This is a genomic window from Bacillus australimaris (genome assembly GCF_001307105.1).
Lineage (GTDB): Bacteria > Bacillota > Bacilli > Bacillales > Bacillaceae > Bacillus > Bacillus australimaris.
The window spans coordinates 115,343-163,877 of the sequence record NZ_LGYN01000028.1; the positions used below are offsets into that span (position 1 = coordinate 115,343).

At 42.6% G+C, this 48,535-nt stretch carries 25 protein-coding genes (1 of these 25 only partly in view); 11 read left to right on the forward strand and 14 right to left on the reverse strand.

The genetic code is table 11. From position 1 onward, the window contains the following. From uxaC to AKG37_RS16335, 3 genes are all read right to left on the reverse strand, one after another. Positions 1-1,427, reverse strand: partial view of a glucuronate isomerase gene (uxaC, locus tag AKG37_RS16325; RefSeq protein ID WP_060699772.1) — the 5' portion only. The gene continues 7 nt to the left of window position 1, outside the view; only the first 1,427 of its 1,434 coding nucleotides appear in the window; the start codon lies at positions 1,425-1,427; the stop codon falls past the left edge of the window. 109 nt (positions 1,428-1,536) lie between these two features. After that, a complete protein-coding gene (locus tag AKG37_RS16330; protein ID WP_060699773.1) occupies positions 1,537-2,634 on the reverse strand; it encodes a Gfo/Idh/MocA family protein in 1,098 nt (365 codons plus the stop codon). Positions 2,635-2,695: 61 nt separating this feature from the next. Further along, positions 2,696-3,862, reverse strand: a complete 1,167-nt coding sequence (locus AKG37_RS16335; protein ID WP_060699774.1) for a Gfo/Idh/MocA family protein — start codon at positions 3,860-3,862, stop codon at positions 2,696-2,698. Between the two features lie 356 nt (positions 3,863-4,218). Here AKG37_RS16335 and AKG37_RS16340 point away from each other — a divergent pair, with 356 nt between their 5' ends. From AKG37_RS16340 to AKG37_RS16355, 4 genes are all read left to right on the forward strand, one after another. Beyond that, the gene (locus AKG37_RS16340) at positions 4,219-4,896 is read left to right on the forward strand and encodes a GntR family transcriptional regulator (RefSeq protein WP_060699775.1); all 678 of its coding nucleotides are present in this window, start codon (positions 4,219-4,221) and stop codon (positions 4,894-4,896) included. A 36-nt stretch (positions 4,897-4,932) separates the two neighbouring features. Then, the gene (gene uxuA, locus AKG37_RS16345) at positions 4,933-6,030 is read left to right on the forward strand and encodes a mannonate dehydratase (RefSeq protein WP_060699776.1); all 1,098 of its coding nucleotides are present in this window, start codon (positions 4,933-4,935) and stop codon (positions 6,028-6,030) included. Beyond that, on the forward strand, positions 6,024-6,866 hold the full coding sequence (locus AKG37_RS16350; RefSeq protein WP_060699777.1) for an SDR family oxidoreductase: 843 nt from the start codon (positions 6,024-6,026) through the stop codon (positions 6,864-6,866). The genes uxuA and AKG37_RS16350 overlap by 7 nt, the downstream gene beginning before the upstream one ends. Before the next feature lie 84 nt (positions 6,867-6,950). Beyond that, on the forward strand, positions 6,951-8,504 hold the full coding sequence (locus tag AKG37_RS16355) for an MFS transporter (protein ID WP_060699778.1): 1,554 nt from the start codon (positions 6,951-6,953) through the stop codon (positions 8,502-8,504). A 152-nt stretch (positions 8,505-8,656) separates the two neighbouring features. Here AKG37_RS16355 and AKG37_RS16360 read toward each other — a convergent pair whose 3' ends face one another. Next, entirely contained in the window at positions 8,657-10,090 is a 1,434-nt protein-coding gene (locus AKG37_RS16360; RefSeq protein WP_060699779.1) for an amino acid permease, read from the reverse strand. Positions 10,091-10,342: 252 nt separating this feature from the next. Next, positions 10,343-10,954 (reverse strand): dienelactone hydrolase family protein, encoded by a 612-nt coding sequence (locus tag AKG37_RS16365; protein ID WP_060699780.1) that lies wholly within the window; start codon positions 10,952-10,954, stop codon positions 10,343-10,345. A 280-nt stretch (positions 10,955-11,234) separates the two neighbouring features. Between AKG37_RS16365 and tcyA the strand changes: the two genes are divergently transcribed. The 3 genes from tcyA to AKG37_RS16380 are packed head-to-tail and all read left to right on the forward strand — an operon-like array spanning position 11,235 to position 13,485. Further along, a complete protein-coding gene (gene tcyA, locus AKG37_RS16370) occupies positions 11,235-12,050 on the forward strand; it encodes a cystine ABC transporter substrate-binding lipoprotein TcyA (RefSeq protein WP_060699781.1) in 816 nt (271 codons plus the stop codon). Then, positions 12,037-12,729, forward strand: a complete 693-nt coding sequence (locus AKG37_RS16375) for an amino acid ABC transporter permease (RefSeq protein WP_060699782.1) — start codon at positions 12,037-12,039, stop codon at positions 12,727-12,729. Before tcyA ends, AKG37_RS16375 begins: the two co-directional genes overlap by 14 nt. 12 nt (positions 12,730-12,741) lie before the next feature. Further along, positions 12,742-13,485: an amino acid ABC transporter ATP-binding protein gene (locus AKG37_RS16380; RefSeq protein ID WP_060699783.1), complete on the forward strand. Its 744-nt coding sequence runs from the start codon at positions 12,742-12,744 to the stop codon at positions 13,483-13,485. Between the two features lie 40 nt (positions 13,486-13,525). On the opposite strand, the gene AKG37_RS16385 is transcribed toward AKG37_RS16380, so the two are convergent. The 3 genes from AKG37_RS16385 to AKG37_RS16395 all read right to left on the reverse strand — a co-directional run bounded on the left by AKG37_RS16385 (position 13,526) and on the right by AKG37_RS16395 (position 18,524). After that, positions 13,526-13,810, reverse strand: a complete 285-nt coding sequence (locus AKG37_RS16385) for an AbrB/MazE/SpoVT family DNA-binding domain-containing protein (RefSeq protein ID WP_060699784.1) — start codon at positions 13,808-13,810, stop codon at positions 13,526-13,528. Between the two features lie 109 nt (positions 13,811-13,919). Further along, positions 13,920-14,480, reverse strand: a complete 561-nt coding sequence (locus AKG37_RS16390; RefSeq protein WP_060699785.1) for a class D sortase — start codon at positions 14,478-14,480, stop codon at positions 13,920-13,922. Between the two features lie 6 nt (positions 14,481-14,486). Beyond that, positions 14,487-18,524 carry an isopeptide-forming domain-containing fimbrial protein gene (locus tag AKG37_RS16395; RefSeq protein ID WP_060699786.1) on the reverse strand — a complete coding sequence of 1,346 codons (4,038 nt, stop codon included), beginning with the start codon at positions 18,522-18,524 and terminating at the stop codon, positions 14,487-14,489. A 544-nt stretch (positions 18,525-19,068) separates the two neighbouring features. On the opposite strand from AKG37_RS16395, the gene AKG37_RS16400 reads away from it, so the two are divergent. The 3 genes from AKG37_RS16400 (at position 19,069) to AKG37_RS16410 (ending at position 21,172) form a co-directional block, all read left to right on the forward strand. Continuing rightward, the gene (locus AKG37_RS16400) at positions 19,069-19,713 is read left to right on the forward strand and encodes a YczE/YyaS/YitT family protein (RefSeq protein ID WP_039182975.1); all 645 of its coding nucleotides are present in this window, start codon (positions 19,069-19,071) and stop codon (positions 19,711-19,713) included. 82 nt (positions 19,714-19,795) lie between these two features. Beyond that, the gene (locus tag AKG37_RS16405; protein WP_060699787.1) at positions 19,796-20,386 is read left to right on the forward strand and encodes a hypothetical protein; all 591 of its coding nucleotides are present in this window, start codon (positions 19,796-19,798) and stop codon (positions 20,384-20,386) included. A gap of 93 nt (positions 20,387-20,479) precedes the next feature. Next, entirely contained in the window at positions 20,480-21,172 is a 693-nt protein-coding gene (locus AKG37_RS16410) for a 4'-phosphopantetheinyl transferase family protein (RefSeq protein WP_060699788.1), read from the forward strand. Here the strand turns inward: AKG37_RS16410 and AKG37_RS16415 are convergent. Beyond that, the gene (locus AKG37_RS16415) at positions 21,169-22,506 is read right to left on the reverse strand and encodes an aminotransferase-like domain-containing protein (RefSeq protein WP_060699789.1); all 1,338 of its coding nucleotides are present in this window, start codon (positions 22,504-22,506) and stop codon (positions 21,169-21,171) included. The genes AKG37_RS16410 and AKG37_RS16415 overlap by 4 nt on opposite strands. A 126-nt stretch (positions 22,507-22,632) precedes the next feature. Between AKG37_RS16415 and AKG37_RS16420 the strand changes: the two genes are divergently transcribed. After that, a complete protein-coding gene (locus tag AKG37_RS16420; RefSeq protein WP_420805467.1) occupies positions 22,633-23,550 on the forward strand; it encodes a DMT family transporter in 918 nt (305 codons plus the stop codon). Between the two features lie 35 nt (positions 23,551-23,585). Here AKG37_RS16420 and AKG37_RS16425 read toward each other — a convergent pair whose 3' ends face one another. From AKG37_RS16425 to AKG37_RS16445, 5 genes are all read right to left on the reverse strand, one after another. Then, positions 23,586-24,326: a thioesterase II family protein gene (locus AKG37_RS16425; RefSeq protein ID WP_060699791.1), complete on the reverse strand. Its 741-nt coding sequence runs from the start codon at positions 24,324-24,326 to the stop codon at positions 23,586-23,588. A 6-nt stretch (positions 24,327-24,332) separates the two neighbouring features. Beyond that, positions 24,333-32,528, reverse strand: coding sequence for a non-ribosomal peptide synthetase (locus AKG37_RS16430; RefSeq protein ID WP_060699792.1), 8,196 nt, complete (start codon positions 32,526-32,528; stop codon positions 24,333-24,335). Positions 32,529-32,541: 13 nt separating this feature from the next. Beyond that, positions 32,542-42,675 (reverse strand): non-ribosomal peptide synthetase, encoded by a 10,134-nt coding sequence (locus tag AKG37_RS16435; RefSeq protein WP_060699793.1) that lies wholly within the window; start codon positions 42,673-42,675, stop codon positions 32,542-32,544. A 62-nt stretch (positions 42,676-42,737) separates the two neighbouring features. After that, positions 42,738-46,574: a non-ribosomal peptide synthetase gene (locus AKG37_RS16440; protein ID WP_060699794.1), complete on the reverse strand. Its 3,837-nt coding sequence runs from the start codon at positions 46,572-46,574 to the stop codon at positions 42,738-42,740. A gap of 44 nt (positions 46,575-46,618) precedes the next feature. After that, a partial coding sequence (locus AKG37_RS16445) for a condensation domain-containing protein (RefSeq protein WP_237697820.1) occupies positions 46,619-48,535 on the reverse strand: 1,917 nt, incomplete at its 5' end.

Here is a 48,535-nt window from a genome sequence, read left to right on the forward strand (position 1 = left end):
GTTTTTATTGGTACTGTCTCATTTATTTCAATGTTAAAATAATTCACGGCATTGTGATAACAAATATCTTTGACCATTTTTCCTATAAATTCGTAATCCCTTGGAAGCTCACCATTTTCTATCCAAGTCCCAAATAAATTACATAAAATTCTTCTGAAATATTCATGGCGAGGGAACGATAAAAAGCTTCTTGAGTCTGTAAGCATACCTACGAAAGTACTAAGCAAACCTATATTAGATAATGTTTTCATTTGATCTAGCATGCCGTCTTTTTGATCATTAAACCACCACCCGGATCCAAATTGAATTTTTGCTTTGGCATCAGAAGACTGAAAATTCCCTATAGTAGAGGCTACAATCGCATTATGAACGGGATTTAAATTATAGATAATGGTTTTAGGTAAAAGGTTATCTTTGTCTAATTCATTTAAAAAACCATTTAAATGTCTTGCTAGGTGGAAGTCAGACATAGAGTCGTACCCACTATCTTTTCCCGTTAACTTGAACATTCGTGTGTTATTATTCCTTAAAGCACCTATGTGTAATTGCATGGTCCAATGAAGAGAATGATATTTCTTACTCAAGTGAATAAGAGTGTTTGTTTTAAATTTATTTATATCCTCTAAGGATAGTGTTTTTCCTTGCAGCGCACGTACAAATATAGAAGACACTTCTTGATCAGTAGCTGGTGAAAATGGAAATATTTCAAAACCATGATCAGAAATTCTGCATCCATTCGCATGAAAATAATCAATTCGTGAATGTAATGAAGCGATAAAGTTTTCATATGTTAAAACAACGCCGTTGATTGAATCACCTAATTTTTCTATATAATTTACAAAATTTGATTGTTCAATATTTAAAGCTTGATCCGGTCTAAATGTAGGTAGGACCTTAGTTGTAATTCCTACATCCTTACGTATGATTTGATGAATTTCTAAAGGATCGATTGGATCATCAGTCGTACATACAACTTTTACATTAAATTTTTCTAAAATGCCATTTGTGGACATGTTACTTTCATTTAATCTCTCATTACAGATATCCCAAACTTTATGTGCATTTTTTTCTGAGAACAACTCATTTATATTGAAATAACGACTTAATTCTAAATGTGACCAATGATAGAGAGGGTTTCCTATTGTATATGGAACCGTTCGGGCCCAAGCTAAGAATTTTTCCTTGTCACTTGCATTCCCCGTGATCAATCTTTCTTCTACGCCTAACCATCGCATAGCCCTCCATTTATAGTGATCTCCATTCAGCCAAATATCAGTCATATTTTCATATTTTTTGTTAGTAGCAATTTCATCAGCTATTAAATGCGTATGAAAATCATAGATTGGCATATTTTTCGCGTAATCATGATAAAGAACTTTTGAACTTTCGTGATTAAGCATCATATCTTCGCTTAGGAATGCAGACAATATCGTCACCTCTATGCATTTTATAGTTTCTTTATCCTTCAAACTTATGTTTAGAAAATCTCAATTAAATGAAATAAGGTGTTATTAACAAAAATAACACCTCACTTTTTTAGATCTTACTTAATTCAAACTCCGTATTTACGTAGATTGCGTCTCGTTGTGCAATTAAGCATAGTTCTGCGGCTTTAAAAGTATGTTCTTGAGTCATAGCATTTTCAGTATCGTTTAAACAATCTAAAATAAGTTCACCAAAGTAAGGGAATCCTACTTCTCCATTTAGAGAAAAATGTTGCTCTGTCTGTTGATTTACTAAGTATAGATGGTCTCCTGTTTTATCCCTTGCTATGTCTACGTATTTGCGAATTTCAATATACCCATCTGTTCCAAGAATGAATGTGCGCCCATCCCCCCAAGTACTAAGGCCATCAGGAGTCAGCCAGTCTACTCTAAAGTAGTTTGTAGCCCCATTATCAGCAATCAAAGTAGCATCACCAAAGTCTTCTAATTCTGGATATTGATGATGTTTATAATTGCCCACTTTACTATGTACAACTTTTGCATCTTTTGCGCCAGAATAGAAAAGGAATTGTTCAATTTGGTGACTACCAATATCACATAGAATACCTCCATAATACTCCTTTTCAAAAAACCAGCTTGGTCTGCTTTTTACATTACTACGATGCGGGCCAGTTCCAAGAACTTGTACCACTTTTCCAATTGCTCCTTGTTCAATCAATTGACCAGCAAATACGGCACTCTCTACGTGCAAACGTTCACTATAATAAACAGCCCATTTAAGCCCCGTTTCAGCTGTTTTTTTACGAGCAAGCTCCAATTGTTCTAACGTTGTAAAAGGGGATTTATCCGTAAAGTAATGCTTACCATGATCTAAAACACGCAGCCCTAAATCACAGCGTTTAGATGTAATGGCTGCGCCTGCCACGAGCCTTACATCTGGATCTTCAAGAATTTCTTTCTCACTTTTGGCTACCTGTACCTCCGGATATGCTTTACAAAATGCTTGTACTTTTTTCTGATCATGATCATAAACCCATTTTAATGTAGCCCCAGCCTCAGTTAATCCATTGCACATTGCATAGATGTGTCCATGATCAAGACCTATAGCTGCCATTACGAATTGTCCTTCTGTAACAACAGGGGCACTTTTTCCCTTAGGAGCATAATTCATTCCATCACTTTTCTGCATGATTGTTCCTCCTCAAGCTAGCTAGTTTATTTTTAATACTGATAACTTAAAAGCGTTAGACTCATTTTTTCTCGTAATTTCCTCCAACGGTTATCGTATCGTCTGAAAAATTTTCTACACTGCTTTGTTTTTCATAAAAATGCTTAACGTTCGCGAGCATTCCTTCACGTGTATAAAAAGGATCGTCTGCTAAAAGAGGAAGCTTCACATGAACACCTAGGTTTGCAGATTTATAGATGGCTGTAATAAGTTCTAGTGTTTTTCTTCCTTCTGTTCCATCAATTAGAAGCTTCTGGTTACCCTTGATAGCCATTAAAAAATTATTTATTTGTCCTTTATGCCCTTCAAATAGTAATTCCGGATATTGATTAAAAGCTTCCTGAATACGATTTTCTAAATCCTCATCATTTTTCTCTTGAGGAAACCCATTTTCTTTAGCCATTTGAGCATTTACTTTCCATGGGACAGATACTCTAGCTTTTTCACCTTGAAAAATCAGTTGTTGTTCTTCTCCATGATGAACAACAGAACTGGTTACTTGTGCTAAGCTACCATTTCCATAGCGAAGTACAGCAATAGAAAGGTCTTCAACCTCTGCATTATCATGCAAGGTATTACTAGTTGCTGCAAAAATGTCAGTCGGCAATCCTAACATCCATTGCAACATATCAATATGATGGACAGCATGATTAAGTGTACAACCTCCACCTTCTTTTTCCCATGTACCGCGCCACCATAAATCATAATAACTATGACCACGCCACCAAAAAGAATCCACTTGAGTATGAGCGATTTTTCCAATTAGGTTTTGATCAAGTACATGTTTTAATCTCATAATGGGCGTCATAAACCTGTTTTGAGCAACAACGGATAAAAGCTTCTCGCTTTCAATAGATGCTTTTATCATTTCGTCACATTCTTTTAGAGAAGAAGCCATTGGTTTTTCTACTAAGACATGTTTGCCTGCTTTAAGAAAATCGATGGCAATGGTTGCGTGCATATAAGGAGGTGTACAAATAGAAACGGCATCAATAGTAGGATCATTCAATAACTCTTGGTAGTTAGCGACAACTCGTGCTTCTAGGTTATATTTTGTTGCTGCAGACATTGCTTTTTCAGGATAAATATCAGCTAAAGCTACAATTTTACTCATTTCAGGCATTGCAAGATAAGCCTCGATATGGGCAGTTGCAATAGATCCAGTTCCTATAATTGCGATGTTGGACATATCAATCTTTCCCTTCTGCAAGAAGATAAATTTTCACTTCTAATAACGAGATAGCGCTTTCAAAAAACTTAATGATTCACCTAACTTATAGATCAGAGCACCGTTTGTTTTAATAATATTCTAGTTATACTAGTATGGTAGCTCAAAAACATTATAACTCAACCTTTTTTAATTTTGTATAGTTTTTTGAATTTTCTTTTTAATATCCCACACTTTTATGATTGATAATGACTTACATGGTTGGAATCATCAAGAGTTATAAATGCTCGCAGTACAAATATTCAGAAAAATGAAATTAGCATCTACCATTCTAATGCACTTGTATGGTAGTATGTTAGAGAAAGGAGATTAGAATAATGAATATTGATTTTAAAAACCAAAACCTCTCTACGAGAGAACAAGTTTACAATATGCTAAAAGATCAAATATTAAGCCTGAAGCTTCCACCTGGGACAAATATTTCTGAAAAAGAAATATCAGTTCTATTTAATGTGAGTCGAACTCCTGTAAGAGAAAGCTTTTTAAAATTATCTCAAGAAGGATTGTTAAGTATCTATCCTCAACGAGGTACATTTGTTTCTTTAATTGATTTGAACCTTGTGGAGGAAGCACGGTTTATGCGAGAACATCTCGAGAAGGCAGTGATTAGACTAGCCTGTCAGGAACTTTCTGAAGAGTTGATTAATGATTTAGATATGAATTTAAGTATGCAAAAAATTTGCGTTAAGAAAAAAGACTATAAAAAAATGTTTGAATTAGATGAGGAGTTTCATAGAACTATTTTCAAACGGTGTAAAAAAGAAAAAACATGGTTAGTTATTCAACAGATGAATGTACACTTTAATAGGAGTCGCATGTTAAGGCTAGTAACAGATTATAATTGGGATGATATTTTTTCTCAACATGTAAATATCTTCAAAGCTATACAAGATCAAGATGCTAATAAAGCTGAAAAAATCATGGAAGAGCATTTGAAAATTGCACTTGTTGATAAAGAACTATTGAAGAAAGAATATCCAAATTATTTTAAATAAAAATAGGTTGTTACTTATATTTAGGGGTGATGGTTGATGAGGATGACATTTAGATGGTTTGGAGAAGGAAACGACACGATAACACTGGAACAAATAAAGCAGATTCCAGGAGTGGAAGGAATTGTTTGGGCACTGCATGATGTGCCCGCAGGAGAAGAGTGGCCAATAGAAAGAATATTAGAAATGAAAAAATTAGCTGATAAACATAACCTTCATATTGAAGTGGTTGAAAGCGTGAATGTTCATGAAGACATTAAGCTCGGACTTCCAACTAGAGATCGATACATAGAAAATTATAAGAAAACAATTCAGAAGCTAGCAAAGGTGGGTGTTAAAGTCATATGTTATAACTTTATGCCTGTATTTGATTGGATCCGTACAGACTTAAATAAAACACTTTCAGATGGCTCTACAGCTCTATTTTATGAACATAGTCGAATTAAAGATATTGATCCGAAAGATTTAGTAAATAAAATTAGTGAGAACTCCAGTTTAACCATGCCAGGTTGGGAACCAGAGAGGTTAAACCACCTTCAACAACTTTTTGAAGCCTACAGAAATATAACAGAAGATGATTTATGGGCCAACTTAAAATATTTTTTAGATCAGATTATTCCAATTGCAGAACTTCATGATATTAAGATGGCTATTCATCCTGACGATCCACCTTGGCCTGTCTTTGGTCTACCGCGAATAGTAACTAACCAAAAAAACATCAGAAAAGTTTTACAACTAAATAGCAGCCCATATCATTGTTTAACGCTCTGTACAGGATCTTTAGGAGCAAACTTAGAAAATGATTTAGTTTCTATGATTCACGAATTTATTGATAGAATACCATTTACTCATATAAGAAATGTACGTGTATATGATAATGGGGACTTTGTTGAAACATCGCATCGATCAAAAGATGGTTCGGTAGACGTTTCAGCCATTATACACACTTATTATGAAAGCGGATTCAAAGATTATTGTAGGCCCGATCATGGAAGACACATTTGGGATGAGCAATGTAGGCCTGGATATGGTCTTTATGATAGAGCACTTGGAATTATGTATTTGTGGGGAGCTTGGGATGCTTTAAAAAATAAACATTCTGTACGAAAAGAAGCAAAGGAGGAAGCTGCATGGTAAATAAAAATTTAGATGGTAAAGTAGCTGTCATAACAGGAGGAAGTGGAGTACTTTGCAGCGCCATGGCAAAGGAACTTGCTAGACATGGCGTGTCTGTGGCTATTTTAAATAGAACAGTCGAAAAGGGTGAAAAGGTAGCCGAAGAAATTAACCTTATGGGCGGGAAAGCGATTGCTATTAAATGTGATGTTATGAATAAAGAGAGTGTTGAACAAGCCGAGAAGATTGTAACAGAGGAATTAGGCATGTGTACAATATTGATAAATGGAGCTGGTGGTAATCACTCAAGTGCAAATACAACCAACGAAATATTTCAAACAGAAGACCTTACTAATCCTAAGGTAAGTACTTTTTTTCATTTAAGTACAGATAGTGTGCAAAATGTATTTGATTTAAATTTTATGGGGACTTTCATTCCTACACAAATTTTCACTAAAAATATGGTTCATCAAAAGGGAGCAGTTGTCATCAACATGTCATCTATGAGTGCCCCTTCTCCTATGACCAAAGTCCCTGCTTATAGCGCGGCAAAAGCAGCAATTGAAAATTTCACCAAATGGTTAGCTGTTCATATGGCTGAGGCAGGAATTAGAGTAAATGCTATTGCACCGGGCTTCTTTTTAACCTCACAAAATAAAAACCTTCTCCTAACTGAAGAAGGAGATTATACAGAGAGGTCTCATAAGATTATTTCAAACACACCAATGAGAAGATTTGGTACGCCAGAAGATCTTCTTGGTACCCTATTATGGCTTGTTGATGATCATATGTCAGCATTTGTTACCGGCGTGACAATTCCTGTTGATGGAGGTTTTATGGCGTATTCAGGTGTTTAATATTTTTATTTTTTTCCTTGTCATACATCTTTATTTTATATGTTTTTTTAAATTTATAAGTAGGCTTGGAAAGGAGAAATAAGAATGCAGACTGAGAACAGGAAACTAACACTCAAAAATTATATTGGTTATGGAACAATGGATTTATTTGGAGGGGGAGCATTCGCTATAATAGGCGCATGGATGTTATATTTTTTCATTACATACTGTGGTCTTACCCCTGTTGAAGCAGGATCTATTATTGCAATTGCTCGTATTATTGATGCTATAGCAAGCCCAATTATGGGCCATATCACTGACAATTTTGGTCGTACAAAACTTGGGAAAAAATTTGGAAGACGCAGATTCTTTTTACTAGTTGGAAGCCCTTTGATGGTTATTTATTCTCTTCTTTGGATTTCTGATATGAATTACTGGTACTATTTAACGGTTTATATTTTGTTAGAATTCCTTGCAGCAATGGTATTAATTCCATTTGAAACACTTGGAGCTGAAATGACTAATGATTTTAATGCACGGACCAAGCTCTCAACAATAAGATTAATCTATTCAGGACTAGGAACATTTTTAGCTACCTTTATTCCAGGCAGATTATTCGAAATATTCGGAAAAGATTCACCTCAAGTTTTTCTTTACAATGGGATTATCTTCACCTTTATTTTTATGGCTGCATTATTAATTACACATAGAACAACATGGGAACGTAAAATAGAAGAAGACATGATAGAACCTGATGGTGTAGAAAAAGTACCTGCTATAGAATCCATAAAAAAAGTCATCATTGACTTAACATCTACTTTTAGAATTAGAAGTTTCCGTCAGCACCTCACGATGTATATTTGTTCGTTTACTGCCATGGATATTTTAAACGCTGTCTTTGTCTACTTTGTTGTGTTTTCTTTAAATAAAGATGCAGTGCTCGCAGCCGATTTATTATCTATTGGTTCATTACTTCAAATGGTATGTACAATATTGTTTGGTTGGCTCGTAATTAAAATAGGTCCTGCGCCATCTTTGAAAATATCTTATATTGCTATTATTACATGTATAAGCGGTTATATATTTTTATACTTCACACAACCAACTTATATGATTATAGCGCTGTATGCTTTCTCTGTGATCTTAGGCATCGGAAAGAGTGGATTATATTATATACCATGGAATATTTACACTTTCATTCCTGATGTAGATGAAATGGTCACTCGTAAAAGAAGAGAAGGAATATTTGCAGGTATTATGACTTTTACACGCAAGAGTACTACAGCTTTAGCCACATTCTTGGTAGGAGTTATTTTACAGGAAAGTGGATTCGTTGCAAATGCGACGACACAGTCTACTACAGCAATTAATGGGATTGTAGGTATCCTGTTTTTCGGAACTGTAGGGCTAGTCGGTATTAGTTTAATTATTTCATTTAGATTTAAATTATCTAAGAAAACTCATTCCATTATGATTAATGAAATTAATAGGTTAAAGAATAATGGTTCAATGGAACAGGCTGATGATGAAACAAGACATGTTTTGAAAGCGCTAACAGGATGGAATTACGAGAACCTTTGGGGTAATAATAACGTAGGATATCAGAATAAGCTCCAAAATTTAGAACAACAAGATTTTAAACAGCAGGATATGAACTAACTTTGGTTGTTAGTTGAGAACTACAGCTCAGTTAAATAGTACTTCTATTGATATGAGCAGTTCCAGAATCACTTCAAGAAAAAAACACCTTCAGATTGATATCAGAGGTGTTTTAAAATATCTTATATTCTTACATTTCGTGTTTTTTGATTTTAAAACCGGATCTCGTCATCTCCATGGATTTGCAGATTCAGCGGCTCACTTTGTGCCTGATGCTTTTTCACATAGCGATGGTAGACAACATATCCAATGATCATGAGCGGTACGCCGACATATAACCCGATGCGCTGCTCTTGATCAAAGGCAAGGCTGACCAACACGATGGTATTCAGTGTGATCGCAATGATTGGCAGCACCGGATAAAGAGGGGTTTTAAATTTTAAGTTTTCCAACTTTCCGCCTGCTTTCAAGTATTTTCTACGGAAAAGAAGCTGTGATAATGTAATCGTGATCCAGCCTGTCTGAGCGCTCATTCCGGCAATGGACACGATCCATGCAAATACCGTTTTCTCTGCAAAAAACCCGGATAACAGCGAAATCCCTGTAAACAGGAACGTGAGCAGTAAGGCATTCATCGGAATACCGCGCTGATTGACGCGTCTAAATGCTTTTCCTGCCATTCCTTCCTTCGATAAGGAATACAGCATTCTCGTTGATGCATACAAGCCAGAGTTGGCAACAGATAATAAAGCAATGATAATAACAAAGTTCATAATGTCTGCTGCAAAAGGAATGCCCGTTCTCTCAAACACAGTAACAAATGGACTTTCTAGCACACTCGCTTCCTTCCAAGGCACCATACCCGCTAAGACGAAAATCGATAAGACGAAAAAGACGAGTGTACGCCATACGGTCTGATGAATCGAGCGGGGAACGGTTTTCTCAGGGTTTTCACTTTCTCCTGCCGCAATCCCGATCAGCTCTGTCCCTTGAAACGAAAAGTTCACCGTAATCATTGTGACCACAACAGCGAGCAATCCATTGGGAAACAGCCCATCACTCACAAAATGACTGAAGTACGGTGCGGGCTCACCGCTCGTTGTTTGAATAAAACCAAACATCGCTGCTCCGCCTACGCCAATAAAGAGTAAGATCGCAATTATTTTAATAGTTGAAAAGAAAAACTCCGACTCCCCGAACGCTTTCGCCGAGCGGGCATTTAATAGGAAAAGACAGATTCCGAATATGAGACACCAAATCCACACATCCACTTGCGGAAGCCAGCGTCTCATCAGCTGCCCTGCTGATAAGAATTCTAGGGCGACCGTTGCCGCCCAGCCGAGCCAGTATATCCAGCCAACTGCAAAACCAGCTGCCGGGCTGACAAATTTGGTCGCATACGTATGAAACGACCCCGACACAGGAAGTGCAACAGACAGCTCCCCAAGACACAGCATGGTTAAATACATAATCAATCCGCCCACAATATATGAAAGAACGGCTCCGACTGGTCCTGCTTGTCCAATCGTATAGCCCGTCCCTAAGAAAAAGCCCGTTCCAATGACACCGCCAAGTGAAATCATAAATAAATGACGGGAGGTCATCGCCCTTTTTAATTGTTCAGGCTGATTTTGTCCAACATCCACAATGATGCCCTCCTTCTTCTAAGATGCTCAGTTATCAAAACATGTCTCCATGTGATTCATTCCATTTTCAAAATAACCTACTAATTATACATCTTTTATAATAAATATGCTTCCTTCTATGGTCACTGTCTCAAAGTCTTTATTTTAGTAATGTTCGCACAACTATGCAGTAGATTTCACCATATAATCGGACCCAAAATATTTGCACTAAAAAACCAGCATGGCACATCATCTTCACACACTGGTTTCACCTCATTCTTTTAACAAACACCCTTTGATAAAATCATCTATTTCCTGAAAACAGCGATTTTTCGATTCAGCGTGAAAAGCCGTGGAATATGGATTGGCGAATCCATGCTCTCCCTCTACTATTGTTACGCGAAGTTTTTCCTTTTTCTCCAAAACACTCGCAAGCTCCTGGGGGTTAAAGGATGCTTCGACTTCCGGGAAAAATAACAGCGTTTTGCAGGCAGGCACAAGATCAATGTCATCTCTGATCCTTGAACCATAAAATCCAATGACTCCAGTAAACAACTGCTCATATTGACTGCATCGCCAAGCAATGGTTGCCCCCACACTAAAACCTATCAGAAAGATGTTTATCTCAGCATTTTTCGATTTTAACTCTTTTGCCACATTCAGTACGTTCATTATCGGCACATCAAAACCAACTTTATTCATAAAATAGCCGTATGCCTCTTTCTCTTCGACATAAGAGAATTGTTTCGCCTGTCCTAATAAATGAGGACAATAAACCTCAAAACCCGCTTTGTCGAAATGATGGATCATACTCTTCATATGATCATTTATTCCGTATATTTCGTGTATTAAGATCAAGACAGGTTTTTGTTTAGATGTATGCAAATGATCACACTTCCCTTTTGTTCACTGTAGGACCACTTCATTTTCTTAGAGAGCTCATCACAGCATATTTTACCATTAAATAGGTTATCTAACATTCTTGATCATGCGTTTGGTTTTATTCATTTTTTGATTTGGGTATAGTTCTACGTTTGTCCGTTCGACCATTTGAGGGCATAAAGTTGGTGAGATTCGCTCAAGCTAGTTTCAAATGCTTTACTTTTAGGTTGCTTCTCTGTAAGATCATATGTTGTAAATACCAACAAGAAAAGTGGGGAATAAAATGAAAAAAATGTTCTTTGCCATTATTTTAGGCGCTTGTGTTGCATTGATCACTGCATGTGGATCTGCTGCAAACGACAACGCTAATAAACAATCTGGGTCTAAGGAATCGGGTGACCTTTGGAAATCCATTCAGGACAAAGGTGTATTAACGATCGGAACAGAGGGTACTTATGCTCCTTTCACCTTCCATGACAAAAAGACAGATAAATTAACTGGCTACGATGTAGAAGTCATCACAGAAGTAGCCAAACGTCTTGACTTAAAACCTGAGTTCAAAGAAACACAATGGGACAGCATGTTTGCTGGACTGAATTCAAAACGTTTTGATGTGGTAGCGAACCAAGTTGGTAAAACTGGACGTGAAAAGCAATACGATTTCTCTGATAAATACACAACGTCTCAAGCGGTTGTTGTGACAAAATCAGATAACAACGACATCAAGAAGCTATCCGATGTCAAAGGAAAAAAAGCAGCACAGTCCTTAACAAGTAACTACAATAAACTAGCAACAGATGCTGGTGCTAAGATTGAAGGCGTTGAAGGTCTTGCACAATCGATTCAATTGATTCAGCAAGGACGTGCTGATCTAACGTTCAATGACAAGTTGGCCGTATTGAATTACTTGAAAACAAGCGGGAACAAAAACCTAAAAGTTGCATTTGAAACAGGAGATCCTCAAGAAACATATTTTGCATTCAGAAAAGGCAGCGGCGAAGTCGTTGACAAAGTGAATGGCGCATTAAAAGAAATGAAGAAAGACGGTACACTCGCAAAGATTTCTAAGAAATGGTTTGGTGAAGATGTTACAAAATAATATCCTAGGAGTCGTCATTCCTTGGGATCTTCTTCAACAATCTTTTTGGCCAATGGTGATGCAGGGGATTTATTATACAATTCCCCTCGCCATCATTGCCTTTATCATAGGTATATTTATTGCGCTTGTGACAGCTCTTGCTAGAATGTCTAAAATCAAAGCTCTCAGATGGATTTTTTCCATCTATGTGTCGGCCGTTCGTGGAACGCCGCTTTTTGTGCAATTGTTTATTATTTTCTATTTCTTTCCGACATTTAATATCACACTGGATCCATATCCAAGTGCCATTATTGCTTTTTCATTAAACGTAGGTGCGTATGCATCAGAAATTATCCGCGCATCCGTCCTTTCTGTTCCAAAAGGACAATGGGAGGCTGGCTATTCAATTGGGATGACGCACCGCAAAACACTCGTCCGCGTGATTTTACCGCAGGCTGTGCGTGTATCGATTCCGCCGTTATCAAATTCATTCATTAGCTTGGTGAAAGATACATCTCTTGCCTCTCAAATTCTCGTAGCAGAGATGTTCCGTAAGTCTCAGGAAATTGCTGCGGCGAACTTGGATCAAGTATTGTTCATTTATATGGAAGCAGCCCTGATTTATTGGGTATTCTGCTTCATCCTATCACTCGTTCAGCATCAAATTGAAAAACGACTTGATCGATATGTCGCAAGGTAAGGAGGGAACGACATGCTAACAGTCAAAGGCTTAAAGAAATCCTTTGGTGAAAATGAGATTTTAAAGTCGATTGATTTTACGATCAACAAAGGGCAGGTTGTGGCCATTCTTGGTCCATCGGGTTCAGGAAAAACAACGATGCTTCGCTGTTTAAATGCACTTGAAATACCAAATGGCGGCTCCTTTACCTTCGATGATTTCTCGATTGATTTTTCGAAAAAGAATAAATCAGCTGATCTGCTGAAGCTACGCCGGAAATCCGGAATGGTGTTTCAGGATTATCACCTGTTTCCTCACCGTACAGTGCTTGAGAATGTGATGGAAGGTCCTATCCAGGTGCAGCGACGTCCAAAGGAAACCGTTCGAAAAGAAGCCATCCAGCTCTTGCAAAAGGTGGGCCTTGAGGACAAAAAAGATCTGTATCCATTCCAGCTGTCAGGCGGTCAAAAGCAGCGTGTCGGGATTGCCCGCGCACTTGCCATTCAGCCAGAGCTTATGCTTTTTGATGAACCGACCTCTGCGCTTGACCCTGAGCTTGTCGGAGAAGTATTAAAGGTCATGAAGGATCTCGCGAAGGAAGGCTGGACCATGGCGGTTGTGACACATGAAATCAAGTTTGCTCAGGAAGTAGCAGACGAAGTAATTTTCATTGATGGCGGCGTCATCGTCGAACAAGGTCCTCCGGAGGAAATCTTCAAACGACCAAAGGAAGAACGAACGAAGCAATTCTTAAACCGGATTTTAAATCCAGTATGATGAAAAAAGGCTGTTCTCACGTGATGAGAACAGCCTTTTTTTATATCTCTTTTTGCAAACGAAGCGCCAGTAAATCTTGCAGGAGCAGCCTCGCTCCTTCTGGACTGATGACCACTCCACCTGATAGCACCTTGTTAGCGCATGTCACTTGACCAGTTACGATACAGGGTTTGTCCTGCCAATACGGCTGCATGACAATTTGGTCTTCTTCTTGATAGATTTCTATATAATCTTGCGGGCGGATCTTTAGCCTTTTTCTCATATTTGTCGGAAGGACAACTCTTCCGAATTTATCTATATGTCTTACATAGTCTTCATTTAACAAATTGACCCCCTCCTGCATCTCTAGATATGAATAGATGATTCCCTCTTTATCAAGGGATTAAGCGATCAAATCGGTTAATGGAAGGATGAGCTGCAGGCTGTTCCAGTGACTAAATTCTCTTCCCATATATGATATATCTGTTTGGTGCAGGACCAATGAAAGAAAAAGGATAACATGTGGTGAGGACCAGTTCTTCCTTTTCCTGTTGTAGTGTAATAATTTTTTTATCATCTTTCTTCACAATCTTTGTTTTCTCGATTTCATAGACAAAACGTCCATATGAAAGCTCAATAATCAGTTGATCTCCCTCAACAAGTTCTCCTGTTCGTCTGAACACCGTGTCGCGATGCCCTGATAAAACGATTTGCCCGTGCTCGTTTGGAAAATAACTCTCACGAAAGTGACCAACGCCTTTTGCTAAATCATCTGCTTCTGTTCCCTCTACAATCGGCAACTCAGCTTCTAGTTTTGGGATATGCAAGAGCCCAATCGTTTCACCAGCCTGCGGTGCAAAAGGGGAATCCTTTTGCACCTTTTGCTGAATGGCTGCTTTTGCAGACTGAAATGACTGATCTACTTCTTTTTTTCCATCAACGATATTCAAATACCCTACAATCACTAGACAAAGACCTGCTGTAATCAATAGCGCTGAGATGAATTTTTGACACATCGACGTTTATCCGTTTCTTTTTCTTCTCTTCCATACTATAAGGGATGCACCGATCAACACAAGTGTAAATCCTGCCAATAAAAGGTTGTACATCGCAGTTGCAGTATTCGGGAGGTGATGTCCAGGCGTATCCTGTTGTGGCTCAGAAGGCTGCTCTGGATTTGCCGGCACCTCTGGCACATGCGGTGGTTCTACAGTTGTTGAGTTTTCAGGGTTGTCTGGATCATCTACATTCTCACCACTAACGACTGCGATGTTTTGAATGGTTTTCCCTTCCGATCCTTTCGCAACCTTTGCCTCAAATGTGACTGTATGCCATTTGGTATCTTTGATGTCGCCAAATTGACCATTCACCGTACCTTTTGTGAATTCCCCGTTGTCTTCATCTTTTGCATCTGTGACCGCTTGTCCATCTACTTTTAGTGAACCTGCAACATACTCAAGTTCTTCTGGAAGTTTATCAGAGATCACTAGATCTTTAATGACACTATCTTCTACAAGATTCTTTGTTTTGATTGTGTAAAGCAAGGTGTCGCCTGCTTCTACTTGTTTTTCATCTGTATTACCTTTTGCTTTTTGATGAATCTGTGATGTCTTTTCTGATTCAAGTTTTGGATCTCTTGGATCAATTTTTGTTTCGGTCGTCGGTTCGTCTGGTGGCGTATTGCCGCCTGTGACGCTTGCTGTATTTTGAATGGTTTTACCCGCTTGGTCTTTCGTAATCTTCGCCTCAAACGTTACGGTATGCCAGTCCGTATCTTTGATATCACCAAATTGACCGGTCACTGTACCTTTTGTGTAATCTCCATTGTCTTCATCTTTTGCATCTGTCGCGGCTTGTCCATCTACTTTTAATGACCCTTCGACATATGCAAGGCCTTCTGGCAGTTCATCGGAAATCACTAAATCTTTGATCACACTGTCTTCTACACTATTTTTTGTTTTAATCGTATAAAGAAGGGTGTCGCCGACCTGTACTTGTTTCTCATCTGTATTGCCTTCTGCTTTTTGATGATTCTCGGATGTTTTTTCCGATGTAAGCTTAGGATCTCTTGGGTCAATTTTCGTTTCGATTGTTGGTTCATCTGGCGGTGTATTATCGCCTGTTACTTTCGCTGTATTTTGAATGGTTTTACCCGCTTGTCCTTTAACGATCTTCGCTTCAAAGGTCACCGTATGCCAGTCCGTGTCTTTGATTTGACCAAATCGACCGGTCACTGTACCTTTTGTGTAATCTCCATTGTCTTCATCTTTTGCATCTGTGACCGCTTGTCCATCTACCTTCAGCGATCCTTCAACATATTGAAGACCTTCTGGCAGTTCATCAGAAATCACAAGATTGTTGACGATGCTGTCTTCTTCAAAATTCTTAGTTTTAATCGTATAAAGAAGGGTGTCCCCGACCTGTGGTGTCTTTTTATCTGTGTTGCCCTCTGCCTTTTTCTGAATGCCCGCTGTTTTTTCTGATACTAGTTTTGGGTCACGAGGATAAATTTTTGTTTCAATTGATGGCTCATCTGTTGGTGTGTTTTCACCTGTGACGCTGGCTGTGTTTTGAATGTCCTGACCAGCCTGTCCCTTTTCAACTGTGACTTCAAAGGTCACTGTATGCCAGTCCGTATCCTTGATATCACCAAAAGAACCTGTGACCTTTCCATCTGTGTAGTCTCCATTATCTTCGTCTTTCTCATCTGTGACGGAGTCTCCATCAATTTGAAGGGACCCAGTGACATACTTCAGCCCTTTTGGTAATTGATCTGAAATGACTAAATCTTTGATTAGACTGTCTTCTATCGTATTCTTGGTTTTAATCGTATAAAGGAGCGTGTCTCCGACCTCTGGATGCTCTTCATCTGTGTTCCCTTCTGCTTTTTTCTGTAAAACAGCTGTTTTTTCTGAATCGAGCTTAGGGTTACGAGGATAGATTTCTGTTTTTATTGTCGGATCGTCAGGTGGTGTGTTGTCACCTGTGACACTGGCTGTGTTTTGAATGTCTTTACCAGATTGTCCTTTTTCAACTGTGACTTCAAAGGTCACTGTATGCCAGTCTGTATCCTTAATGTCACCGAATTGTCCTGAGACAGTTCTATTTGTGACGTCCCCATTGTCTTGATCTTGCTCATCGGTGACCGCTTGCCCGTCTACCTCAAGGGAATTCGGTACATACGCCAATCCTTCTGGCAGTTCATCTGAGATCACTAAGTTTTCAATAAGACTGTCTTCTATCGTATTCTTGGTTTTAATTGTATAAAGAAGGGTGTCGCCGACCTCTGGGTGCTTCTCATCTGTATTCCCTTCTGCCTTTTTCTGCAGAACCGCTGATTTTTCTGAAGCTAGCTTTGGGTCACGAGGATAGATCACTATATTTGTTGTCGGTTCGTTCGGTGGTGTATTACCACTAGTGACGTTGGCTGTATTTTGAATATCCTTGCCTGCCTGGCCTTTTTCTACCGTCACTTCAAACGTCACGGAATGCCATTTCGCATCTTTCACTTCACCAAACGTTCCAGTGACCGTTCCGTCTGTCATATCACCGTTGTCATCATCTTTTGTATCTGTGACTGGGTTTCCATCTACCTGAAGTGAATTTGGTACATATGATAACCCTTGAGGTAACTTGTCAGAAATCACAAGGTCTTCAATGACGCTATCTTCAACAGCGTTACGGGCTTGAATGGTATACAGTAATGTGTCGCCCACTTCTGGATGCTTCTCATCTGTGTTACCTTCTGCTTTTTTCTGCAAGACTGCTGATTTTTCTGATTCAAGTTTTGGATCACGCGGGTAAATTTCTATGTTTATTGTTGGTTCATTAGGCGGAGTATTTTCTCCTTTTACATTCGCGGTATTTTGAATGTCTTTACCTGCCTGACCTTTTCCTACCGTCGCTTCAAACGTTACGGTATGCCAACCGGTATCTTTCACATCACCTATTTGTCCTGTAACAGTGCCGTTTGTATAATCACCTTTGTCTTGATCCTTTGCATCTGTTACGCTTGTTCCATCCACCTTAAGAGACCCGGAAACATAGGTTAAGCTGCTTGGCAGTTTATCTGATATGATCAGATTTTTGACAATACCATATTGCACAGTATTTTTTGCTTTAATTGTATAAAGTAATGTGTCGCCTACTTCTGGATGCTTCTCATCTGTATTGCCCTCTGCTTTTTGCTGTAAGACAACTGATTTTTCTGATTCCAACTCTGGCGGATATGGGTCGAATTCTGGCTTTACTCGTGAAGCTAGGTCAACTGATAATGAATCTCCAGCCGTACCTAAATAAGTGGTACTTAACGTTTTGGCATCAAGAGTAAATAGAGTAGAATGACCGATAGATTGATCTAAACCTGATTGCAATAGCATTTGTCCATTTGGCAAAAAGCTAATTCCTCGGACGCCTCCGTCAATTGTTTTACCATCCGCATTTTTAATTGGAATGACTCGAATAACTTCAGCCGTATCAGGATTCATTTGTGCAATGGCGCCACTTCCATTTGATGCGAACCATAGATAGCCATCTTTATCAACAACAAGGTCTCCACCGACGCCAGACCCAATGTCGTAGCCTTCAATTTTCTTAGCCGTTTTTTGACCAGTTGCTAAATCGTACGACCCAAGGAAATATTCACCATTCGAAGCATAGGAATGTATATATTTACCGTTGTGAATAACAGCATTTGATGCACTTCCTCCTAAAACACCTACTCTCTGTGCTTGTCCAGTCGTTGCATTTATTTTATAAAGAACAGGTTCTCCGCTTGCTGTTGTTGTTGCATACACAGCGTTCTCTTGATCATTAACAGCAACGCCGTTGACTACATCCGTATTAATCCCTCTCACCTGCACACTTGCCTTAACATTGGTTGGGTTATTCCCATCAAGCTGATAAAGAGTCAATGGGCCCCTTCCAATCATGTAGGAATCTGTGTTATTTACAACCACCGTCCCCGCGGCTTTCGTAACAGCTGGTGAGACTGTTAATAAGTTTCCGGCAATCAGTACCAATATAAGAAATAATTGACTTGTTCTTTTCAAAATGTTCATTCTTTGACCTCCCCTTTTTCTTGCTTATATCGTAATGGTATGTACCAGTTCACCTCCCACACTTTGGTAAATAATATCAGTAACATTTCAAAAGCCTCAACATGACTAAAGAACTATTTTCGACAAAAATAGTCATTTGGTAACAATCTTCTCTTAACACTTGATTTACTTGTAGTTTTTCCAATAAAATGACCAATTTCATCTTAAATTTTTTCATTTATCTTTCCGTTCAAACAGGTCTAATGGCGTAATTTATATACAATCCCTTCTATTTAAAGATAAATATTCTTTAATTGGGTTTAGATTATTTTTTTGTCAATAAATATTGAATTTTTTTCTTGTTCTCTTAAAAAAAGGGAATTATTGGTTTGCTTTGTTAAAAAAAACAATTCGAAAGTCTTGCTGTTTATTTTGATGTTTTAACCCTTACGATTCGATAAAAATCTTTTTTGAAGTAAGCGATTACAACCGAGCAAAGCCATTTAAAGAGGCGGGGGAGTATGTTACGATGGATATCGAGTGTTTAAGAAAGAAGGGAATGCTTTTGAAGCGGGAACATCTTTTACGTTGGTTTTTTTATTTTGTTGGATTGATCGTACTAGCTTTTGGACTATCGCTGACAGTGAAAGGGAAGATCCTTGGAATTGGTCCTTGGGACGCTTTCCACTACGGACTGTTTCAGCATTTTGGACTCACAATTGGACAATGGTCCATTATTATTGGTGCACTTATTGTGACACTGACTTCTGTTTTTACGAAATCATTTCCAAAGATTGGCGCTTTACTTAATATGGTGCTGATTGGCGTGTTTATTGATTTCTTTAATGCGATATTACCTGCACCACATGGATATTTACCGGCCTTATATGTGTTTATTACGGGTGTTGTTGTTTCTGGATACGGCGTTGGCATTTATGTTTCAGCCAATCTTGGCGCTGGGCCAAGAGATTCATTAATGCTGCTCATCTCAGCGAAAACGGGACTGAACGTTCAGTGGGTGCGAAATGGCATCGAGTTAACAGTGCTTTTATTTGCATGGATGCTCGGTGGACCAATTGGCATTGGAACGATTTTGACTGCGATCTTCACAGGTCTTGTCCTTCGTTTCTCCTTGCCGCAATCGACGCGGCTCCTGCAGCTGCTTATTACTAAAACAGCTGAGAAACCTGTTCAAACCCTGACTAGATGAGAACAAGCCATTCTATCATCAGAATGGCTTTTCTTGTGCTAAAATAAATAAACAGAATATTCTCACACGGGAGATGGGACCTATGCAGCTTTTCCACTATCATTACTGGACACCTTTTGTCGAAGAGACCGAACAAACATATCGTTCGCTAGGCTTTGAAGTAAAAGGGCGTTTTACAAAGGATGGCGCCTTTCATCCCCCACTCACTTGGGAAGATTTTAGAGAAGAGCAGCCCATCTTTCGAATCATCGAAATGAGAAAAGGTCAGATCAATATCACATTTGGTTATAGCAAAAAAGTCCTGTTTGATCACATCGGCTTTCTTGTCTCAGACGAAGAATACGATCAGCTGCTTGCACAAGCTAAAGAATTAAACTGGCCGGTCCAAGAAGGGGAACGGAGAACGTTTCTTTCAACACCTCTTCGTTTAAGGCTTGAATTACAACGGCGTACAGATGTCATTGAAACTGGTAACAATGCGCTGCATGCTATGACAATTGTTGTGCCAGATTTATCACAGACATCTGAAGTGGATCAGCTACTATCTTCAATGAAGCAGCCCATTCTCTGGCAAAAAGGAGAGCGGCTTTCCTTGCTTAACGTGATCATGACAGATGATGTTGGAGTTGATACAACTGATCCGAATGGGGTCCACATCGTGAAACAGACGTAAAAGCAGCGAGGATCGCTGTCTTTTTACGTTAATGAACCCTTTTGCACGGCGCTCTTCAATGGTACAATCAATGTAAAAAATTAGAGGTTCGTTATGAAGATTTCTGCTATCCAATTACAACAATTAGATGAAATTGATGCACGACAACAAATAGATCGTCTGAAGCTCTTTGTGTCATCTGAAAAGCGGGCTGCGGCTGATCGCTTTCGTTTTTTAATAGATGCCAGAAGAACCCTGTTAGGTGAGGTTTTCGTTCGTCAAATGATTCATGATCTGTACGATCTGCCTATCGATCAAATCGTTTTTGAAACAGAGGGCAATGGAAAGCCTGTCGTTCGGCATATTCCTTCTTTTCATTTTAATCTTTCTCACTCTGGCGATTGGGTCGTTTGCGCAATAGATGATGCACCTGTTGGCATTGATATTGAGGAGATCAAACCCATTGATCTAGCGATTGCGGAGCGATTTTTTTCGCCCGATGAGTATCAGGATTTACTCTCGCAGCCGGCAGAACGGCGAGAAGCGTATTTCTTTCATTTATGGTCTATGAAGGAAGCCTTTATTAAGCTGACTGGAAAAGGATTATCCTATGGTCTTTCGTCCTTTACAGCCCGTCTGTCAGAGGATGGAAAGGCTACGTTGACATTACCTGATCATGAAGTACCTTGCTTGGTTCAAACATACTCAATTGACCCTCACTACCAAATGGCGGTTTGCACACGAAAATCTGCTGCGGCTGAAAGCGTTGAGACACTCACTTGCAGCGATGTGCTGTCCCGCCTTTAATAACGAACGCTTTGCTGAAATACCGTTTTTAATAGATCAGCTCCGCGTTTGATTTGCTCTTCTTTCACGTGCCAGATGTTCAGCTGAAGAATGGGGTCTTTTTGATAGGTCGACAAGTAATGACGGTCAATTGGCTGAACAGAAACAGATGCCTTTTTCAGCTGCAGAATGAGCTGGTTCATTGGAATCGACCGATCGACACGTAGATGTGTATGGGTAGCTGGCTCCCATTCTCCCAGCTGATAAGCGTTTTGATCATTTTTTAAACTTGCCACCAGCTGCTTGGATCGGCGCCTGTAGGTCGCCTGCATCCTGTCTCTATGCCGCTCAAACATCCCGCTTTTCAAATATATTTCCAAGGCTGCCTGGGATAGCATGGAGCTGTCAATATCAATCAGGCGTTTGTGTTCGCTAAAGGGTTTAATCAGTTCTTCCGGTAAGACGACCGCTCCTGTTCGAAGTCCCGGAAAGATGATTTTAGAAAAGCTTTTTAAATAAATGACCTTTCCTGCCTGATCGTACGAGTAGATCGGGTCTCTTTTTGTGTCGAATTCTAAATCAGCCAAGTAATCATCTTCAACGATGTAGACATCATATTTCTCGGCAAGGGCTGCAATCGTTCTTTTTTCTTGTTTTGAGAAACTCGTTCCTAGCGGGTTTTGAAATCTTGGCATCGTATAGAAAAAACGAATCTCCTCTTCTCGAAAAATACGCTCTAGTTCGATCAGATCGATCCCTTTATCCGTCCGCTGAATTCCTCGCACAGGCAGTTGATTTTTCTGTAAATATTGAAGATATAGGTGATAACCTGGCTGTTCGACTAGTATGGTCTGCTTGCCATTCGGAAAAGGGATCGTGCTTAAAATGGATAACGCGAGCTGAATACCAGAGGTCATGACGATCTGCTTTGGATGAGCAAACACTTGATAATCCATTAACCGCTTTGAAATGACTGGCAGCAGTGATGGCAAGCCGTTGGCTGTGCCGTAAATAAACAAGTCATTTTGATACAAATCGATCGCTTGGTTGATGCAGTGCTGGAAATCGACATACGGGAACACAACGGGATCAGGTGAAGATGAAGCAAAATCAATCCATGTGCCATCCTGCTTGTCTGCAGGCTGCTTTGTTTTCACGACATAATAGCCGCTTCTTTCTACAGAATACAGCAGATGTTCACGTTCCAATGTGTCCAGTGCTTTGATGACAGTGCTTTTACTCACTGCATATTGAGCCGCTAAGTGGCGAATGGAAGGAATTTTCATCCCAGCGCTGTATTCACCAGATTCCATTTTTTCTTTTAAGCTCACGACAAGCTGATCATACTTCCTCACACCAATTCCCCCTTGTACCGGTACAGATATCATGTTCTCTTATTGTACACGTTAGATGATCCGATTACGATAGAAGAACAGAACCGGTCAATTCATTTGAAGCATGCATGCTCGGTAAGGAGTCACATTGTGGACATCTCAAAACAAAAAGCGTATGCTGCCTCGATCGCATACGCCACTATCATTGGTTTTTCATTTTTATTTGTCAAAATAGCACTAGAATCAGCCAATCCCATTGACTTATTGGCACACCGTTTTACCGTTTCTTTTGCAGCCGCTCTATTGCTGTATCCGTTTTTGCGAAAGAAAAATCGTGTCTCTATTCAATGGCGTGATCTTATTTATATCGTACCGTTTTCCTTACTTTATCCTGTCTTGTTCTTTGCTTTTCAAGCGTGGGGATTGATGTTTACATCTTCATCAGAGGCTGGCATCATTCAAGCGACGATTCCTATTTTAACGATGGGACTGGCTGCGTGGTTTTTAAAGGAACGAGCGACATGGATACAAGTACTGTTCACCTTTCTCTCTGTGTGTGGGGTGATGCTTCTCTTTGTCATGAAGGGAATTGATGTAAAACATTCTCACTTGATCGGCTATGTGCTGATTTTACTTTCAGCCTTGTCATCCAGTGCATACAGTGTGTTTGCCAGAGTGATCTCAAAACGTTTCCATGTAATTGAACTCACCTTTGTGACGACCTTCTTTGGCTTTGTCTTTTTCAATGCCGCCGCGCTTATCCGGCATTCAATAAATGGCTCATTACCGGAGTTTTTTAGTCCATTTACACAAGCATCCTTCGTATGGTCGATGCTCTTTTTAGGCATCATTTCATCGCTTCTTACGGCATATTTGTCAAACTATGCACTGTCTCAGCTTGAAGCGGCAAAGGTCAGCATCTTTAACAATTTATCTGCGTTTATCACGGTCGCCGCCGGGGTTCTCATTTTACATGAATCGATGGATTGGTATCATCTCATCGGAGGTGTGCTCGTCATTGGCGGAGTGATTGGCGGGAATGTAGTGAAGAGGCAGCATTCATAATAAAAAGCGGTCCTTTAAATGAGGACCGCTTTCTTTTAATGTCTGATCAATTGTTGATTAGCAGCGAGTTCAATGACATGTCTCATCTGCTCTGCAAATTGCTCAAGATGTGTGTTGATATACATGTGGCCTCCATCGAAATTGGTGCGTTCGATGTTTTTTGCCCATTTTAGCCAGCCGGTTGCATCCTGCATGCATTTCTCATCTTGCTTTCCATTGAATAAATAAACGGGTGTGTCGATGATCGATTGATCGGTGTGCTGGAAGGTTTCCAGCGCCCGGTAGTCTGCACGCAAGGACGGCGTAAAGTAATCCATCATTGGTTTGTTCTCTAATAATTCCTTTGGAATCCCGCCCATTTCGGCAATATGCTGAACAAATGCTTCATTGGATAAATGGGTCAGCATCTGTCGTTTCGTTTGCGGGGGCTGAATGGCTGAGATCACCACTGCTTCAGGATAGATCCCTTCCTTTTCTAGCAGCTGGGTCAGCCTGTACACCACAAGTCCTCCCATTGAATGTCCGAATAGGATAAATGGGCGGTTCAATTGGTGTGTAAGTCCTTCTTTATATAGATCAACCAGCCGGTCAATGCTTGATTCGAGCGGCATGAGATTGGTGCCATGCCCTGGGGGCTCTGCTGCTGTTACCTCAGAAATGTCTTGCAGCTGTTCAAAGAGCGGACGGTACGAGGCGGAATATCCGCCGGCAAAAGGAAAGCAAATAAGCTGAATGAGATCTGATTTTTTTTCAAACGTTTTAAATAATTGATTCATACGTCCTTACCCCTTTACGATAGTTTGTAAAATCCGTGCCAGTTCATCTGCCTGAGGCCTTTTCATCATGGTGACATGGTCTCCTTTGATGTGATAATACGAACACGACTCTTTCGTATAAGCCTCCCAGTCTGCGAATTTCTTCTGAAAATCAGCTGCGTGATCACTGCTTTGGACAATATAGAATGGCACAGGAAATGGTTCTTTTTCTAATTCAATGGCTTGTGACATGATCGTATTATGCGTTTGCATTTGCAAATATTTATCTAAATACTGATCATTCATAAATTGATGAACGACTTCATCCTTTTCCGCCTCTTTGAGTATTTTCTGCTTCACTTCCTGAAAACTCAATCCTTGTAAAGCTTCTGGCTGGATGCCGACAAGATTTCCCATTCCAAGGACAAGCGCAAGCATTTTCACTTCTTCTTCGTTCATATCGGCATGAAGTGCCTGATCTGCCTCATCTCTTAACACTGGCACCGTATCTAAAATGATCAATCCTTTCGGCGCTTTTCCTGCATGAGAGAGCCGCTGATTCATTCCGTAGGCAAGGTGTCCACCCATCGAATGCCCTGCTAGATAGTCAACGCCTGATCGATAGAAGGTCTCAATGGCTTCAATAAATATGGTTACAAGCTCTGTGTAATGGAGGAATTGTGGTTCTTCATCCTCATATAAGCCAGGAGACTGTAAGGCGTAAACAGCACCTTGATGTGTCATGAGTTTGGCAACATCAATATAGCCCATCACCGTTCCACCGGCAGGCGGTGCAAAGAATATTCTCGGTTCAGCTGGGTCGCCTTTTTTCAGTTCGATTAAATAATCCTTCGGAGACCTTTCGACGTGCTCCCCAGCTTCTGGCACCGCGTTCAAGTGGGCGGCTAACTGTGCAGGCGCTGGGTGCATGAAAATCCATTTCGGATCAACACGAACACCTTTTTCTTTTAATTTGGCCACAGCCTGAATACTCATGATGGAATCGCCGCCTAAATCAAAGAAGGAGTCATGCATACCTACTTGTTTGACACCAAGCACTTCCTTGAAAGCTGCGACAATCCGTTCTTCCGTTTCAGTGACTGGTTTGATGTCATCATGTGAAAGAGAGATTGTTTCTGTTGGCTCTGGCAGTACTTTTTGATCCACCTTCCCGTTCGTTGTCACTGGCATTTCATCCAGTACGACAAAGTAACTTGGAATCATATAGCCTGGCAGGCTTTCCTGCAAAAATGTTTTCCAGCCCGGAACAGGATGTTCTCCATCTGTCACAAGGTAAGCCGCCAGCCGTTTTGAGCTGCCATACGTTTTGGCAATGACTGTACATTCTTTGACTTGCGGATGCTTGAGCAAGGCAGTCTCAATTTCTCCACATTCAATTCGGTAGCCTCTAATTTTCACCAGGTGATCTTTTCGGCCGAGATATTCAATCGTGCCATCTGACCGCCATGTGCCAAGGTCTCCTGAACGATACAGCTTGTCTCCCTTTAGTTCAGGAAAAGGATTGTCAATAAACCGCTCCTTTGTCCGTTCTGGATCATGAAGGTAGCCTTTAGCGAGTCCGGTTCCGCCGATATACATTTCTCCTTTGACGCCTGCTGGCACTGGGTTGAGCGCATCGTCTAGTATGACGACGGTTGAATTAGACACCGGGACACCAATTGGAACTGATCTTGCGCCTGCTGGCACATGTGTGACTTGATGTGTTGTGGCTAAGGTTGTGTTTTCTGTTGGACCGTAGGCATTGATGAGCACACCTTCCATATGCGGCAGTGCCTTTCGCGCATGCTCACTAGACATAGCTTCCCCGCCAACAAGTAATGTGCGGTAGCCTGCCACACTTTTTGGATCGTGCTCCACCAGCCGATTGAATAGTGCGGTTGGCAGACAGTTGGCTGTCACTTGATGCGTCTTGATGAGACGCGCCAATTCTTCCATATTCAGTGCTGCATATTTTGGAAGCAATATGAGTTGACCTCCATTCAGCAGCATTCCCCATAATTCAAATGTAAAGGCATCAAACGCATAGTTTGACAGCTGAAGCATCTTGTCATCTGGACCTAGTTCAATATAATTTGTTTCTCTAACCAAGCGGATAACTCCTGCATGAGGGAGCATCACGCCTTTTGGTGTACCTGTTGAGCCTGATGTGTAGTTAACATAGGCTATCTGATCTTCCCCTATAATGGATGGTTCTTTTTGATACACTGCATCTGTTTCTGGTAATGGCTTGTCCATGTCAATCTTTGTACCAGTAAAGTCGACGAGACGATCTGCAAAATGAGACTGGGTGATGATCACATCACTTTGTGTATCACGAATGATGAGGCGGATGCGTGCATCTGGATATTCAGGTGACATTGGAACATACGCTGCGCCAGACTTGACGATACCTAGTACCGCAACAATCATGTCAAAGGAGCGATCAAAAAGCATTGGTACAAGCGAACCTGGTCCAATTCCTTTCGACTGCAAGTAAGCAGCAAGCTGTGTCGCCTTCTCATCTAAGTCTTGATACGTCATGTGCTCATCCATATAGGACAACGCAATGCGATACGGATCACGCTGCACCTGTTCTTCAAACAGCTCTTGAATCGTACACTTTGGATAAGGCGTATCCGTTTGATTTTTCCCTAGGATCATGGCAGACTGTTCCGCTTTGTCCATTAAGCAATAATCAAAAAATGTACGTTCAGGCTGAGCCGTTATGCTATCTAACAAATGGAGATAATAGTTCATATAACGATGGATTGTCTCTTGATCAAATAAGTCCGTATTGTATTCCACATGAATGGACAGCTGATCCTCCTGTTCAAATACATGCAGGGTGAGATCAAATTTAGATACTGTATGATGAACCATCACCTGTTCACTTGTCAGGCCTTTGAGATTAATATCGAGCGAATCTGTGACATAACCCATGGCCGCCTGAAAAATAGGTGACCGGCTTAAATCTCTATCCAACGAAAGATCGTCGACAAGCTTATCAAATGGATAATGCTGATGCTCAAAGGCTTTTAATGTCAGCTCTTTCACGTTTTCCATGACATCAGCAAACGTCTCTGCTGTTGAGACGTCCAGTCTCAGCGCAAGTGTATTCACAAACATGCCAACGAGCCGCTCAGATTGCTTGGCATCCCGCCCTGCAATAGGTGAACCAATGATGAGATCTGTTTGTCCGGACAGCTTGTGAAGCAAGACGTAGTAGGCGGACAGCATCGTCATGAACAGCGTAGTGCCCTGCTGCTTGGATAAAGCCTGCAAGCGGCGGATAAGCGGTTCATCCAGTTCGACTTGCTCTGTAGCGCCGTTAAATGTTTGAACCGGCGGACGAGGACGGTCAAACGGCAGCTCTAACACTGGAAGCTCACCCTTTAAGGTATCGAGCCAATAGGCTTGGTCTGCTTGATGATGCTTTAATTGTTCATTTTCCCAATGAACATAATCTGTCCACTCGATTTCCAGCACCGGAAGCTGCGGTGTTTGATCTGCAAGCAGCGCGTCATACACCACTTCTAGCTCCCGAATGAGCAGGCTGAGCGACCATGCATCTGAAATGATGTGGTGCTGCGCGCAAAGGAGATAATATTCCTCCTTGCCCATATCCACAATCGTCCACTGCGCAAGAGGCCCTCTTTCTAAATCATAACTGCGGTTTGCCTCTTGCTGAATAAGCTGCTTGAGTCTTCTCGTTCTTGTTTTTTCATTAAATAATGAGAAGTTTGCAACGGTCACAGATGGCGGAAGGTCTTCACGAATCTGTTGAACCGGCTTGCCGCCAATTGATTTGAATGTTGCCCGAAGTGCTTCATGGCGCTTCGTTAAAAGACCGATCGCTTTTGTTAACGCTTGAATGTGTAATGGTCCTGTCAGCTTCCAAGCACCTAATATATTGTAATGATGGCTCTTTTCTAATGTGGATAAGAACCAAATACGCTTCTGGGCATGTGACAGTTCATAGCTTGCTTTCTTTTCAAGCTTAGGAATCTCAGCTTCCTGAACAGCTGCTCCCCCTTTGATGTCATCAACCATTTGCGCCAAATGTGCAAGGTGTCTGCTTTCAAATAATATTTTTAAAGGTGCCTTGATTGAACATTCATGATTGATCCGAGAAATGGTTTGAGTCGCCTTTAATGAATGTCCGCCAAGGTCGAAGAATTGATCCTCTTTATACACACGATCTACGTCTAAAATATCCTCCCATATGGCAGCAATCATCTGCTCTGTCTTCGTTTCTGGCAAGTGCTTTTCAAGGCTTTTGACGCTTTTATGATGATTCCGTTTGAGCGCTTCATGATCAATAGAGCCATCTAGTTTTTTCGGTATTTCTTGTACTTGCTGAATGTCCCAGTTCCCTTCAGTGACGCTCGTGATCTCTTCAACACGCACTTCTTTGTCAGTCTGAACAGTGTAAAAAAGCTTTTTCTCAAAGACGGGTATTGAAGCTGGCTGAAGGTACTCGGCGATTTCTGGATTTGCTCCGTCTAGGCCGATAAATAGATGCGCTTCATTCAGCCGAGCACCTAGACATAATGAATGGAGACCTTGCTGCTTTCCAATCAATTGAAATCCCTTGCGAACGGTAAGAGCTGCTCCGGTATGTCCCTTAGACAAACCGAGATTATCCCACATACTAAAGTTTAAAGAGATCGCTCGTCTTCCTTCTTGAAAGGTGAGAGCGTGCGCGAGACCATCTAAAAAGCTATTGGCCGCAGAGTATGCCCCGAATGTTGTGCCGCCAAAAAAGCCATTTACCGATCCAAAAAAGACAAGCGGTACTGTCGGATCATACTTAAAGGCTTCTTGCAGAACCCAAGCACCGGCTGCTTTTCCTGACATTTCTGTTGTGAAGTCCTCTTCTGACGTATGTGCCAATGTATACGTGTCCGCGTGCTGAAAATGCTCAGACACATTGCCAGTACCGGCTAAATGCAGCACACCTCGGATCGATTGTCCAAAATGCTTCTCCGCTTCATACATCGCCTGCTCAACGTCAGCTAAGTTCGTCACATCCGCTTGGACATAAATGACGTCACCAAGACCTTTTAGCTGCGAGAATGCCTCTTCCTTTTCCACGCTGCCTTCCAGTGTTGTCCGTCCAATCAAGACGAGCTTTAAGCCAAATTGGAGCATACGCTTTGAAAGTTCAAATCCAATACCGCCAAGTCCTCCAGTTAATAAATAAAGACCTTCATATTCTAAAAATCCTTCTGTTTGAGGTGCTTCCAGCATATCGACTTTTTCCAGCTTTGGTACGAACCTATGCCCTTTTCGGTAAGACACCTCTGCTTTTAGATGAATCGCAGACAATTCTTCCGTAATATGTTTGGCGTCCTGCTCCACATTCTCGGCTTCGATATCAAGATGAGACACCTCTGCCCCCTCCCATTCTTGCGGAATGGTTTTTAATAAACCAACAAGCGACGTTTTCTCGACATGCAAATCGTCTTGAGGTTGCACAAATTGACCACCTTTTGTCACAACGACAAGACGGATCGGCTCTTTGTTTTCTTGTCTCAACGCTTGATACAAGTACAAAATAGATTGACAGGTACCCGCATGCCGCTCTTTGAACTGTGCAGGATCAAGGGTGTCTTCTTTGTCTGACACATTCCACAGATGGAGCATACATCCGGGCTTTAATTCATCTGCTTCAAGTGCTGCAACGAGCCTGACGTAATCCCCCTTGATTCTTGGGTTCATCTGGTACATCCCTTTAGAAAGACGCAAAAATTCATGCCCTTTTCTTACAGAAATATATGGCTGATTCTTTTGCTGAAGTTGTGCGTAAAGCGATTGATAAAGCCCTTTTTCATCCTCAAAAACAAGCACATGGTCGGTAGAAGGCTGAGTTGGACTGATTAGCTCTTTAGCCCAAATACGCTTATAAAACCAATCTGGGAGAGTTTGTTCATTTTCAGAAGCAAGATCCAGTGTCCGTTCAATGTCCCGGAATACGCCATCTTTTAGTGCTGCGCCTAACTGGGCACGTTGGATTTTCCCACTCTCCGTTTTTGGAAATTGGTCTTTTTTCACTGGAATGATGTGATCAGGCTCTACCCCGATTTTTCGAATGATGGCCTCTCTAATCTGTTGAATGATCGTCATTTGTTCTTCTATCGAGTCCTTCTGTGAGACAAAAAAGACGGCAAGCGTGTCGTTGCTTGATTCAGGATTGTAAATGCCGTACGCAGCAGCAAAGGTGACTTCAACCCCGTCCACTTCTTCCACAACCGCTTCAATTTCGTAATTCAAATAGTTGGCTCCGTTGATCACAATGATGTCCTTTTCTCGACCTGTCAGAACAAGACGCCCTTCGTGAATAAACCCTAAATCGCCTGTGTGAAACCAGCCGTTTCCTGCAAAAACTTCTTGATTGGCTTCCTCATTTTGATAGTAGCCCATCATAATTGTCGGACTCTTCACCTGCAAGCGCCCGACCTGATCTTCCGGCAGCACCTGATGATGCTCATCTACAATCCGAATCCATACAGACGGAATGGGTGTGCCGACTTCTGTAAACGTGATCTTATGCGGATGATCGTGCGTCACACATTGGATTTCACTTGTTAACGATGTCTGATCAATCGTCAACTGACCATCCTGTTCACCATTCCTCATGAATTCCTTTGACTGAACAATGGCTGAGGATGTTTCCGACATGCCGTACGCTGGTACCATCGCATGGCGGCTTAATCTGTGCTGAGCCATGATGTGCATGAAGCGCTGCGTGACTTTTGGAACAACCGCTTCGGCCGCATTCATGATATAAGTCAGAGTGGACAGATCCCAGCTCCCCTTGCGAATGTTCTCCTCGTATTCATTCATCATGGCAAAGGCAAAGTTTGGCGCCCATGTCCTTGTGACCCCGTATGTTTCTACCCAATCCAGCCACACCATCGGCCGCTCGATAAATTGATCGATGGATGGACTAATCTGCTGGCAGCCAAGGTAGACGTCATGTACATGAAACATGACGATCCCGCCAACATGATCAAGCGGCATCCAGTTCAGCGACACATCCTCATGCGTAAAACCATTTGTCTGCTCAAAGGAGATGATTCTAGATAAGATACTTTGATGATGATGACGGATACACTTTGGCACACCCGTGCTTCCTGAGGAAAGCAGCTGAAGCACAGGCTCATCCGGTTCTGGCTCATAATGCTGTTCATCTGGTTCACAAGCCAGCAATGATTCAATCGTTAAAATAGGGATCACTTCTGCTTCAAATGTCTCTCTAAGCCCAGCAATGTCCTCCACTCTTGCTTCGTTTGTAATAATGAAAGGTTCATGTTGAAGCTGAAACACGCCCTTCAGCTTGTTCACACCTTGATTCATTTCATCATAAACGGGCGGCACAGAGACTGGGGTCGGAATGATTCCACCGAGAATACAGCCCCAAAACACCGTGATAAAATCTTGATGATCTTTCAATTGAAGTAACACTTGATCGCCGTTTGTCAGTCCTGCTTCCCTTAAACCAGACAGAATCCGTTCAGCGCTTGTTAGGAGTTCAGGGTAGGTTTGGGTCAACGTGCGCCCATCTTCTTTTATATAAGTCACACCGCGGTTAGGCGACATAAAAGCTGAGCGAATCAGCACCTCTGTCAGTGTGACAGGTGTGCCTGGTTTTTTGATGACATCCCCTCCATACACAAGTGCCGGCGGCTTTTCATGTGCAGATGAATGTTTTGTTTCGACCGCTTCATTCTTTACGATTGGTCCGTTTCCTTGAGTTCTCTGCCGATCAGGGAACAGGTCATCTAAGTGATAGGGCGATCGTTTTTCTATCTGACTATCAATGATAGCAATCGCTTCCTCTACTCCATTTATCGCTTTGGTACGCTCTTCTATCTTTCTTAATTCCTCTTGATCTATGATTTCAATTGAAAGCAATGCCTCTGTATCGACCGCTCCACTTTCTGTCTTTGGCAAGGAAGGTAACAAGACAAGAGCAGCTGGCACTTCATGAGGTTGAAGCGCGCCTTTCATTAAGTCCTCTCTTGTCAGCGAAGGATCCTTCGCCTGTGCAAATAGCACAAGCGATAGACTGCCTTCTTGATTTTTCTTCGGGATGATTGCACATTCCTTTAGTGGAAAATGAAGCATCATGACTTGCTCTAATACTTTGAGATCAATCCGTTTTCCATTGATTCTGACGAGATGATTTGCTGCATGTCCTTTTCGTCTACTCACTAACATCGTTCTTCTCCTCCTACATCCAATCCAAAATCTGAATCTTGTTTTTTTCATTCCAAACGCCGACATCCCCTGTCGGATAGAGGTATTCGCCAGTTTGATGTTTGAATGGATGCGGAATTTTATGCGTCTCCATCCAATCGGCAAGCTCCCCGCAAAGTGCTTTGATATCCTTTGTACCGATAAAAATATCCCCAGGAAATCCTACCGGCATGAGCTGATGCTCTTCGCTTAGGACGTATATTTCCGTCTCAAAGGAAGGATCATGCACACCTGAGTAAACCTCTTCTTGATCTAGGTACAGTACGCTTACTTGTGCGTTTCTCGCCCAATCGGTAATCATCCGCTCTTTTTCTTCCTTCGTCACAATCGTGAAAGAAGAGAGTGGTGTCTCTACTTGTTCTGTCATGGCTTCAAGTGTGTGGATCAGCTGCTGCATCAGCGATTGTATTTGTTTTTCTGTATATTGATTGATGCGATATGTGACCCGAAGCTCCAGCGTATCTCCTGGAACAGCCACAAGGGTCAGGTCATAGTTCGTTTCTTCATGGCTTGAAATGTCTACAATGCGTACACCGTACGGCTCGATAGATTCAATCGGATAGTTTTCAAACACGACAATGCTGTTAAACAATGAATCTCCATTTGGGATACGGGTCAGCTGCTGAATATCTGGCAGCACGGTATATTCGAATTCCCGCATGTGAAAAACCGTTTCCTGCGTCTGTGCCAGCAGCTGAGAAATGGTCCACTCTGGCGTGATTGGCAAACGGAGCGGCAATGTGTTAATAAAAAGGCCTGTCATGCTTTCAACCTCTCTTAAGTCTGCCGGCCGTCCAGATACTGTCACACCAAACACGACATCCTCTGATCCTGAATGAAGGTGCAACAGCAGCCCCCATGCTGTCTGAATCAAAGTGCTCATCGTTACCTTCTCTGTGGCTGTTATCTCTTCCAGCTTCTGCTGCATCTTAGGCGTTAATTTGATACTGAACTGATCGATACCAGCTTCTTCGTCCGAAGCGTGTCCGCCGTCTCCTGGTAGCGGTGTGGTCTCCTCTACTCCTGACATATAACGTTTCCAGAATGCTTGTGCCTTTTCTTGATCCTGCTTTTGCAGCCACTCGATAAAATCTTTATACGGACGTACAGCAGATAGGTTTATCTCCCGTTCGTCCACAAGAGATCGATACAATGAGAAGGACTCTTCGATAAAACTGAACAAGCTCCAGCCATCTATTAAAATATGATGAAAGCTAAAAACAAACGTGCATGTGTTTTCATCACGGTAGAATAATGCAATACGAATCAGTGGTTTCTCCGTATCTTCTAAATTGAAATCCGTTAAACGATCTGATTGCAAATAATGCTGGATGGTTTCCTTCTGATCCGTTTCACTCAGGTGGCGCACATCGTGCTGAGTGAGGTGAATGCTTCCTTCTGATTGAATCAGTTGTACAGGCTCTTTTAGCCCTTCCCAAGCGAATCTTGTCCGCAAAATCGAATGGCGCTCTACAAGCAGATTCCAAGCTTGTTCATAGGCTTTGCCGTCAGTTAAACCTTCGAGCGTCATATGCACCTGACCAAAATAAGCCTGTGACGCTTGATCTAACAGTGCATGAAACAGCATTCCTTGCTGCATTGGAGATAGTGGATACACATCCACTACATTGTCTGGAAGCTCATCAATTTGTTTTTGCGTGAGCTGCACCATTGGAAAATCAGATGGCGTAAAGCCGCCTTTTGTCTCTACACAATGCGTTAAAATATCGTTCATTTTTTCTTTAAAACGTTGAGGTAACTGGCGCACCTCTTCATGCTGAAGCAATTCACGATTGATCATAAAATTCATCTGGAGCTGGCCGCTCACCACATATCCGTACACATCAATCAAATGCTGTCTTTCTGCTTTTGGGTCATGTACATGCCCATTTCGTTCATCTGCTATATAAAGGTGTGCCTCACCATCTATTTGATCTAACTGTCCAAGGTAATTAAAGCTTATCTGCGGCGCTGCCTTTTTGAGCAAACGAGATTCTGTCATATATTGAAGCAAGCCATAGCCGAGTCCCTTTTGCGGTACAGCTCTTAAGGTTTCTTTGACATCTTTGATTTGTCTCTCAACATCGGTTTGTATAAAAGGAATAAAAATAGGATAAGAGCTCGTAAACCATCCGATTGTCCGTGACAAATCCATCTGTTCAAATACATCCTCGCGTCCGTGCCCTTCTAACGTAATGAGTATTGGCTTTCCAACGGCCTGCGCAAGTCCTGATAAGAGTAAATCGTTTACCTCTGTCCGGTACGCTTGTGATGCCTGTCTTAGTAAAATGTCTGTTTGATCCTTCGTCAATTGAATAGACAGGATCTCTGCATGTTCTTCTATATTAAAAAGCGCAGGTGTTTGAAAAGGAGAACCCTCTTCCTCTTGATCAATGATCTGTTGCCAATAAGATACCTGCTCTTGTAATTGATCTGTTTGTGCATATTCATAAAGAGCTTCTGCCCACTGCGGATAGGAAGCCGTTTTCTTTGCAAGTGCTATCTCCTGCCCTGCTGCAAGCTGCTTTAGGCCATTTAATAGATCTTCCTGTATGATGCGCCATGAGACTCCATCCATCACAAGATGGTGAGTAGCCATAAAGAGTTCAGACGTATGATCACTTGTCTGAAAAAGAATGGCTTTGATCACTTCTCCTCGCTCTAATGACAACGTTCCTTGACAAGCACCCGTCTCCAAACGGATTTGTTCCAGCGCTTCCTCCTGAGAAACACCCGTCAAATCAAAGAATGTGACACAAGGGATGATACCAGGCTCACGAATGGTTTGAATCCACGAACCATCTGCTGCTTTTGTATAAATCGCTCTCAGCATATCGTGATGATCGACAATCTTTGAGAGAACCTGCGTCAGCTGCTCGAGCGGTACGGATTGCTTGAATTCTATATGCGCTGATAGATTCCAATGATCTTGGTTTGTCATCGATTGCTCAAAGAACCAAGATTGGATTGGGAGCAGACGCACATCTCCTGTCACAGGTGACTGATCATAGGTCACAGCAACATCTGCCTTTTTCATTGCGAGTGCCAGCTGTGAAATCGTCTGTTTTTCAAATACATCTCTCGGCTGAATGACGTAGCCTTCCTGTACTAAGCGTGCCACCATTTGTATGACAATAATCGAATCTCCGCCAAGCTCAAAGTAGTTATCATGTACGCCAATCGAAGGAGTACCGAGCAGCTGAGTCCAGACCTTTTCCAGCACACGTTCTTCCTCACTAAGTGCGCTTTCTGCTGGTTTGTCCACTTCCTCCTGTCTCCACTCTGGCGGCGGGAGGCGTTTTTGGTCTACCTTGCCGTTTGCTGTAAGCGGGAGTTCCTCCAGCTCTATTAGCAGGCTTGGCACCATATAATCTGGCAGCATGTCTTTCAAAGTGCGGCGAATATGTTGCTGGGTCCATGCACCTTTTTGAACAAAATAACCGATCAATCGCTTATGACCACTCTCGTGCTGATGCGGAATAACCGCACATTCTATGATGTCTTCAAAGCTCAGCAGAGCGGCTTCAATTTCTCCACATTCGACGCGATGTCCGCGAATTTTCACTTGATGATCGATTCGTCCAAGGCAGTCGATGATGCCGTTTGACAGCCAGCGGCCCATATCGCCTGTTTTATATAAACGCGCCCCTTCTTGGAAAGGATGCGGGATAAATGCTTGCGAAGTTTTTTCTTCATCTCCTAGGTAACCGAGCGCAAGCCCTGTTCCGCCTACATAGATCTCTCCAATGACACCCTGCGGAACCGGCTGCAGCTGGTCGTCTAATACATAGGCTTGTGAATATGCAATTGGCTGACCGATTGGAACTGTGGCCTGACCTTCGTCCAATGCGCGAATGTGATGCACACAAGAGAACGTCGTATTCTCAGTTGGCCCATAGCCGTTTAAAAGACCTTCAGGTAAATACGGCAGTGCTTTACGGATATGAGCAGCTGACAAAGCATCACCACCGACCAATAAGGCATCGAACCCAGATAAAGCTTCTGGATGTTCCTCAGTTAACCGGTTAAACAGCGGCACCGTCAAAAATCCTGTTGTAATTTTGTGAGATGTCAGCGTGTCAGCCAGCGTATCCATTGATAAAATTGTATTCCGATCGGTCAGTATCAGCCTTCCTCCGTTGAGCAGGGCTCCCCATATTTCATACGTAAAGGCATCAAAAGAGAAGCTCGCCATTTGTAAAACACGTGTCTGTTCGTTAAGGGTGACATAATCTGTTTCGCACACAAGCCGGATGACTGCTTGATGCGGGATTAAAACCCCTTTTGGCTGTCCGGTTGATCCTGATGTGTAATTGATATAAGCGAGTCCTTCAGGTTTTAAGGAAACAGGTAGCAGTTCTGCTTCTGATAAAAATTCCTCATAACCCTGATCAAGACATATGAGCTCTGTTTGATTAATAGACACCTTTTTCAGCCATTCATTTTTTGTTAGTAACAGCTTAATGCCTGTATCCTTCAGCATATAATCAATGCGGGCATCTGGATATTCAGGATCAATCGGCACATATGCGCCCCCTGCTTTCACAATCGCCAGCACCCCAAAAATCATTTCAGGCGACCTGTCGATCAGAAGTCCTACTGGTTCATGCGGCTTCACTCCTCGTTGCTGCAAATAAGCGGCAAGCCGGTGAGCTTTCTCGTGTAACTCTAAATATGTCCACTGCTTACCCTTAGATTCGAGGGCGATGGCATGAGGGGTCTTTTTCACCTGCGCTTCAAATCGGTCTGTGATCAGAAGCGGGCCTGCTGGTTGAGCTGTTTTGCCGCTCCATTCATAGAGCAGTTGCTGCTTCTCTTTCTCTGGCAGGTAATTCATTTGTCTAATCGGCTGCGTTGGATTTTCACAAATACAAGCAAGCAGATGCTCATAGTAACGAAGGAACCGATCCATCGTATCGTCAGAAAATAAGTCCGTATCATACTCAAGTTTTAATTGAAGACCTTCCGCTCCTTCAAACACAAACAGCGACAGATCAAATTTGGCCGTATCATTATCTTCAATGGCTAAAACGGATGTCGCTTTCCCCATTGGAGAGGCTTCAAGCGGTAGGTTTTGCAGAACGAACATGACCTGAAACAGCGGCTGCTTGCCAGCCTCACGTACAATATTCAGCTCATCTACGACCATCTCAAACGGCACATCCTGATGCGCATAGGCGCCCATTGTGGTTTCCTTTACTCGCTCTAATAACTCAGTGAAAGCCGGATTCCCGCTATGATCAATCCGAAGTGCCAGCGTATTTACGAAAAATCCGATCAGCTGCTCCATCTCTGTCCGATTTCTCCCAGCAATGACAGATCCAATCACAAACTCATCCTGTGAAGACAACCGATGCAGCAAGGTAGAAAAGGCAGAAAGTAAAGTCATATAAAGGGTGCTGTCTGTTGTCTTAGAAAGTGCAGCCAGCTGCTCTGATAGCTGCTTCGACAAGCGATATTTTTTCGTTTTCCCCCTGTAGGATTGAACGGCCGGCCGCGTGTAGTCATACGGCAAAATCAACTCTTCCACTGGTACCGCAAATTGCTTCTTCCAATAGGAAAGCTGTTTATCCAGGGTTTCTCCAGTCAAATACTCCTTCTGCCATAGTGCGTAATCCGCATATTGAATCGGCAGCGGCGGAAGGTCAGGCTCCCGTCCTTCGATCATCGCTGTATACCACTCGGACAGCTCTCTTGCGGCAATGCCTATCGACCAGCCATCTGACACGATATGGTGAATGGACATCAGCAGCAAATGATCTGTTTCTGACAGCCGGATCAGCTTCACACGAAAGAGCGCATCATGTTCTAAGTGGAAAGGTGTGCCCGCTTCTCTTTTCGCCCATTCAGCCGCTTGTTGTTCTTTTTCTTCCTGTGATGTCAGATCTGATACATCGACCACTTCAAACTCTGGAAGGGTCATATGTTCATGTATGATCTGTACCGGTTCATCACCGCTCATCGCAAAGGATGTTCTGAGTGATTCATGCCTTTGCACCATTTGCTGCAGGCTGTGCTGAAGCACCTTCACATCTAAAGGTCCATTCATCCGAAAGGAAATCGTATTATTGTAAAATGGCAGGTCAGGCTGTAATTGATAGAGAAACCACTGTCTTTGCTGGGCATAGGACATCGGAATCGCATGACCCTTTTCTATTTTCCGCATCGGAATCGCTTCATCGGCTTTGGCATGTGAATCAATCCAGTCTGCTAACTCTCCAAGCCTCGTATGTTCAAATAAAACAGCGAGCGGCACGTCAAATCCCGTTCTTTTTCTTACAGCAGATAGCATTTGCGTTGCCTTAAGTGAATGACCTCCAAGTAGAAAGAAATGATCACCACAGCTGATATTTGAGACTTCAAGCAGCTCGGACCAAATGTGTGCCAAAAGTTTCTCCGTCTCTGTTTGTGGCACTCTGTCTTCTGAATCATGTCCACTTTCTTCTATTAATTCATTGAAATACGTTTCGTCTGGCATCCCATCCTCTGTTTCTTGCCAGTATTCCTCAGGATATAAATGCAAGGTATATTCACCAGAGAGTCGAGACTGTAAACACGTATAAATGGACTGATACAGCCTTTCTTCAATAGCCTTTGTTTGATCGGTTTTGAAAAAGACATACACGGCCTGCTCTGCTTGAATCTCTGCATGTAGCATTGCTTGAATTTCCTGCTTCGACCGATCCAATCCCATATAAATGAGGGACGCATCTGTCATCAAGCATGCCAGTATTGTTTGGATGCCCGCCCGCTTTGGAATCGGGAGATAGCCTCTTTCTTTTAACATGCCTTTGATCATTGAGCCTTCACTCATTCCGATCTCATCCCACATGCTAAAGCTAAAGCAATACGGCTTCACTGTAGACGTCAGCCTCTGATAATGGGCAAATTGTTCAACGAACTCATTGGCTGCGCAATAAGCGCCAACGGTCATCCCGCCCTTTAATGTTCGAGCTGATGAGCTGGAAAGGAACAAGACGTTCTGCCGTTTAGATGCTGCTTCATGAAGCGCAATCGTGCCATATACCTTCGCCTCGTACATAGCGTGTAAAGATACAGACGTCATGTCACGAAGCAGCTCTTCTTGGATCATGCCAGCGAAATGAATGACGCCATGCAGCCTTTTGCCTAAAGACACCTCTTGTTTTGAAATAAGGGCTTCAATGGCTTTTGCGTCAGTGATGTCAACTGCTTCATAAAGAACTGTGCCGCCGTGCTTTTCCGCTTGTTTCTCAAGTGAATTCAATACGTCTTGCTGCTCCGCAGATAAAGTCTCGCGCGCCTTTCTTCCAAGCAGTACAAGATGCGTTTGATAGGACGACAGCAGGTGTTCACTCAGCATCCGGCCAATCCCGCCCAGCCCGCCTGTCATCACGTAAAGTTCGGATGATTCAAATGGCGGTTTCTTCATCCTTTGTTCTTTTTCTAGATGAAGCGGTGATAAGAAAGGAATATAACGAACACCTTCGCGATAAGCGGCGATATGTTGGCTCGTGTCATGTGTGAGCTCTGTCATAATCGATAATGCATGATAATGGGCAGCATCCGATTCTGTTAGAGAAAAATCAAGACACCGCACCTTGATAAACGGCCATTCATGCTGAACAGCTGTCATCAATCCTGCTGTCGTTGCTTTTTCCACATGATGCGTTTGATCTTCTAACACATTCATCGCATGAGCGGAGACAAAGGTGATCTCTACAGGTTCCTCATAGGCGGCGATCGCTTTTGTTACATATAATGCACTCATGCTGCCAGTTCTCTGCGCTTCTTTCGCCATCGCTGCATGAAGTGTGTCTTCTTGAGCTGTGTAGTTCCAAAGGTGAATGATTTGTTTCACCGAAACGCCATACGAACGGAGCGTCTCAAAGAGTTGTTCGTAATCAGACGGCCGATTCGGGTGGATGATGAAGTGGGTATGTGTGAGTTGTGTAAATGCTTGACCCGGTTCAACCGTAATATATGTTTGTTCATCGGCCGAAAGGGATCTCAATTGATCTGCCAGCCCTAATGTGTCTGCAAAGACCACAATGTCCCCTGCTGTTCGTTTTTCAGCCTCATGAAGCGGAGCAGGTATCCACTTCTTTTGATAATTCCAATCAGGCAAGGTATGTTCATTTTCAAGTCTGATATCCAGCTCCTTGATGATTTCATCGAATTCGCCTTCCTGCCATCGCTTCTTGAGCTGCGCTCTTTCTATTTTTCCAGAGCTTGTTTTCGGAAAGGCATGCTTCTGGACAGGGATCACACGAGATGCATATAGCCCCATTTTTGTTGCAATATGGGATTTGATGTGTTGACTTGCCCTCATGATATAAGACGGCTCATACAGCTTCGGTGTAAAAAAGAGAATCAGCTCATCGGATGCTGATGCTTTCATTCGAACGGAGCAAGCCGCCACAAAGCTTGTTTCAACGCCTGGTACTTCCTCTGCAATGGCTTCAATTTCATAGTTGTGATAATTTTTCCCGTTGATGATGATCATGTCTTTTTCTCTACCGGTTAATGTCAGCCTTCCTTCGTGCAGGAAACCTAAGTCCCCCGTGTGAAACCAGCCATCAGTTTGAAAGACTTCTTGATTCGCTTCTTCATTCTTGTAATAGCCCTTCATTGTCGTCGGCCCTTTGATTTGCACGCTGCCAATATGATCTTCGGGAAGAAGCTCCTGCTGATGGTTGACGATGCGAATTGTGATACCGGGAATCGGCCTTCCCAGCTCTGTAAAGCTGACAGTTCCTGCCTCACGTGCCTCCGCTGGTCGTAGCTGCTCTGTCAGCGATGTTTCCTCAAAGGTCAGAACCCCGCTGTTTTCATCTCCCCGCTCAATGGCAAAAGAGAAGACAACAGCTGATGAGATTTCAGACATGCCGAATGCCGGCCTGATGACATCTCCCTTTAAGCCGTGCGGAGCCAGCAGATGTAAAAATCGGTGAATTGTCTTCGGTACAACCGCTTCTGCCCCATTGATCATACAGGCCATAGCAGAAAGATCCCAAGATCCTGACGTAATGTCTTTCTCATAATCATTGATCATCGCAAAGGCAAAGTTAGGTGCCCATGTCTTCGTTGCACGGTAGCGGTCCATCCAGTCAAGCCAGCGCAGCGGCTGAGCGATAAAATCATCTGTTCTTGCCCGAATCTGCTCACAGCCCGTATACACATTGACAAGGTGAAACATCACAATGCCGCCAATATGATCTAAAGGCATCCAGTCTAATGACACATCCTCTTGTGTAAATTGATTGGCGGCCACTGTTCCTTTGACATTCGCCAGCACACTTCTATGAGAATGCTCAACGCACTTGGGCATGCCTGTACTTCCAGACGTTAAGATAAAAAAGACTGAATCATCAGGTGCGGCTGGGTGAGCTTCTATATCTCTTTCTAAAGAAAGCATTGGCTCAACGGATGCGACACATAACTTGTCTGTATGCCACAATAAAGCCAGACCTTGCACCTCATCAATCAGCGAATCATCTGTTAAAATCAGCGGATGCTCCAGGAGATTCCAAGCATGATGAAGCTTCTTCACAGAGGCATTCATTTCCCGATAAGTCGGAGCAGCGGACACAAGGGTTGGAACAAATCCGCCTAAAACGCATGCCCAGAAGGCTGTGACCATCGCATGATTGGATGAAAATTGAAAGAAAACAGGGTCACCCGGTTCAAGTCCTAATGCCCTTAAACCTGTTAGAACTCGCTCGGCGTCCTCCTTTAACTGCGTGTAGGATTGTGTGAGTTCATTTTCGCTATTAACGATATAGGTCAGCCCATTTGTCGTTTTTGCAGCTGCTGTTAAGGCCTCCTGCAAGGTTTGAGCCCCTGATCTTACATCTAGCTCCCCTCCATAGGAAAGGGCGGGCGGCATGTCTGCTAAAGCAGGAGAAGCCGTTTGCGTCTGTATCCATTCAGCTGCGGCCTCCTGCTCCATGTGATAGTCGAGAAATAAATGAGAGAGGTGATATGGCCGCGGTCGAATGGTTTTTTCACGAGAAAAAACAGCGAAGCGTTCGATTTCGTTGGTTTGTGAAATGGTTCTCTGTACATCTTGTAAAATCATATCCATTGATTCATGTACATTCGATTGGTTGATGATTGATGGTTTCATATGAGTTCCTTTCCTTTTTTGGTCAGGCAGAGCTGCTAATGCCCCCCTGCCTGATCTAAAGTTTACAAGACTGCTTCTCTCTTTTTTTGATGGACGATCTTTTTGATCAGCTGTGCATTTTTGGCTGCACATTCTTTATTTTTGAACATGTCAGCGTGTTGACCATAGCCTAGATATTGGCGATAAGCACCGGTCGTTGCATGTTCCCAATTTTCCATCCAGTCTGGCAGCGCAATTTGCTCTTCAGATTGGATAAAATCAATATCTGCTTGAATCTCTCCTTCATTCACCCCCATAACAAATGTTTCATAATAGGCCCGCGTTTTTAGAGCAAGTTCTTGTTGGATAGACTTTGCTTGGGCAAGTTCACTTTGCTTCGACTGATGGACAATGGCTGCTATATCGTCATCGATGGATCGCCCTTCTAAATCACTTTCTGCAATTTTCTTATAGGAATCGATCATGATCACCTTTTCAACCGTCCGCCCTGCTCGTTCAAGAGCTTGAACGAGCTCAAAGGCAAGGTAGCACCCGCCAGAGTAGCCCATCAAAGTCAGTGGCCCTTCAGACTGAAGATGCTGGATATGCTGAACGTATTGCGTCATGCGGTGATCCGCTTCAATAAAGTCAAAGGCGATTAAACGAACATCATCGAGCGTTTTTGCGGCTTCCTGATAGATAAAGCCATAGCCCGGTAATGGCGGCAGCGCAAAGACCGTTGCAGATTGAGATTCATTGAATACAAGATAGCCAGTTTTAGCTTTCTGATCCTGCTGCTGAATATATCGGCTGATCGCTTCAATCGTTGGCGTCTCGAACAACAAATGAATGGGTACATGGACATCAAATTCCTTAGACACTTTCGACAAAAGTGACATCGCTTTTAATGAATGTCCACCAATCTCAAAGAAATGGTCATCTATGCTGATATCCTCTCGTTCAAGCACTTCACGCCACATGACAAGCAGCCTTTGTTCTACCTCATTTGCCGGAAGCTTCACATGGCGGTTTCCTTGAAGCGCTTCTGGCTTTGGCAGCTGACGTTTATCAACCTTTCCATTTGGCGTAAGCGGCATTTTCTCAAGTCTGATCAGTTCATGAGGCTGCATGTAAGCTGGGAGTTTCTCCTTCAGCTCTGACTTGATCACATCAAGTTTGTCCTTCCATTCCTCGTCACATGTCATATAGGCGAGCAGCCTTGTATGCTGCGAGCCATGCTGATCAGCTATCAGGGCAGCTTGCTTGACGCCTGGATGCATGAGAAGGTGGGCTTCAATTTCTGTCAGCTCAATTCGATGACCGCGAATTTTCACTTGATCGTCTACCCTGCCTGCATACTCAATCAGACCATCTGCCCGGAAATAAGCCAAGTCTCCCGTCCGATACAGTCTTTCACCTGGAATGAATGGATGTGCGATAAAGGCTTCTTTTGTCAGATCTGGACGATTTACATACCCCTTCGCAAGTCCTTTGCCGCTGAGACAAAGTTCTCCGACCATTCCAATCGGCTGAAGCTGTCCATACTGGCTCAATATATAAGCACCCGTTTGGTTGAGCGGCTTTCCGATTGGAATAGAATGTGCCTCTATCGGTATGGCCTCATCTACAGGATAATAGGTGGCGAAAACCGTTGATTCGGTTGGGCCATAGACATTGATTAGCCGGCCTTTCCCCATGACATCAAAGGCTTTTCTCACATGCTGTACAGATGCCCGCTCCCCTCCGAACAGCACTTTCCGAACACTGCGCATCCAATCGGTTTCTTCATCAACGAGAAGATGAAATAAAGCAGTTGGAACAAACATGACTGAAATGCTTTCTCTTTTAATCAACTCCGTCAGCTCGTGCATGTCTAAAATGGTTTCCTTTTTCGGCAGGACAAGCTTCGCCCCGTTTAAAAGCGCACCATAGACATCAAAGGTAAAGCCATCGAATACGCTGTTGGATAGCGACAGCAGTGTATCCATTTCAGAAATGGTTAAGTAGTTCGTATTTTTGACCACTCGGGCAATATTGGAATGGGTCGTCATGATGCCTTTTGGCTGACCCGTTGTACCTGATGTATACATGATATAAGCCGTATCATGTAAGCCTGCTTCAAGTGGCAGATTTTCTGAGGTCATCAGTGAAATTTCCTGATCATCTGCAAACAAATACGTGCCATCAAACACCAGTTTATTCGTCTGACCAATAAAGGATGAGTGAGTCAGAAGGTGCGTCGCTCCGCTGTCTTTGAGCATATATTGAATGCGGCTTTCTGGATAATCGGGATCAATTGGCACATAGATTGCGCCTGCTTTTAAGACAGCAAGCAAACTGACAATGAGTTCAGGCGTTCGATCTGCTAAAATAGCGATAACCGTTTGATGTGCGGCCCCATTTTTTTGCAAATGCCTTGCCAATCGATTGGCTTGTTCATTCAGCTCGGCATATGTCATTGTGTGCTCTCCCGCTGATAATGCCACTGCATTCGGCTGTTTGCGGACATTATGCTCAAACCATTTAGATAAATAAAGCTGGTCATGCTCAAGCTCGGATGCATTCCATTCCTCAAGAATCAGCTGTTTTTCCTGTTTCGTGACGAGTGTGAGTGTATGAACCGCTTGATCGGGATGCTTGACCGCCTCTTTCATCAATAAGCTCAGCTGATCCTTTAACCTGTGAACAAATTGAGGATCAAACGCTTTTTTGTTAAAGGCGAGCTTCAACTGCAGTTGTTCTCCGGGTGATGCCAGCAAATTGAGATCATAGTTCGATTTTTCATAGACATTCATGTCCTCCACGGTAAACCCTAATCGTGCCTCTTGCTCATCCTTTTTTGCGGACGGGACATTTTCAAACACGACAATATGATCAATGAGCTGCTGCTGACCTGTTTTTGCCTGAATATCATAAATCGGAATATATTGATGCGGCTCAGCCGCAAGAGACTGCTGCTGTGTTTCTGACAGGAGCGAACGGAATGTCATGTGATCTGTCAGCTGAATTCTTCTTGGGATGACATTGATGAACAATCCAACCATCCTGTCAACGCCAGCCAAGTCTGCCGGACGTCCTGACACAACTGTTCCAAACAGCACATCATTTGACCGCTGATACCTGCTCAGCAGAACCGACCAAACTGATTGAAGCGCACTGCTTAGCGTCGCATTTTGCTGCAGCGCTAACTCTGATAAAGCGGCCGTTTCTTCTTTGCTCATGGACCATTCAATTTCGCCTAATTCATGTTCATTCGTTTGTTTTCGCTGTTCTTTAAAGGTCGATTGTCCATCAAACCCTGCTAGTGATTGCTGCCAATATTGAAGTGATGCTTGTTTATCTTGTTTTTCCAGCCACTTTATATATTCTTTATATGGTTTGACCGGTTCCAGTTTGTAAGAGACATCATGCAAAAGTGCATGGTAAATTGCAAATAACTCCTGCACCACAAGTCCAAAGCACCAGCCATCAAGAAGGATATGGTGATAGCTCCATATCCAGCGATAACTAGCAGGACCTGTTTGGAAAACAGTTGCCCGCATGAGAGCATCCTTCGAGAGGTCAAATCCTCTCAGCTGATCCTGTTGTTTAAAGGTCTCAATACGTACAAGCTGCTCACCTTCACTAAGATCCTGCATGTCCACAACATCAAGTGTAAAAGGACGTTTCTTCAGTACAACTTGGACTGGGCGCTTCACTTTTTCGTGGAGAAACACGGTACGAAAAATATCGTACCGCTCCACGATGACATTCATACTTTTCTCAAGTAAGTCATAACGCAGTGTGCCCTTTACATTCATATCCATTTGCTCTACATAAAAGCCCTTTTCTTGATGATGGAGGGTATGAAACAGCATTCCTTCTTGCATCGGTGACAAATAATACATGTCTTGAACTTGATCCTTTTTAAATTGACTCATCTATTTCATCCTCCCTTCCCGTTTTTATGACTGATCTTGTGTTGTTAGGTCAATTTCTCCTCAAGCATGTCAAAAATATCGTCCATTTCATCCATTTCAAGGTCAGCCGCAGAGAAGTCACTTGGCGTAAATTCCCGTTCCTGCTGCGCTAAACAATGTGTGATGATGGATTGGATTTTTTCCTTCAACAATGTCATGAACTGCTGTATCGTCTGTTCTTCATACTCACTTGTACAATAGGAACATGACAATATGAATCGATTGTGTTGAACAAGTCCACTGAGGTTCAGCTTATAGACAGCTTCCGAATCAGGGCTTGCTTGTCGTCCCATATCATAGGCAGATGGCCCAAAGAGTTCTGTCGTCACTTCCTGATCAATTTGTCCAAGATAGTTCAAGCTGATTTCAGGATGTACATGCTGTCCTGATGTTTCAGCCGCTGTCATGTATTTTAAAATCCCGTAGCCAATTCCTTTATTCGGCACACGCCGCAGCATCTCTTTCGTCCCTTTAATGGCATCAGCTATGGTCTGATCCAGCTTCGCTTCAAGAACAACTGGATACATACTCGTAAACCAGCCAACCGTGCGGGAGACATCTAGTCCTGATAAAATGTCCTCTCTTCCATGACCTTCAAGCTGCACATGTATATGGGATTCGTCTGTCCATTCCTGCATGGCAAGTCCAAGAGCACATAGAAGTATATCGTTCATTTCTGTTGTGTACGGTAGATGAATATCGGTCAAAAGATGCTCAGTTTCTGTTTCTGTCAGCTGTATTTGAACCGATTTGGTTTGGGCAATTTTTCTTTTCGTCACTTCATGATCAACAGGTAAAACGTTTAATGGCATGCTTTCAATCTCTGCCCAATACTTCTGCTCGCTTTTCAATGGCTGTGACTGCGCATAACGTTCCATTGCCTCTGCCCATTCTTTAAAGGAGTGGGTTTTTGGCGGCAGTACGAGCGTTTGTCCCTGAGCTGCCTGCTGATAAAGTGACATAAAGTCCTCTAGTAAAATTCGGCATGAGACACCGTCAATGACAAGATGGTGTGTCACGATGAGTAGGTGATCGCCATCCTCTGCACGGAAACAAATCACTTTCATCAATGGACCTGTTTCGAGGTTCAGTTGACGCTGATACTCATTGGCATATGTGGAAATGGCTTTTTTCACATCAGACTCTTTAGAGACATCATGAGAAATAATCGCAAACGGCTCCGTAAGCTCCCGCTGATTGTATTGCAGAATGCCGCCATGCTCCTGCCTGTATACCATACGCAATGCATCATGGTGTGAAAGTAGTTTTTGCATGACTTGTTCTGTAATGGAAAGGTCAAACCCATTTGGCGCATGAAGCATCATCGAGAGATTCCAATGGTGCTGGTCGCTGAATGCTCGTTCAAAGAACCAGCGCTGAATTGGAGACAACATGACTTCCCCTTCGACAGGTGATTGGTCAGCTGTCATTTGATCTGCTTCTTCAATATATGGGCGAAGCTCCGCAATCGTTGGATATTGGAAAAGCAGCTTCATATCGAGCTTCCAGCCCGCTTGCGTAAGTCTGCTTGCCATTTGGATACCTTTAATTGAATCTCCACCAAGGAAGAAGAAATGATCGTGAATGCCGACTTGGCTAACACCAAGCACATCTGCCCAAATCTCACAAAGCAACGTTTCGACTTCGTCTCTTGGTGCTTCGTATGCCGTTTGGTTTGCTTCCATATCTGGAGCCGGCAATGCCTTTAGATCGACTTTGCCATTTGCCGTCATTGGAAATTGATCTAGCTTTATGATCCATGAAGGCACCATATAGTCTGGTAACGTTCGTTTTAAGCTATCTTTTAAATCCCCTGTTCCTCCATCTGTGATGACATAAGCCGCAAGGGCGTCTTGATCGCTCGCATCTTTGACCGTTGTCACGACCGCTTCTTTGACTGTATCCAGCGCAAGGAGCTGCGC

Bases quoted from the DNA above. Each gene is read 5' to 3' on its own strand.
- AKG37_RS16395 (WP_060699786.1), bottom strand. From the start codon at position 18,524: ATGAACATTTTGAAAAGAACAAGTCAATTATTTCTTATATTGGTACTG.
- uxuA (WP_060699776.1), top strand. From the start codon at position 4,933: ATGAGGATGACATTTAGATGGTTTGGAGAAGGAAACGACACGATAACA.
- AKG37_RS16390 (WP_060699785.1), bottom strand. From the start codon at position 14,480: ATGTGTCAAAAATTCATCTCAGCGCTATTGATTACAGCAGGTCTTTGT.
- AKG37_RS16425 (WP_060699791.1), bottom strand. From the start codon at position 24,326: ATGAATCAATTATTTAAAACGTTTGAAAAAAAATCAGATCTCATTCAG.
- AKG37_RS16355 (WP_060699778.1), top strand. From the start codon at position 6,951: ATGCAGACTGAGAACAGGAAACTAACACTCAAAAATTATATTGGTTAT.
- AKG37_RS16380 (WP_060699783.1), top strand. From the start codon at position 12,742: ATGCTAACAGTCAAAGGCTTAAAGAAATCCTTTGGTGAAAATGAGATT.
- AKG37_RS16330 (WP_060699773.1), bottom strand. From the start codon at position 2,634: ATGCAGAAAAGTGATGGAATGAATTATGCTCCTAAGGGAAAAAGTGCC.
- AKG37_RS16350 (WP_060699777.1), top strand. From the start codon at position 6,024: ATGGTAAATAAAAATTTAGATGGTAAAGTAGCTGTCATAACAGGAGGA.
- AKG37_RS16405 (WP_060699787.1), top strand. From the start codon at position 19,796: ATGCAGCTTTTCCACTATCATTACTGGACACCTTTTGTCGAAGAGACC.
- AKG37_RS16430 (WP_060699792.1), bottom strand. From the start codon at position 32,528: ATGTTAGTGAGTAGACGAAAAGGACATGCAGCAAATCATCTCGTCAGA.
- AKG37_RS16435 (WP_060699793.1), bottom strand. From the start codon at position 42,675: ATGAAACCATCAATCATCAACCAATCGAATGTACATGAATCAATGGAT.
- AKG37_RS16340 (WP_060699775.1), top strand. From the start codon at position 4,219: ATGAATATTGATTTTAAAAACCAAAACCTCTCTACGAGAGAACAAGTT.
- AKG37_RS16375 (WP_060699782.1), top strand. From the start codon at position 12,037: ATGTTACAAAATAATATCCTAGGAGTCGTCATTCCTTGGGATCTTCTT.
- AKG37_RS16440 (WP_060699794.1), bottom strand. From the start codon at position 46,574: ATGAGTCAATTTAAAAAGGATCAAGTTCAAGACATGTATTATTTGTCA.
- AKG37_RS16335 (WP_060699774.1), bottom strand. From the start codon at position 3,862: ATGTCCAACATCGCAATTATAGGAACTGGATCTATTGCAACTGCCCAT.
- tcyA (WP_060699781.1), top strand. From the start codon at position 11,235: ATGAAAAAAATGTTCTTTGCCATTATTTTAGGCGCTTGTGTTGCATTG.
- AKG37_RS16410 (WP_060699788.1), top strand. From the start codon at position 20,480: ATGAAGATTTCTGCTATCCAATTACAACAATTAGATGAAATTGATGCA.